The 57,280-nt window shown below is 42.8% G+C and carries 60 protein-coding genes; 22 read left to right on the top strand and 38 right to left on the bottom strand.

Annotated elements, in window-relative coordinates; translation table 11 throughout:
* Positions 1-67: 67 nt before the first annotated feature.
* Genes RO21_RS13440 through RO21_RS06740 form a run of 3 tightly spaced genes read left to right on the top strand, consistent with a single transcriptional unit; the run spans position 68 to position 1,227 of the window.
* On the top strand, positions 68-721 hold the full coding sequence (locus tag RO21_RS13440) for a phage tail tape measure protein (RefSeq protein WP_053067734.1): 654 nt from the start codon (positions 68-70) through the stop codon (positions 719-721).
* A 59-nt stretch (positions 722-780) separates the two neighbouring features.
* Positions 781-987 (top strand): hypothetical protein, encoded by a 207-nt coding sequence (locus tag RO21_RS06745; RefSeq protein ID WP_047977032.1) that lies wholly within the window; start codon positions 781-783, stop codon positions 985-987.
* A 9-nt stretch (positions 988-996) separates the two neighbouring features.
* Positions 997-1,227 (top strand): phage tail protein, encoded by a 231-nt coding sequence (locus RO21_RS06740; protein ID WP_084724266.1) that lies wholly within the window; start codon positions 997-999, stop codon positions 1,225-1,227.
* Positions 1,228-1,489: 262 nt separating this feature from the next.
* Here the strand turns inward: RO21_RS06740 and RO21_RS06735 are convergent, their stop codons facing one another.
* Together RO21_RS06735 and RO21_RS06730 are read right to left on the bottom strand one after the other, a co-directional pair.
* Positions 1,490-4,129, bottom strand: a complete 2,640-nt coding sequence (locus RO21_RS06735) for a TRAP transporter permease (RefSeq protein ID WP_047977031.1) — start codon at positions 4,127-4,129, stop codon at positions 1,490-1,492.
* A gap of 108 nt (positions 4,130-4,237) precedes the next feature.
* Entirely contained in the window at positions 4,238-5,200 is a 963-nt protein-coding gene (locus RO21_RS06730) for a TAXI family TRAP transporter solute-binding subunit (RefSeq protein ID WP_047977030.1), read from the bottom strand.
* A 203-nt stretch (positions 5,201-5,403) separates the two neighbouring features.
* Here RO21_RS06730 and RO21_RS06725 point away from each other — a divergent pair, with 203 nt between their 5' ends.
* The 8 genes from RO21_RS06725 (at position 5,404) to RO21_RS06690 (ending at position 10,777) form a co-directional block, all read left to right on the top strand.
* Complete coding sequence (locus RO21_RS06725) at positions 5,404-6,024, top strand: YigZ family protein (protein WP_047977029.1); 621 nt, start codon at positions 5,404-5,406, stop codon at positions 6,022-6,024.
* Positions 6,025-6,608: 584 nt separating this feature from the next.
* Complete coding sequence (locus RO21_RS13435; RefSeq protein WP_047977028.1) at positions 6,609-6,857, top strand: hypothetical protein; 249 nt, start codon at positions 6,609-6,611, stop codon at positions 6,855-6,857.
* Between the two features lie 78 nt (positions 6,858-6,935).
* The gene (locus RO21_RS06715; RefSeq protein WP_047977027.1) at positions 6,936-7,454 is read left to right on the top strand and encodes a hypothetical protein; all 519 of its coding nucleotides are present in this window, start codon (positions 6,936-6,938) and stop codon (positions 7,452-7,454) included.
* Between the two features lie 63 nt (positions 7,455-7,517).
* Positions 7,518-7,880 carry an RHS domain-containing protein gene (locus tag RO21_RS06710; RefSeq protein WP_053067733.1) on the top strand — a complete coding sequence of 121 codons (363 nt, stop codon included), beginning with the start codon at positions 7,518-7,520 and terminating at the stop codon, positions 7,878-7,880.
* Positions 7,877-8,755: an ankyrin repeat domain-containing protein gene (locus tag RO21_RS06705; protein ID WP_047977026.1), complete on the top strand. Its 879-nt coding sequence runs from the start codon at positions 7,877-7,879 to the stop codon at positions 8,753-8,755. Before RO21_RS06710 ends, RO21_RS06705 begins: the two co-directional genes overlap by 4 nt.
* 340 nt (positions 8,756-9,095) lie before the next feature.
* On the top strand, positions 9,096-9,530 hold the full coding sequence (locus RO21_RS06700; protein ID WP_047977025.1) for a hypothetical protein: 435 nt from the start codon (positions 9,096-9,098) through the stop codon (positions 9,528-9,530).
* Between the two features lie 292 nt (positions 9,531-9,822).
* Positions 9,823-10,248, top strand: coding sequence for a hypothetical protein (locus tag RO21_RS06695; RefSeq protein WP_047977024.1), 426 nt, complete (start codon positions 9,823-9,825; stop codon positions 10,246-10,248).
* 208 nt (positions 10,249-10,456) lie between these two features.
* Positions 10,457-10,777 (top strand): hypothetical protein, encoded by a 321-nt coding sequence (locus tag RO21_RS06690; protein WP_047977023.1) that lies wholly within the window; start codon positions 10,457-10,459, stop codon positions 10,775-10,777.
* 508 nt (positions 10,778-11,285) lie between these two features.
* Here the strand turns inward: RO21_RS06690 and cysS are convergent.
* Entirely contained in the window at positions 11,286-12,665 is a 1,380-nt protein-coding gene (gene cysS, locus RO21_RS06685) for a cysteine--tRNA ligase (protein WP_047977038.1), read from the bottom strand.
* A 169-nt stretch (positions 12,666-12,834) separates the two neighbouring features.
* On the opposite strand from cysS, the gene RO21_RS06680 reads away from it, so the two are divergent.
* The gene (locus tag RO21_RS06680; RefSeq protein ID WP_047977022.1) at positions 12,835-13,344 is read left to right on the top strand and encodes a peptidylprolyl isomerase; all 510 of its coding nucleotides are present in this window, start codon (positions 12,835-12,837) and stop codon (positions 13,342-13,344) included.
* Positions 13,345-13,398: 54 nt separating this feature from the next.
* Positions 13,399-15,372, top strand: coding sequence for a 2',3'-cyclic-nucleotide 2'-phosphodiesterase (cpdB, locus tag RO21_RS06675; protein ID WP_047977021.1), 1,974 nt, complete (start codon positions 13,399-13,401; stop codon positions 15,370-15,372).
* A 94-nt stretch (positions 15,373-15,466) separates the two neighbouring features.
* Here cpdB and lpxA read toward each other — a convergent pair whose 3' ends face one another.
* The 12 genes from lpxA to yhbY form a co-directional block, all read right to left on the bottom strand.
* Entirely contained in the window at positions 15,467-16,261 is a 795-nt protein-coding gene (gene lpxA / locus RO21_RS06670) for an acyl-ACP--UDP-N-acetylglucosamine O-acyltransferase (RefSeq protein ID WP_047977020.1), read from the bottom strand.
* Between the two features lie 25 nt (positions 16,262-16,286).
* Entirely contained in the window at positions 16,287-16,751 is a 465-nt protein-coding gene (gene fabZ, locus RO21_RS06665; protein WP_084724264.1) for a 3-hydroxyacyl-ACP dehydratase FabZ, read from the bottom strand.
* Positions 16,752-16,776: 25 nt separating this feature from the next.
* The gene (lpxD, locus tag RO21_RS06660; protein ID WP_047977019.1) at positions 16,777-17,805 is read right to left on the bottom strand and encodes a UDP-3-O-(3-hydroxymyristoyl)glucosamine N-acyltransferase; all 1,029 of its coding nucleotides are present in this window, start codon (positions 17,803-17,805) and stop codon (positions 16,777-16,779) included.
* The gene (locus RO21_RS06655; protein ID WP_047977018.1) at positions 17,805-18,590 is read right to left on the bottom strand and encodes an OmpH/Skp family outer membrane protein; all 786 of its coding nucleotides are present in this window, start codon (positions 18,588-18,590) and stop codon (positions 17,805-17,807) included. Before RO21_RS06655 ends, lpxD begins: the two co-directional genes overlap by 1 nt.
* Before the next feature lie 100 nt (positions 18,591-18,690).
* Positions 18,691-21,123 (bottom strand): outer membrane protein assembly factor BamA, encoded by a 2,433-nt coding sequence (gene bamA, locus RO21_RS06650; protein WP_047977017.1) that lies wholly within the window; start codon positions 21,121-21,123, stop codon positions 18,691-18,693.
* 56 nt (positions 21,124-21,179) lie between these two features.
* On the bottom strand, positions 21,180-22,493 hold the full coding sequence (rseP, locus tag RO21_RS06645) for a sigma E protease regulator RseP (RefSeq protein ID WP_047977016.1): 1,314 nt from the start codon (positions 22,491-22,493) through the stop codon (positions 21,180-21,182).
* Between the two features lie 9 nt (positions 22,494-22,502).
* A complete protein-coding gene (locus tag RO21_RS06640; protein ID WP_047977015.1) occupies positions 22,503-23,369 on the bottom strand; it encodes a phosphatidate cytidylyltransferase in 867 nt (288 codons plus the stop codon).
* 16 nt (positions 23,370-23,385) lie between these two features.
* Positions 23,386-24,099: a polyprenyl diphosphate synthase gene (gene uppS / locus RO21_RS06635; RefSeq protein ID WP_084724263.1), complete on the bottom strand. Its 714-nt coding sequence runs from the start codon at positions 24,097-24,099 to the stop codon at positions 23,386-23,388.
* Between the two features lie 76 nt (positions 24,100-24,175).
* Positions 24,176-24,883: a hydroxyacylglutathione hydrolase gene (gene gloB, locus RO21_RS06630; RefSeq protein WP_047977014.1), complete on the bottom strand. Its 708-nt coding sequence runs from the start codon at positions 24,881-24,883 to the stop codon at positions 24,176-24,178.
* 50 nt (positions 24,884-24,933) lie between these two features.
* Positions 24,934-25,851, bottom strand: a complete 918-nt coding sequence (gene nagK, locus RO21_RS06625; RefSeq protein WP_047977013.1) for an N-acetylglucosamine kinase — start codon at positions 25,849-25,851, stop codon at positions 24,934-24,936.
* 2 nt (positions 25,852-25,853) lie between these two features.
* Positions 25,854-26,576 carry a phosphatase PAP2 family protein gene (locus RO21_RS06620; protein ID WP_157019668.1) on the bottom strand — a complete coding sequence of 241 codons (723 nt, stop codon included), beginning with the start codon at positions 26,574-26,576 and terminating at the stop codon, positions 25,854-25,856.
* Positions 26,577-26,641: 65 nt separating this feature from the next.
* Positions 26,642-26,956, bottom strand: coding sequence for a ribosome assembly RNA-binding protein YhbY (gene yhbY, locus RO21_RS06615; RefSeq protein WP_084724262.1), 315 nt, complete (start codon positions 26,954-26,956; stop codon positions 26,642-26,644).
* A gap of 111 nt (positions 26,957-27,067) precedes the next feature.
* Here yhbY and RO21_RS06610 point away from each other — a divergent pair, with 111 nt between their 5' ends.
* Positions 27,068-27,832 carry a glycosyltransferase family 2 protein gene (locus tag RO21_RS06610; protein ID WP_047977012.1) on the top strand — a complete coding sequence of 255 codons (765 nt, stop codon included), beginning with the start codon at positions 27,068-27,070 and terminating at the stop codon, positions 27,830-27,832.
* Between the two features lie 69 nt (positions 27,833-27,901).
* Positions 27,902-28,993, top strand: coding sequence for a tRNA preQ1(34) S-adenosylmethionine ribosyltransferase-isomerase QueA (gene queA, locus RO21_RS06605; RefSeq protein WP_047977011.1), 1,092 nt, complete (start codon positions 27,902-27,904; stop codon positions 28,991-28,993).
* A gap of 310 nt (positions 28,994-29,303) precedes the next feature.
* Here queA and ltrA read toward each other — a convergent pair whose 3' ends face one another.
* Positions 29,304-31,031, bottom strand: a complete 1,728-nt coding sequence (ltrA, locus tag RO21_RS06600) for a group II intron reverse transcriptase/maturase (RefSeq protein ID WP_047977010.1) — start codon at positions 31,029-31,031, stop codon at positions 29,304-29,306.
* Positions 31,032-32,612: 1,581 nt separating this feature from the next.
* Positions 32,613-33,617 carry a type I glyceraldehyde-3-phosphate dehydrogenase gene (gene gap, locus RO21_RS06595; RefSeq protein ID WP_047977009.1) on the bottom strand — a complete coding sequence of 335 codons (1,005 nt, stop codon included), beginning with the start codon at positions 33,615-33,617 and terminating at the stop codon, positions 32,613-32,615.
* Between the two features lie 230 nt (positions 33,618-33,847).
* On the opposite strand from gap, the gene msrB reads away from it, so the two are divergent.
* The 6 genes from msrB to upp all read left to right on the top strand — a co-directional run bounded on the left by msrB (position 33,848) and on the right by upp (position 38,198).
* Entirely contained in the window at positions 33,848-34,243 is a 396-nt protein-coding gene (gene msrB, locus RO21_RS06590) for a peptide-methionine (R)-S-oxide reductase MsrB (protein ID WP_047977008.1), read from the top strand.
* 142 nt (positions 34,244-34,385) lie between these two features.
* Positions 34,386-34,598: a 50S ribosomal protein L31 gene (gene rpmE, locus RO21_RS06585; RefSeq protein ID WP_047977007.1), complete on the top strand. Its 213-nt coding sequence runs from the start codon at positions 34,386-34,388 to the stop codon at positions 34,596-34,598.
* A 60-nt stretch (positions 34,599-34,658) separates the two neighbouring features.
* Positions 34,659-35,423 carry a glycosyltransferase family 25 protein gene (locus RO21_RS06580; protein WP_047977006.1) on the top strand — a complete coding sequence of 255 codons (765 nt, stop codon included), beginning with the start codon at positions 34,659-34,661 and terminating at the stop codon, positions 35,421-35,423.
* Between the two features lie 5 nt (positions 35,424-35,428).
* Complete coding sequence (locus RO21_RS06575; protein WP_053067732.1) at positions 35,429-36,610, top strand: glycosyltransferase; 1,182 nt, start codon at positions 35,429-35,431, stop codon at positions 36,608-36,610.
* A gap of 14 nt (positions 36,611-36,624) precedes the next feature.
* A complete protein-coding gene (gene ilvY, locus RO21_RS06570; RefSeq protein ID WP_047977005.1) occupies positions 36,625-37,512 on the top strand; it encodes an HTH-type transcriptional activator IlvY in 888 nt (295 codons plus the stop codon).
* 59 nt (positions 37,513-37,571) lie between these two features.
* Positions 37,572-38,198: a uracil phosphoribosyltransferase gene (gene upp, locus RO21_RS06565; protein WP_047977004.1), complete on the top strand. Its 627-nt coding sequence runs from the start codon at positions 37,572-37,574 to the stop codon at positions 38,196-38,198.
* A gap of 53 nt (positions 38,199-38,251) precedes the next feature.
* Here the strand turns inward: upp and RO21_RS06560 are convergent, their stop codons facing one another.
* The 17 genes from RO21_RS06560 to RO21_RS06485 form a co-directional block, all read right to left on the bottom strand.
* A complete protein-coding gene (locus RO21_RS06560) occupies positions 38,252-39,028 on the bottom strand; it encodes a TPM domain-containing protein (RefSeq protein WP_047977003.1) in 777 nt (258 codons plus the stop codon).
* Positions 39,025-39,558 (bottom strand): TPM domain-containing protein, encoded by a 534-nt coding sequence (locus RO21_RS06555; protein ID WP_047977002.1) that lies wholly within the window; start codon positions 39,556-39,558, stop codon positions 39,025-39,027. Before RO21_RS06555 ends, RO21_RS06560 begins: the two co-directional genes overlap by 4 nt.
* Before the next feature lie 78 nt (positions 39,559-39,636).
* Positions 39,637-40,227 carry a LemA family protein gene (locus RO21_RS06550; protein WP_047977001.1) on the bottom strand — a complete coding sequence of 197 codons (591 nt, stop codon included), beginning with the start codon at positions 40,225-40,227 and terminating at the stop codon, positions 39,637-39,639.
* Between the two features lie 23 nt (positions 40,228-40,250).
* The gene (locus RO21_RS06545; protein ID WP_047977000.1) at positions 40,251-41,294 is read right to left on the bottom strand and encodes a TIGR01620 family protein; all 1,044 of its coding nucleotides are present in this window, start codon (positions 41,292-41,294) and stop codon (positions 40,251-40,253) included.
* Positions 41,287-42,246 carry a tRNA dihydrouridine(16) synthase DusC gene (gene dusC / locus RO21_RS06540; RefSeq protein WP_047976999.1) on the bottom strand — a complete coding sequence of 320 codons (960 nt, stop codon included), beginning with the start codon at positions 42,244-42,246 and terminating at the stop codon, positions 41,287-41,289. The genes RO21_RS06545 and dusC overlap by 8 nt, the downstream gene beginning before the upstream one ends.
* A gap of 22 nt (positions 42,247-42,268) precedes the next feature.
* The gene (locus tag RO21_RS06535; RefSeq protein ID WP_047976998.1) at positions 42,269-42,892 is read right to left on the bottom strand and encodes a DUF2238 domain-containing protein; all 624 of its coding nucleotides are present in this window, start codon (positions 42,890-42,892) and stop codon (positions 42,269-42,271) included.
* Complete coding sequence (djlA, locus tag RO21_RS06530; RefSeq protein ID WP_047976997.1) at positions 42,892-43,734, bottom strand: co-chaperone DjlA; 843 nt, start codon at positions 43,732-43,734, stop codon at positions 42,892-42,894. Before djlA ends, RO21_RS06535 begins: the two co-directional genes overlap by 1 nt.
* Positions 43,735-43,880: 146 nt before the next feature.
* Positions 43,881-44,354: a peptidoglycan-associated lipoprotein Pal gene (pal, locus tag RO21_RS06525; protein WP_047976996.1), complete on the bottom strand. Its 474-nt coding sequence runs from the start codon at positions 44,352-44,354 to the stop codon at positions 43,881-43,883.
* 19 nt (positions 44,355-44,373) lie between these two features.
* Positions 44,374-45,660 carry a Tol-Pal system beta propeller repeat protein TolB gene (gene tolB, locus RO21_RS06520; protein WP_047976995.1) on the bottom strand — a complete coding sequence of 429 codons (1,287 nt, stop codon included), beginning with the start codon at positions 45,658-45,660 and terminating at the stop codon, positions 44,374-44,376.
* A 20-nt stretch (positions 45,661-45,680) separates the two neighbouring features.
* Positions 45,681-46,919 (bottom strand): cell envelope integrity protein TolA, encoded by a 1,239-nt coding sequence (gene tolA / locus RO21_RS06515; RefSeq protein WP_047976994.1) that lies wholly within the window; start codon positions 46,917-46,919, stop codon positions 45,681-45,683.
* Positions 46,920-46,935: 16 nt separating this feature from the next.
* Positions 46,936-47,373: a colicin uptake protein TolR gene (gene tolR / locus RO21_RS06510; protein ID WP_047976993.1), complete on the bottom strand. Its 438-nt coding sequence runs from the start codon at positions 47,371-47,373 to the stop codon at positions 46,936-46,938.
* A gap of 65 nt (positions 47,374-47,438) precedes the next feature.
* Positions 47,439-48,119 carry a protein TolQ gene (tolQ, locus tag RO21_RS06505; RefSeq protein WP_047976992.1) on the bottom strand — a complete coding sequence of 227 codons (681 nt, stop codon included), beginning with the start codon at positions 48,117-48,119 and terminating at the stop codon, positions 47,439-47,441.
* A gap of 19 nt (positions 48,120-48,138) precedes the next feature.
* Positions 48,139-48,537, bottom strand: a complete 399-nt coding sequence (gene ybgC / locus RO21_RS06500) for a tol-pal system-associated acyl-CoA thioesterase (RefSeq protein ID WP_047976991.1) — start codon at positions 48,535-48,537, stop codon at positions 48,139-48,141.
* Positions 48,538-48,745: 208 nt separating this feature from the next.
* Positions 48,746-49,036 carry a cyd operon protein YbgE gene (gene ybgE, locus RO21_RS06495; protein WP_047976990.1) on the bottom strand — a complete coding sequence of 97 codons (291 nt, stop codon included), beginning with the start codon at positions 49,034-49,036 and terminating at the stop codon, positions 48,746-48,748.
* Between the two features lie 2 nt (positions 49,037-49,038).
* Complete coding sequence (locus tag RO21_RS12480; RefSeq protein WP_084724261.1) at positions 49,039-49,137, bottom strand: CydX/CbdX family cytochrome bd oxidase small subunit; 99 nt, start codon at positions 49,135-49,137, stop codon at positions 49,039-49,041.
* A gap of 11 nt (positions 49,138-49,148) precedes the next feature.
* A complete protein-coding gene (cydB, locus tag RO21_RS06490; protein WP_047976989.1) occupies positions 49,149-50,297 on the bottom strand; it encodes a cytochrome d ubiquinol oxidase subunit II in 1,149 nt (382 codons plus the stop codon).
* Between the two features lie 13 nt (positions 50,298-50,310).
* Positions 50,311-51,861, bottom strand: coding sequence for a cytochrome ubiquinol oxidase subunit I (locus tag RO21_RS06485; RefSeq protein WP_047976988.1), 1,551 nt, complete (start codon positions 51,859-51,861; stop codon positions 50,311-50,313).
* 443 nt (positions 51,862-52,304) lie between these two features.
* On the opposite strand from RO21_RS06485, the gene RO21_RS06480 reads away from it, so the two are divergent.
* A complete protein-coding gene (locus tag RO21_RS06480) occupies positions 52,305-52,634 on the top strand; it encodes a DUF5339 domain-containing protein (protein ID WP_047976987.1) in 330 nt (109 codons plus the stop codon).
* Between the two features lie 92 nt (positions 52,635-52,726).
* On the opposite strand, the gene glmU is transcribed toward RO21_RS06480, so the two are convergent.
* Genes glmU through RO21_RS06460 form a run of 4 tightly spaced genes read right to left on the bottom strand, consistent with a single transcriptional unit; the run spans position 52,727 to position 57,221 of the window.
* Complete coding sequence (gene glmU, locus RO21_RS06475; RefSeq protein WP_047976986.1) at positions 52,727-54,094, bottom strand: bifunctional UDP-N-acetylglucosamine diphosphorylase/glucosamine-1-phosphate N-acetyltransferase GlmU; 1,368 nt, start codon at positions 54,092-54,094, stop codon at positions 52,727-52,729.
* A gap of 35 nt (positions 54,095-54,129) precedes the next feature.
* On the bottom strand, positions 54,130-55,821 hold the full coding sequence (gene fadD, locus RO21_RS06470) for a long-chain-fatty-acid--CoA ligase FadD (RefSeq protein WP_047976985.1): 1,692 nt from the start codon (positions 55,819-55,821) through the stop codon (positions 54,130-54,132).
* A 12-nt stretch (positions 55,822-55,833) separates the two neighbouring features.
* Complete coding sequence (locus RO21_RS06465) at positions 55,834-56,262, bottom strand: SoxR reducing system RseC family protein (protein WP_047976984.1); 429 nt, start codon at positions 56,260-56,262, stop codon at positions 55,834-55,836.
* The gene (locus RO21_RS06460; RefSeq protein ID WP_047976983.1) at positions 56,259-57,221 is read right to left on the bottom strand and encodes a MucB/RseB C-terminal domain-containing protein; all 963 of its coding nucleotides are present in this window, start codon (positions 57,219-57,221) and stop codon (positions 56,259-56,261) included. The genes RO21_RS06465 and RO21_RS06460 overlap by 4 nt, the downstream gene beginning before the upstream one ends.
* Positions 57,222-57,280 lie beyond the last annotated feature (59 nt).

Genomic DNA, 57,280 nt, shown 5'->3' with positions numbered 1-57,280 from the left:
TGAATCTTATCGATTTAAACATCGTAATTAAGAAATAATAAAAGTGGAACACTTTTAAAGGATCTTTGTGGTTCAATTTTGGAAGATCATTGACAAGCTAGAGTATTACAGCCAATCGGCTAATATGATGAGTAGTGCTTTCGACACAATGGCCGGTGTAATGGCGAACGCAGCGGGTAAACAATCCGGTATTTATAAGGTGATGTTTGCTACATCAAAAGCCTTTGCTATCGCAGAAAGTATCATCAAGATCCAACAAGGTATCGCAAATGCAGCAGCACTCCCGTTTCCTGCTAATTTACCCGCAATGGCAAGTGTTGCTGCTGCAACTGCAAATATTGTAGCGACAATACAAAGCGTTCAAATGGGCTTTGCCACTGGCGGCTACACTGGAGACGGTGGAAAATATACGCCTGCAGGGATTGTGCATCGGGGCGAATATGTGATCACCAAAGAAGCTACTGCCCGTCTCGGCTTGGATTATCTCAATTACCTCAACTACGGCAAACGGGGCTTTTCCGGTGGCGGCGGGGTTGCCGTGCCGAGAGTGCCAAGTATGAATAGTCGGTATGGTTCACAGCCAAATGTGAGTGTCAATGTGATCAATAATGGGAAGCCAATGCAGGCGGAGGTAAATACAACACAAAGTGGTAATGACCTACAAATTACTGTCGAGTTAATCGACAAAATTGCTGATCAACGTATCGTCAAAATCAAATGAAGGATTTTAGAATAGGTGGTCAGTTATCTCGGTATGCAATGTAATTCAGAGGTTAAATTATGAATAACACAATTAATGCACGCTCTTTAAATAATAGAACAATTTTAACCATCATTATCGCTGTTTTATCAGAAGAACAACGAAATAAGATCATAGCACTATTATCAGAGTTAGAAAGCAATATAGCTAAAAGTAATAATGAATCAGTACCACCAGTATTAGATGATTTACAAGGCTTTTTGCATTTGATCAAAAATTCAAAATAGGGGAGGAAAATGACATTACAGCACCTACCTTTCTGCCCCCAACCGGGTTTTACGGTGGAAAACGAACCCCGCCGCAAAGTGAATCAGTTTGGCGACGGCTACCAACAACGGCGGGCAGACGGGCTCAATCCCCTGTTGCAAAAATATTCTCTGACATTCAACCTCAATCCCCAACAAGCGATCATTTTAGACTGCTTTTTTGTGTATAGGTACATTATACACTTATTAACTAATGTGTAAATAGATTAGTTACATGCCAAGGAGATATAATGCCAATCCCCGTCCCACTAAAACACCAAATTATCACCATCAAACCGCAATGCCACTTGAATCCTGCAGTTTTGTCATTTTGGAGTATCAGAAAAACGAACCAGTATTCCTCCTTATGAGAATGTGGCTGCTGATCCCGAAGATCACTTTGCGATTGAACATGGCTTCCTATACGATTATATCATATGTCTTTCACACCACAAATCATACCTCAAAACCAACCGCTTACCATCTATTTTTTAATGCGGCGTCGTTGATTCCAGCCGACTAAGGCTGCCAATAGCAGTGCCGGTATCATCATCAATTCTTTCGGTAACGCATTTTGTGGTACGGAGACCGCCAGAATGGTTTGATCCCAATTCAAACCGACTTTAGCTGCCGGAGAATCAATTTCTACATTATCAATAATGATTTTTGCAGACGATTGTCCGTCAATCTCAATGGTTTCACCTGTCTCAAGTAGCGTTAAGCCGAGGGCTTTCAGCCGTTCTTGCCCAGAATTGCCCTCCGGCACACTTAATTCAGAGTAGAACTCGATAGCTTTACCATAAGGGTTTAAACCTGATACTTTAAGTTTGAAAGTCTCGCCCACAGTCGATTGCTCAAGGGCTTGTACAAATTGAGTAGGAAGAATATCCCGCTCACTCGGCGAAATCCGTTCCATAAAAAAGCCCGGTCGAAACAACATAAAGACAGCTAAAACTAACACGGCGGTTTCCCACACTTTGTTTTTAGTGAGGAAATAGTGCATTGTCGCCGCGGTGAACAGTAAGATCCCGATGGTTGCTGTTACAAACACCAATATGCCTTTTGCCCAACCGACATCAATCAGCAACAAATCGGTATTGAAAATAAACAGGAACGGTAAAATAGCGGTTCGAAGGCTGTAAAAGAACGCAACAATCCCTGTTTTAATCGGGCTACCGCCGGAAATCGCCGCTGCCGCAAACGAGGCAAGCCCTACCGGCGGGGTTACGTCCGCCATTATGCCGAAATAGAAGACGAATAAATGTACTGCAATGAGCGGCACAATTAAACCGTTCTGTTTGCCGACTTCAACAATCACTAACGCCATCAGTGAAGAGACCACGATATAATTCGCCGTAGTCGGCAGCCCCATTCCTAAGATTAAGCTGAAAATCGCCACTAAAATCAGCATCAGCAGAACATTACCCATTGATAACATTTCGATAATGCCGGACAGTTGCACGCCAAAGCCGGTCAGAGACACAACGCCGACAATAATCCCCGCTGTTGCAGTAGCAATACCGATGCCGATCATATTTCTCGCACCGCTCTCCAAGCCGTCTACCAATTCTTGTACGCCTTGTTTAAACAGTCTGACCTTACAATGCGGTTCTCGGCGGAACAGGCTTAACAACGGACGTTGCGTGAGCAGGATCACTGTGAGGGTCATTGTTCCCCAAAATGCAGATAGCCCCGGCGACATTCGCTCGATCATCAAACACCACATCAGCACCACAACCGGCAATAAGTAATGCAATCCCGCATTGACGGTCGGCTTGGTGGAAGGCAGTTTAACGATTTTAGCGTTCGGATCATCAGGTTCGAGATCCGGAAAGGTCGCAACACGGCGGATTAAGATCAAATATACTACCGCCAGCAGTGCCAATACAATGATAAAGGCAAAATCAGGGGTTGCCGATTTTAGCCAGCCCAGCCCGAAGTCCAATGCGAAATAAGCGACACAAATCACCAAGAAATTCGCTAATACTCTAATTAGACTGACCAACATTGGACTTGGCGGATCAGTTCTTTCCAGCCCTTTCAGCCCCATTTTTTGCGCTTCAAGATGCACAATATAGACTAGGGCAATATAGGAAATCAGTGCTGGTAAAAAAGCGTGGGTGATCAACTGGCTATAAGGCATATTGACGTATTCAATCATCAAAAACGCCGCAGCCCCCATTACCGGTGGCATAATTTGCCCGTTTACCGAGGACGCCACTTCCACCGCACCCGCTTTTTCCGGGCTAAATCCGACCCGCTTCATCATTGGAATAGTAAATGTGCCGGTTGTTACCACATTGGCAATTGATGAGCCGGACACTAACCCTGTGAGTGCCGAAGAGACCACTGCAGCTTTCGCCGGTCCACCGTTCAAATGCCCCAAATACGCAAAGGCTGTTTTAATAAAGTAGTTGCCTGCCCCGGCTTTGTCGAGTAATGCCCCAAATAAGACGAAGAGGAATACATATTTGGTCGATACCCCTAATGCTACACCAAACACCCCTTCGGTTGTGATCCATTGTTGATTGACAATTTGTGAGAGAGAACCGGAGCGATGACTGATGATCCAGTCTGTCGGCAAGAATTGTCCGGCATAGTTGTAGATTAAAAACACACCCGAAATAATTACCAACGGCAGACCTAAGCTGCGACGGCAGGCTTCCAGCAAAATCAGAATACCTAAGCAGCCGGCAATAATATCTTGCGTATTCGGTGCACCGAAGCGGGTAACCAAGCCTTCATAAAAGAAAATATAATAAGCCCCTAAAAATGCGCCGAGAAGGGCAAATAACCAGTCTTGATAGGGTATTCGGTGTTTAGGGGAATTGGCAAAAGCCGGAAAAGAGAGATAAGCAAGGAAGAGTGCAAACGCCAAGTGAATGGAACGGGCTTTAGTGTCGTCCACCACCACATTAAGATGAAGTCCCCACTCCCTTACCAACTCTTGCAGCCAAAACGGAAAAGGCGAGGTGTAATAGAGTTGAAAAACAGACCATAAAATCGCCGTGATAATAATGAGTTTTTTGGCAAACCCTGTCGGATTACGACCACCGGCATCATTTGATGCAACCATATCTTGCAGATCGTCATAATCTAAAGTGTTAGGGCGAGAATTAGACATAGTGCCTCCGAGAGAAAACGACATTGCAAGCGGTCGGATTGGGGCATTTTTTTACAAATTCTGCCACCAATCTTACCGCTTGCCTATCAAATATAAAATGAGAAACGATTATTTGATCCAACCACGTTCTTTATAATAACGCACGGCACCGTCGTGTAATGGCGCAGATAGTGCATTTTTAATCATCTCTTCTTCTTTCAAATTAGCAAACGCCGGATGTAAACGTTTGAAGCGATCAAAATTATCAAATACCGCTTTTACTACCGCATACACTTTGTCATCTTCCACATCGGCGGAGGTAACTAAGGTCGCATAAACCCCGAAAGTATCTACCGGATTATCACTTCCTTTATACAAGCCGCCCGGAATGACCGCTTTAGCGTAGTAAGAGTGTTCGGCAACCAGTTTATCAATTGCCTCGCCAGATACCGGCACTAAATGTGCATCGCACGAAGCCGCCGCTTCTTTTAATGCTCCGTTCGGATGACCGACATTATAGGTAATCGCATCTAAATTGTTGTCGCACATTACCGATGCCATTTCGGACGGTTTCAATTCGGAAGCGACTTTAAACGCTTTATCCGTCCAACCTTTTGCCGCTAAAATCACGTTCATTGTCGCCCGTGTGCCTGAACCCGGATCGCCCACATTCACCCGTTTGCCCTTCAAATCGTCAAAATGTTTAATGCCTGAATCATCTCGTGCCATTACAGTGAACGGTTCGGGGTGAATAGAGAAGACTGCACGCAATTTCTCGTTTTTCTTGCCTTCAAATGAACTTGAACCGTTATAAGCGTGGTACTGCCAGTCGGATTGTGCAATCCCCATATCCATTTGTTTATCGGCAATCGCATTCAGATTTGCTACCGATGCTCCTGTTGAAGGCGCATTACATTTAATCTGTGTTTTTGCCGTATCACGGTTCACCAATTGGCATATGGATTGCCCGACCACATAATATACGCCGGTTTGACCGCCTGTGCCGATCGTAATGAATTTTTCTTCGGCTTGAACCGACAACGCACTCATCGCTAATGTTGCCGCAACGGAAAAGGTTAGATATTTTTTCATTTAAAAGCCCTCTGATTAAAATGGACGCGAATGTTGTGTTATTTTCACCTGAAAATGGAGATAAGATATACGCCTATCTCCAATGACGCAATCGTTTTCTTTTAAAAATATGAACCATTTCACATTTTTTTAACACTAATGTCCGCAAAGGCATAAGGCGGCTATGCTAAAATACCGTTGTTTGCAGACAATAAAGAACAAAAATGGAATTTTTTATCCCGAAAGCAGAAGTGATTTTTGAAGAAGAGATCAAAAAAAGCCGATTTATCACCTATCTACGCCACACAGAAGGGCTTGAGCAAGCCAAACAGTTTTGGGCGGAAATCAGAGCTTTACACCCTCACGCCCGTCATCACTGCTGGGCTACGGTAGCAGCCAGTCCGCATAATTCGCAGCAGTACGGTTTTTCCGATGATGGCGAACCCGCCGGCACGGCAGGCAAACCAATGCTCAACTATTTACTCGGCAGTGGTTTAGGGGAAATTAGTGCGGTAGTGGTGCGTTATTACGGCGGCATTTTACTCGGCACGGGCGGCTTGGTAAAAGCCTACGGAAACGGGGTACAACAGGCACTCAGCCGGCTCGAAACCGTTCGCAAAGTATTACGCCAAAACTACCGATTGCAGTGTGAGTACGACCAATTTAACAGCCTCCAACACCTCTTTAACGAATGGGATATCAGCCTTGTTGAGCAACAATTTAGCGATAAAATTGATTTAATACTCGGCATCAACCCCAACCAACTGGCGACCATTCAACAACAACTCACCGAGCGTTTTGCAGGGAAGTTAGTATTAACTCAATATCTAAAATCAATAGAATAGGTAATAATCTGGTAATTGGATTCCAGATCATCAGAGCCCAAACAGGCTGAATCCGAAAGGCACACCTCAAAGATTATACCCGCATTGTTTAAACTGTAGCAGAAGGCAAGGTGGAGAAGTCAGATCTGAAATGTCTAGAAAAGCAAATGCTTCGCCTCAAAAAACTATAGAATCTAGAGGATTTGGAAAAGTATTTGGAGCAGCCTGCTCTAGAACATTAGGTATTATTGCTTATGGCATTTACTCCCTCAGAAATTAGCCACTGTCAAGATCTAGACTATAATGGAGAAGAATGTCATAAAAAAAGATTATAGCAAACTTTTTAATACTAAATAGGGAATTATGATATGGATAATTTATTTTGGATCAATAGTGATGGATCTCCTCTTATTATGCTGCCCCAAAAAAATGAAAGAGAGTGGTTAGGCTATAAATCTGAGTAGTATAGTATAGCCTGTTCTAGTAATGATTTCCTGACAGTACTAGACATAAATAATACACCAGTTATTGTTTTAGGAGATGAACCTCTTCCAACTTGCTTAATTATAATAAATGGCAAGCTATTTATTATTAGAAGTTATTGGATGAATGATGATAATGCTATTTACGATTTTATAGAAAAGCTTAGTAAAAACAATCTTAGTTTTTCAATTATGGAAGAAGTAAATCTTGTTTATAATGAAAGTAAATGGGTTGTTTTTGATGGTGCATATACTGTAGAAGAATCGGTTCATTGTAAATTAGAAGTAGATGTTTCAATAAAGTTTAATAAAATTATAACTTTTTCCTATGAAGATAACTTATCTTCATTTCTTGTACATTATTTTATTTAATATTAATTATACTAATGGTACTTTTTCGTGGAAATATAAGCACGAATATCCAGCTATAGAGCATATGAACTAATTGTTATGAGTAGATTACAAGATAAGATATTTAATTTAAAGCAAAAACAGATATTAGAATATTGGAAAGGTATGCCATATTTATCAGAACTGTTAAATAAAGCAGATAGTATTATTTATTACCCAGAAAGTGATGGTGTTCTTAAAAAGATGTCATCTAATTTTGATCGTAATTTTGATATGTATTATTATGATGTTTATAGACTAATAGATAGAATGGAGTTTAAAGAACCTATATATTTATTTTTATATGCAAAATCACATATTATGTTTTCAGAGAGTATTTGCCCTATATTTAAGTTTAACAGTATTAATAATTTTTGCTTAAGAAGTTTACTTAATAATCCTGAAGTATATTGTGTAAAAATATCTAATCTATATTTTTCAAAGATAATTGATATAGATAATATAGATAATCCAATTTCTAATGATTTAAGAGATATCTCTATTAAACATAATAATTACCGTAATATATTATCTAATATAAGAAATGTGGATAAAATAAATTTAATCTTCCCGCTATGACCCGCTCGGCAGACAGTTAAACAAGCGGTCGGCAACGCACGAAAATCTGCAAACGGATTTTGTGTGGGACGGCAGCCATTTAATCCAAGAGCAAAATGGAGAAAATCGCTACACCTACATTTCACCCACCCGGAGAGTTACGAACCGTTGGCGCAAATAAAAGACAATAGTGAAGTATCCTATTACCACTGCAACCAAATCGGGATACCGAGAAAGCTGGCCGACCGAGAGGGCAACCTACTGTGGCACGCCAGCTATAAGGGTTGGAGTAAGCTGCAAGGCGAACATAACCTGAAAGGTGTTCATCAGCCGTTAAGACTGCAAAACCAATACTTTGATAAAGAGACAGGGCATACGATTAAATCAGAACCGTTTCATAAAGGGATTGGTGAGTATTATGATAAGCAAATAGGAGTAAAAAAATGATGGTGGTTGCCAAGTTAAAATATTTAAAAGCTTTATTAGTCAGTATCTTATGTTTTCAACTAGGAGGATGTATACCTTTATTTTCTGCAAAAGAAATTATGAATAGTCGCTTTCCGGCAGAGCATTTTTTCTTTAATGAGCGTGCCGAAATGGGGCAGGCAATTTATCAAAATGATTTGAGTAAAGTGAAACGTTTGATTGCACAGGGGGTAAATGTCAATACCCAACCTGCAAACAATCAAGGTTTTACCTATTTGATGTATGCAGTGTTTTTAAAAGATAGGTTCGAAATTACCAAATATCTTTTAGAAAATGGTGCGGACCCAAATCAAATATCGGTAGTCGATTTTCCTGAATATAAATCCAAATATGTGAATATAGCTAATCAAGCAGGACAAGATGTATATTTACCTTTATCTTTAGCCTCTTCAAATCGAAAAATTGATTATATTAAATTATTATTAAAATATGGTGCAAAAGCAAATCGAGATTTAAATAAAGACTCTTATTATAAGCAATTTGGAGGAAATAAAGGGTTGCCACTTTTTGCAGCAGTAGATGCTGTTTATAATGAAAAAGGTTGGAGTAGAGAAGATTGGATGAATGATATTAAAAAAAGGATTGACCTATTAATTTCCTATGGTGCAGATATTAATGAACCTAATTATTTAGGTTTAAGCCTAGTTGATGAATCTAGTACAAATCTCGAAATTACCGAATATTTGATGAATAAAGGAGCAACCCCTAAATTATATGGTGAGAAATTGGCAAAAAAATTGCCAAAACTCTTGATCAAGGGGCGAGGTGATTACAATAAACGCTTAGAATTATTAAAACGATTAGAAAAAATGGGTTATCGCTACAAAGAGGAATAAAAAATTAAGACTAGTTTTTCCGATATTAAATGTTGTAAATGAGAAGTGGTGCAGTTCCTAATCGGATATCAGGGTCTAGGTATTTATCGATAGATAGTTAATCATCATCTACATAAACAAGGTGCGATGTTATCTTTAGTCTATAATAGAGGTAGTTCACTTAAAGGCGATAGTCGAAAAGAGATGAAACAAATTCAACAAGCGTTTAAAGCGGAGAATATCAGATGTACCGCAATATTTACTAAAAATGAAGATATTATGGGTAAATGATAAAAAAAGAGAGCTCTTATTAACAGAAGGGCATAAGAAGCTGAATTAATTAAAGAGAGGACTAAATAAGATGCAAAAAAATAAAATAACATTATGTTTTTTATTGCTGTTGAATATAAATATGAGTTTGGCATTACAACCAGAGGGTTTTGTGCATGCAAATGCGCTTGATAAATCCTGTAATTTTAATTCAATGAGACAATATGACATAGTTCGATGTGTCAGTAAAACATTTTTAATGGAAAGTGAAAAGTTTAAAAAAAATGAAAAATTTTTATTAGACAATGCAGATAAAAAAACCCTTGATGTTTATAAACCCTATCGGGATAAATGGCTAAAAGAGGGCTATTCTAAATGCAACGCATTGTTTCTAGAAGATGATGGTAGAGAAAAATATATAAATTATATAGATTGTGCTACTAAAGTATTAGAAGATAAAAATGAAACGTTAGAATTAAAGTTTATATGTAACGGTAAATTGTGCGATCTTGAGAATGATGAGTAATCTATATTGGAAGACATAATCTCTTGGTTAAACAAACTGACCGAGTGGTAAAACAGACTGTTATATTTATACGCCACAGGGATAGGTGAAAATAGACCATTAGATATTATCCCTGATGATAAGATGAAACACAGTGTTTACAGCGATCACACATTCGAAGCTAATCCCTCCCTAATAATTGCCAATGTTTCTGGGGCAAATATGATGCTAGATGCAACAAGATGCTACAATAGAAGAGCTCCCTTAAGTAGATGCAATTCCTGCTACAATGTTTTAACTAAGGTACTTAAAGATGAAATATAATAATATTTCTTTTATTTTAAAAGAATTAGAAAAAACACCAGATAGAAAAATAAGAAGAAAATTATATGATATTTTATTTAACTTAGAGTTTTCTGACATTACTAAAATAAATCAATGGAAAGAATTATTAGCTTTTTTAATGACTCATTCCAGGTATCAAGATAGTCAGGGTTTAGAACATTGGTATTCTGACTTATTATTATCTGATATAGAATGTAATGGGCTTTCTTTTTTATTACCAATTCTATTAGAGGAAGTTAATAACTTAAATAGTAACACATTCTATTATTTGTCAGAGTTGCTTATAAAAAACATATCTAAAAATAGATTATTAGAGTTTGTTGTTAAATTAAGAATAATAAACTCAAAAAATAGTTTATTATTAGCCGAACTATTAGATTTAAAGATAAAGTAAGGATAAATGCTAATGAAATTGCCACTTATTATAAATTATCGGGAAGATATAAATTTTTCACTCATATTTCTGAGTTAGAAGAATATATGGAAGTAGATAGTGTATTTATCTATGAGATATTTGATTTTTAGGTAAATTTATAAGAGATCAGGAAAGGGGATTTTTAGTAGTAATCCTCTATCTCAATATTATTAGTAAATATATAGTTATGAATAAAATAAAGAAAATATTATTTTTGCTACTGCTTTTTTATTGGGGTATTTCTATTTTTAAAGATACGACATACTTAGTATCTTTAGGAGATACACCAATTTATTTAAATAGTACTGATATTTTAGATAATTTAAAAAGTTCTGATAGATTGAAGAAAGGAGATGTTGTTACCATAAAAGGTATCATAGATCTAAAACATTATTTAGCGTATAAGGTAATTATAAATGGCGAGATTAGATATATTTTAGAGGGTGATTATATTATTATTGACAATAGTTTTTGGCGTGTCCTAGATAACGAGACAAACTCCCCTTAACTAATTGCTTTAAATGGAAATTTTTAGTTTTTAAATCACTGTTGCTAAAACGCTATTCTCACGCCTTCAATAAAATAGATTTTAGGAATAGCGTAGATGAAGTTCAGCTTGGTTCGAAAGATTCTCAATTCCACTGATATTATTATAACTGTCTGCAAAAATTGATGAATACGATAAATTTACTGCTTGCACCACGACCTATTTACGTTGTACTTACTACCTAAATAGCTCCCATCAGCCCGACTTCACCACCTAACATATCCAAATAGAGATTGTTTTGGTAAATCAGCAACCGATGGAAGCAGTAGATTGTGGTCGTTTTATTGATATTCACCAACTCAACTATTCTAACTGCCCCCTCTGAGATAAATAGCTCGATGAGTTTGTTTATGCCGACTTAGGCAAGTTTTTTCATCGCGTTATCTTAACCTAAACAAGAAATTTAGTCGTTATCTAGGACAGCCTTCAATTTTTACATTTTCTCTTTCAAAACCAACCGCTTGCTAAGCTAGGCTTTGCGCCAAGTTGTGCCGTTCGCACCGTCTTCTAACACAATGCCCATTGCGGTGAGCTTGTTGCGGGCTTCATCGGCTGCTGCCCAGTTTTTAGCGGCTCTGGCTTCATTACGTTGCCGAATTAACGCTTCAATCTCCGCCACATCATCATTATCCGCACTGCCCTGTAAGAAAGTTTCCGGTGCTTGTTCCAATAAGCCTAGCACTCCGCCAAGTTGTTTTAAACGAGCCGCTAATATATTAGCTTGAGCTGTATCGTCATTCTTCACTTTATTGATTTCACGAGCCAGCTCAAACAGTACCGCCAATGCCCCCGGTGTATTGAAATCATCGTCCATTGCGGCTTTAAAGGCGTCCACATAGGCGTCATTCTCTGTCGGTTCAACGGTGGTATCACAACCCCGCAAAGCCGTATATAAACGCTCTAACGCTTTGCGTGCCAAGCCGATATTTTCTTCACTGTAATCAAGCAAGCTACGGTATTGCGCGGTTAAGAAGAAATAACGCACACTTTCACAATCGTATTTATTCAAAATATCCCGAATGGTGAAGAAATTGTTCAGGGATTTTGACATTTTCTCTTCGTTGATCGTCAGCATTCCCGTGTGTAGCCAATAATTGACATATTGATCCCCGTGGGCACAGCAAGATTGCGCAATTTCGTTTTCGTGGTGTGGGAACATCAAATCCGAGCCGCCGCCGTGAATATCAAAATGCGTCCCCAGCTCTTTACTGTTCATAGCCGAACATTCAATATGCCAGCCGGGGCGACCTTTACCCCAAGGGGAATCCCAGCTCGGTTCGTTTTCTTTCGACATCTTCCACAGCACGAAATCCATCGGATTACGTTTCACCGATTTAATCTCGACTCTCGCCCCAGCTTGCAGTTGCTCTAAATTCTGGCGGGACAATGCCCCGTATTGCTTGAAAGATTCCACATTAAACATCACATCGCCGTCCTCTGCGACATAGGCGTGTCCCTTATCAATTAAGGTTTGCACCATCGCAATAATTTCCGAAATATGTTGTGTTGCTCTCGGCTCGACATCGGGGCGTAAAATGTTAAGTGCATCAAAATCCTTGTGCATTTCGGCGATCATACGTTCTACCAACTGATCGCAGCTTTCATTATTTTTGAGGGCTCGTTTGATGATTTTATCATCCACATCGGTGATATTTCGCACATAACGAAGATTGTAGCCCGAATAACGCAAATAACGAGCAATAACATCAAAGGACACAAAGGTACGCCCGTGCCCAAAATGGCAAAGATCATAAACCGTTACACCACATACATACATTCTCACTTGGTTCGGGTTAATCGGTTTAAACTCTTCTTTTTCACGTTTTAACGTATTGTAAATTTTGAGCATAACGTCCTCATTTGTATCTAAAAAATCCACCATTTTGCAAACAATCGGCTAAATCCGACCGCTTGCAATGCCTTTAAAATGATAAGAGTATAACGAATTTTTTGCAATTTTTGCCAAACTTTTTAATAATATCGTTCTAAACTCCCTTTCCCTGTTATAAGGAACCAAAATGATTACATTACATACCAATTTTGGCGAGATTAAAATCCAATTAGATTTTGACAAAGCGCCCATCACTGCTAAAAACTTTGAAGATTACTGCAAAGAAGGCTTTTACAACGGCACGATCTTCCACCGTGTGATTGACGGCTTTATGATTCAAGGCGGCGGAATGACGGTCGGTTTCACTGAAAAAGCGACCAAAGCACCGATTCAAAATGAAGCCAACAACCGTTTGAGCAATAAACGTGGTACGATCGCAATGGCTCGTACCGCCGATCCGCACTCTGCGTCATCGCAATTTTTTATCAATGTTGCCGATAACACCTTCTTAGATTACCGCTCTAAAGAGATGAACGGACGTGAAGTGGTGCAAGAGTGGGGTTATGCCGTCTTTGGTGAAGTAGTCGAAGGTATGGACGTTGTCGATAAAATCAAAGGTGTAGCAACCGGCAATAAAGGTTTCCACCAAGATGTCCCGAAAGAAGATGTGATCATCGAATCGGTTAGCGTGGCATAACGGCAAAAGGTTGGGTTATACCAACCTTTTCTTTTTTGAGTAATAAAAGGAGTCATAATGAACAGAAGACATTTCATTAAAATCGGCGCAACCAGTATTTTAGCCCTGAGTACTAACCGTTTTGCCTTTGCCGCCGGCGATAGCAAAGTGCATTTTCGCATTGTCGGCACAACCGATATTCACAGCTTTTTAACGGATTTTGACTATTACAAAGATGCCCCAACGGATAAATTTGGCTTTACCCGTGCCGCAACGTTAATTGAGCAAGCCCGCCAAGAAGCCAAAAACAGTGTACTGGTGGATAACGGCGATTTAATTCAAGGCAACCCGATTGCCGATTATCAAGCTGCCGTAGGGCATAAAGCCGGTGAGCCTCACCCTGCCGTTGCGGCACTCAATGCGATGGATTATGATGTCGGCACGCTCGGCAACCACGAATTCAACTACGGTTTAACCTACCTTGAGAGTGCTATCAAACAAGCCCAATTCCCGATCATCAATGCGAATATCGTTAAAGCCGGCACAGACGAGCCGCTTTATCAGCCTTATTTTATCCAACCGAAAGAGGTTGTTGATGAGGACGGCATTAAGCATACGCTCAATGTGGGCTATATCGGCTTTGTGCCGCCGCAAATTATGGTGTGGGACAAAGCGCATTTAGACGGCAAAGTGGAAGCCCGTGATATTGTGAAAACGGCGGAAAAATATGTGCCGCTCGTCAAAAAAGCCGGTGCGGATATTATCATCGCTCTTGCTCACACCGGCCCGTCCGATAAGCCATATCAAGAAGGGGCGGAGAATGCGGCTTTCTACCTTGCTGATGTCAAGGGCATTGATGCGGTTATTTTCGGGCATTCTCACCGCCTCTTCCCGAATAAAGAGTTTGCCGGCACTGCAAACGCCGATATTGAAAAAGGCACATTCAAAGGCGTGCCGGAAGCAATGGCGGGTTACTGGGCAAATAATATCAGCGTGATTGATTTAACCCTTGCTAAGCGGGGTAACGATTGGCTGGTAACGGACGGCAGTGCTGCACTACGCCCGATTTATGATACCGCCACTAAAACCGCCGTTGCAAAAAATCACCCCGAACTGACCGCTTTACTGCAACCGGTTCACGAGGCGACCCGCCAATTTGTCTCCCAGCCAATCGGCAAGGCGGACGATAATATGTATAGCTACCTCGCCTTAATTCAGGACGATCCGACCATTCAGATCGTCAATCAGGCACAGCGGGCTTATGTGGAAAATGCGGTAAAAGCCTTACCCGAACTTGCGGGTCTGCCGATTTTAAGTGCAGGCGCGCCGTTTAAAGCGGGCGGACGTAAAAACGATCCTAACGGTTATACGGAGGTAGATAAAGGCGAATTAACCTTCCGTAATGCCGCCGATTTGTACCTCTACCCGAACACACTTGTGGTGGTGAAAGTCAGTGGCGAACAGCTTAAAGAGTGGCTGGAGTGCAGTGCCGGAATGTTTAAGCAGATCGACCCGAATAGTGAACAACCTCAAACCCTAATTGATTGGGAGGGCTTCCGCACTTACAATTTTGATGTGATTGACGGGGTCGAATATCAATTTGATATTACCCAACCAGCACGCTATGACGGCGAATGTAAACTGATCAACCCGGCTTCCCAGCGGGTAATCAACCTTACGTTTAACGGCAAAGCCGTTGATCCAAAAGGGGAATTTTTAATTGCAACCAACAATTACCGTGCGTACAGCAATAAATTCCCCGGCACAGGCGATCAACATATCGTCTTTGCCTCACCGGACGAAAACCGCCAAATACTTGCCAATTACATTACCGCACAAACGCAGGCGCACGGAAAAGTCAGCCCAACTGCAAACGGTAACTGGCGGCTTGCACCAATCAAAACTCAAGTGAAATTGGATATTCGGGTTGAAACATCACCAACGGAAAAAGCGAAAGCCTTTATCAAAGAAAAAGCGCAATATCCAATGGAACAAGTAGGAACAGATGAAGTCGGCTTTGCGGTTTACCGTATTGACTTAACCCAGTAGCAAGCGGTCGGTTCGGCTGAATAATTCACAAAATGGGACGCTACGCGTGTCCCATTTATTTTGTCGATTTTAGTCTGAAACTCACCGCTTGCGGCTAGCGGATAATGCCTCTGGTCGAACGTTTAAAGAAGTCGAGGAATAAACTGACCGCCGCTTCGGTTTTAGCGTATTGTTCAATTTCCGGCATCGCTTCTTCAAGGGTTTTTCCACTACGGTAAATCAATTTATACACATTACGAATAGCGTGCATTGTCGCTTTTTCAAAGCCACGGCGTTTTAGCCCTTCAAGATTGACCCCGAACGGTTGAGCGTGGTTGCCTTGCGCCATCACATAAGGTGGTACGTCTTGGCTGACCATTGAGCCGCCGCCTAGCATAACGTGCGAACCGATCACGACAAATTGGTGAATCGCCGACATTCCGCCGACAATCACAAAATCATCTAGGGTAACGTGTCCGGCAAGCGTGCCGTTATTGGCAATAATACAGCGGTTACCAATCTGGCAATCGTGGGCAATATGACAGTTGATCATAAACAGGTTATCATCGCCGACTTTCGTTACACCACCGCCCTGCACCGTGCCACGATGAATGGTAACACTCTCACGAATCCGATTGCGATGGCCGATACGGGTTTTGGTCGGTTCGCCTTGATATTTTAAATCCTGGTTGATTTCGCCAATGCTGGCAAATTGGAAAATATGGTTATCTTCACCAATTTCCGTATCCCCTTGAATCACAACGTGGGAATGAATTTTGGTTCTCGCCCCGATTTTTACCTCTTTGCCAATCACACAAAACGGGCCGATTTCGACCCCAGCCCCAATGCGAGCGCCCACTTCAATGACGGCAAGCGGGCTTATTTTTGCTGAAGAATCAATAAGTTGCATAGTTTTCCCTCTTGTTAGGGTGAATTTATTTACGGGCGCACATTAAATCGGCTTCACAGACAATTTTGCCGTCCACAAAGGCTTTGCCGCTAAAGGCAGTGATGCCACGGCGTTCTTTGACGAAAGTTACCTCAATCAGCATCTGATCACCCGGCACAACCGGACGCTTAAAGCGGGCATTATCAACTGCAGCAAAATAGTAGAGTTCGTTTTCTTTCAATTTGCCGTAACTTTTAATTGCCAATACGCCCGTAGCTTGTGCCATCGCTTCCAAAATCAGCACGCCGGGGAAAACGGGACGATCAGGAAAATGACCGGTAAAACAAGGTTCATTCACACTAATATTTTTTACCGCTTTCAGCCATTTTCCTTCTTCAAAATCCACCACCCGATCAACCAATAAAAACGGATAGCGATGCGGCAGCATCTCCATAATTTCGGTTACTTCAATAATTCTCGGTTCTCTTTGTTCAGTTTGTAATGCCGTCACTCTGACCTCTCTCGGTTACATAGGGTTATGCGTTAGTGAGTTGCTTCTCTAACGCTTTCAAACGTTTGTTCATTTCATCAATGTTCATAACTAACGCAGCGGTTTTACGCCACGCTTTGTTCGGTTGCAGCGGAATGCCGGACGAGTAAATCCCTTTCTCGGTGATCGGACGCATCACCATTCCCATTCCGGTAATAATTGCGCCGTCACAAATCTCCATATGACCGTTAATGACACTTGCACCGCCGATTTGGCAGAAACGCCCGACTTTCAGGCTGCCCGCCATAATTACACCGCCTGCCACTGCCGTACCATAGCCAATATGCACATTGTGAGCGATTTGGCAAAGGTTATCAATAATCACATTATCTTCAATAACGGTTGGATCTAATGCCCCCCGATCAATACAGGTACAAGCGCCAATCTCGACCCGATTGCCGATCACCACGCCACCGGTTTGCGGAATTTTGATCCATTGCCCTTTATCGTTTGCATAGCCAAACCCATCACTGCCAATCACGGCGGAAGATTGGATCAAACAATCGCTACCGATTTGCACATTGTGGTAAATGCACACGTTCGCCCACAGTTGGGTTCTTGCACCGATTTGACTGTTTTTACCGATAAAGCAACCCGCCCCAATAACCACATCATCGCCTAATTCTACGCCACTTTCAATCACGGCATTAGCCCCGACAGAGACATTTTTCCCTAAAACCGCCTGCGGTGAAATCACGGCAGTCGGGGCAATATTTTCAGCCGCTTTTGGTGTGTTGTCCATATATTGCGCCAATAGCGCATAGGCAAGATAGGGGTTAGACACAACGATAAGATTTTGATTTTCAAGGCAAAACGGCACATCGTCTTGGGAAACAATAATCGCCCCCGCCTGACAAGCGCTCAGTTGCGGGCGATATTTTGCATTGGAAATAAACGTAATATGAACCGCCTCTGCTTTCTCCAAAGGCGCTATGCCGGAAATAGCCAAATCGGCGTTACCCCGAAGAGTACCGCCGATCTGCTCCGCTAACTGTGCTAAACGGAAAATCGCCATTATTTTTTCGCTTCTTCCGGTTTAGCGTCCGCAGATGCTTCTGCTTTTTCCTCTGTCTTAGGTGCATCGGCAGCTTTTTCCGGTAGCGGTTTTGCATTTGCTTTTAAGGCTGCCAATACATCTTCGGTAATATCCGCTTTTTCATCTTTGGCATACAGAGCCATTGCCGGAGAGAAGACTAAAGTATAACCTTTTGATTCTGCCACCGTTTTGATCGTTTGATTAATCTCTTCTACCACTTGTTTTTGCACTTCATTCGGATCGAAACCCGCAGAAGATTGTTGTTCTTTCGCAATTTTCTCTTGGAAAGCGGTAATTTTTTTCTGGAAAGCCTCTGCTTTTTTACCAAACTCCGCTTCACGTTTTTGGATCGCCGCAACTTTATTTTGGAACGCTTTATGCTCTGCATTGATTTTATCTTGGCGAGCTTGGATCTCTTTAGAACGTAAACGTGGTGCTTCTTTTTCTAGCGCTTCGACTTTTTTCTTTAATGAAGCTTCTACGCTGCTTTGCTCTTTTTGCAATTTTTTGGCATCGTCTTCTAATTTTTTACGCTCTGCCAATAATGCTTTCTCTTCATCTTGCAACTTTTTATCTTCATCGGCAAATTTAGCTTCGCTCTCTTTCATAAATTGGGTCATTTTTTCATTAGCCGCAACCATCCAAGGGTGATTTTGCATTAAATAACCCGGATCGGCAAAACCGATTTTATCGTTCGCATTCGCTGCATTTGCTGAAAATGCAAGAGCTGCGGCCACTGCCGCTAATTTAAATAATTTTTTCATAAAATACATATCCTTTTGGGTGAAATAATCTTGACAGGCGGTCGATTTCAACACAATTTTTGCAAAAAAGTTGTCCTAATCGACCGCTTGCGATGAGCGTTTAGAACGAGCTACCAATGCTAAATTGGAATTGCTCAATTTCATCGCCGTTATATTTTTTGATTGGTTTTGCATAGGAGAATGCAAGTGGCCCAATCGGTGAATTCCATTGGAAACCAATCCCCGCCGATGCACGCACACGTTTGTAATCTTTGAAATTATCAATACGTAGATCTTTAGGTGTAATTACTCTTCCACTATTATTAGTGAGTTCTACATCATTAGACCATTTTGTATTCCAAACTGTTGCAGCATCAACAAATAATGATGTTCTGACGTTATGCTGATATTTTTCGCTAATAAACGGAGTCGGCATAATCAACTCTACACTTGCCGTTGCAATCGCATTTCCGCCGATAACATCATTCGATGGATTTAAGAAACCGCCTCTTTCCTGCTCGGTTGCCGCACGATAGTAAATCGCTTTCGGCCCGATTGCACCGTAACCGAAGCCACGCAATGTGCCGATACCGCCCGCCGAATAATGTTGATAGAACGGCAGGTTCTTACCGCCAAAACCGTTGGCATAGCCGACACCCGCTTTGGTGGAAATAACCCATTTATGTTCACGGTTAAGCGGGAAATAATTTCTAAAGTCGGCGTTCAGTTTATAGTATTTGTTATCCGATCCCGGAATTGTTACTTTTCCACCGATATTTGCCGCTGTGCCTTCCGTTGGGAAATAACCACGATTGAGGCTGTTATAGTTCCAACCAAAGGAAAAATCAAAGTCTTTCGCTTTAATTTTCGGGTAAACATTGCTCTCTTGGTTAAACGGGAAGTTCATTGAACGCACATAAAGATCACGGGTAAATTCGCGCTCTGCATTTTTGATTTTATCGTGCGTAAAACCTAAACCAAGGTAGTATGAGTTGTTTTCATCCACCGGGAAACCTAATGTGCCATTTACACCGTAGGTTCTACGCTGATATTTAGACGATGAGCTGCTCTTTGAATTATCATAATCTTCATAAAAAACATTACCGCCAAGGCTTACACCATCTTTTGTGAAGTACGGTTCGGTATAGCCAAGGTTCACACTCGTGCTGTAGTCATTACGAGTACCGGATAAGCTGATAGTCGATCCCATTCCCAAGAAGTTATCCTGCTTGATACCAGCCTGATAGCTTAACCCACTCTCCGATCCATAACCGATCCCGAAGTTAATACTACCGGTATTACGCTCTTTAATTTTATAGACCAAATCAACCTGATCCGCCACATTTGGCACATTCGGGTAACTCAATTCTACGCTTTCATAGAATCCGGTTCGTTCTAAACGGGCTTTACCCAGTTGAGCGGCGGTGGTAGAAAGCCAAGCGCCTTCCTGCTGACGCATTTCACGGCGTAGGGTGGAATCCGCAGTAACGTCATTGCCTTCAAATCGGATTTTTCGCACATAAATGCGTGATCCCGCATCGACAATATAGTTGATCCGCACGGTCTTATTTTCTTCATCAAAAATCGGGAAAATATCCACTTTTGGTGAACCGAAACCGTTTTCACCCAGTATAGCTTTAATCCCTTCTTCTATTTTCGCCAATTCGTCTTTACGGAATAACTGACCGGATTTGAAATCTTTCAATAGGGCGTTCAATTCTTTGTCTAAACGTGCAGTATTACCGGAAATACGCATTTCGCTGATATGATATTGATCGCCTTCGTTAATTTGATAGGTCAGATTGACCTCTTTTTTGTCTTCGCTGAATTGCACATCGCTTTTTATCAAATCATACTTGGCATAACCGCGGTTCATATAAAAATCCCGCAGGTTTTCAAGATCTTGGTTATACGGCTGTTGCTCAAATTTGCTGCTTTGGAAAATATTCCACCACGCGACATCCGGTTGAATATCAAGCTGTTTGGTTAATTCTTTTGCGCTAAAGGCTTTGTTACCGTCAAAATTGATCTGCTTCACGTAGGCGACATCGCCTTCGCTGATCACCAATTTAACATCAACACCGCCGTTCTCGCTTTTATTGGTTACGGTATCGATCGTGGCATTATAACGACCAATGGAATGGTAATGGCTTAATAATGCTTCTTTGAAGGCTTCTACACGTTCTGCATTATAGATTTCGCCTTTTTTGATTAAGTTGGCAGTTAAATTCTGCTCTAAAGGATCTTTCGGAATTGCGGAGTTGCCTTCAATATCCACTTTGTTAATGATCGGAAACTCCGTAACTTTAATGACTAACGTATTACCTTCTCTGCTTGCCCGCACATCAGCAAATAATTCTCTGGCAAAAAGTTGTCTGACCACATTCGCCACATCATTATCAGTCGCTTTTTGACCGACTTTTACCGGTAACCCGGAAATAATCGCCGCCCCTGTTTCAGGCTGAACGCCGTCAATACGAATATCTTTAATCACAAAAGGCGCAGCCACCACGCCGTTTGCAATTAAAAGTGTAGAAAGTAAGAGTTTTTTCATCGAAATGATCCTATTCGTTTGCAAAAATATGTGAAAATCTAACCGCTTACAAGCGATTAAAAATGAATTAAATCGTTAAATAACGCAAATGCCATCAAGCTCAACACAAAAACAATACCAAGTTGTTGAAATCTTAGCTGAATCTTCTCGGCTATCGGTTTACGGCGAATTGCTTCACCGGCTAATAACACTAATTGACCGCCGTCTAACGGCAAAATCGGGAATAAATTCATCACCCCAAGGTTCACGCTAATCAATGCCATAAAGCCTAAATAATAGACAAACCCGATTTCTGCGGTTGCGCCGGCCCCTTTTGCCATTGAAATCGGGCCACCCATATTGCTAAGCGATAACTGCCCGGTAATCAAATGCCCGATAAATTGCAAAATAGTGTCAATTAACGCCCAAACTTTGCTTAAACTTTTCTCCAATGCCGTGAGCATATCATACTTTAACTCGGTGCGATATTTATCCTCGAGCGGTTGATAGCTCGGCTGAATACCGATTAAATAGCGTTTTTCTTTTTTTTTAGGCTGTATAGATACTCTCTGTTCTACGCCTTGACGCTCAATCTCTAATACCAAGGGTTCACCCGTTTGTACCTGCTCAACTAAAAAAGCCCAGTCAAACGGCTGTTGATTGATGCGAATAATCCGATCACCTGTGATTAAGCCCGCCTGTGCTGCCGGTGAATTTTCGACTACGCCTTTAATTATTGGTTCAATCACACTACTTTTCGGACGAATACCTAGTGCCGTGAGCGGATTTTGTTTATTGCCGTCCACCTGCCAGCCACTCAAATCTAATGATGAGTATGCCGGAAAGCCGCTCTCCATATCGTAACCTTTTAGCTCAACCGCACTTGAACCGACTTTGCCGACTAAGGTTAAAGTTACCTCCTCCCAATCCCGTACTTCTCTGCCGTCTATATGGGTAATTTCAAATTCAGGCGTCAGTTGAGCTTGAGCAGCAATAGAATCCGGCAAAACTTCACCGATAACCGGCTTCACCGTTGGTACGCCAAAACTAAACACTGCCCAATATGCGACAATCGCAAACAAAAAGTTAGCGATCGGGCCGGCTGCAATAATTGCCGCCCGCTGCAACAGACTTTTATGTTTTAAGGCGTGTTCTGTCGGTAAGTTCAGCTCCGGCTCGCCGTTATACATTTGGACATAACCGCCGAGAGGAATCAGCGAAAAGGCAAATTCCGTGCCTTGCTTGTCCTTTTTCCGCCATAGCACTTTACCAAAGCCGATAGAGAAACGCAGTACCTTTACCCCGCATTTGCGGGCAGCCCAAAAATGACCGTATTCGTGCACAAAGACTAAAACACAGATGAGAACAAAAAAAGCAACAATAGACGTCAAAGTAAGCCCTTATACCAAAAAGAAAAAGCCGGTTGCAAACACAGGTACGGCAGCGGTTAAACTGTCAATCCGATCTAAAATCCCGCCGTGCCCCGGGATCAGATTACTACTATCCTTAATCCCCGCTTGGCGTTTAAACATACTTTCGCTTAAATCGCCTAGCACGGAAACGGCAACGGTCATAATGGATAGCACAATAAATGAAACCGTCTCGATCTCACGTCCAAAAACATTCGGTGCAAATTGTAAAAAACCCCCCGCGATCACAGCCGATGTCAGCACACCGCCGATCGCCCCTTCCCACGATTTGCCCGGCGACACTTTCGGCGCAAGTTTACGTTTACCGATCGCCCGTCCGACAAAATAAGCACCGGAATCCGCTCCCCAAACCAACAAGAATACATACAGCAGTAAATAAGTGCCTTGATATTGATTAAGCGGATATTGGTAGAAACGTAGTGCCAACACCCCGATCAAAAAAGGAATCAGCGTACAGAAGCCGAAAATAAATTTGGCACTCACGGAATGTTGCCAGCCTTTCGCCGAGTTCGGATAGGAAACAACCAATCCCAATGCAATGCACCACCAAATGCAACCGAGAAATAATAGCGGGGTGGTTGCATCGGTTAAGAAACGGGCGGCTCGAATATAATCGGTGCTGGCAACCATTGGAAAAAAGAGTAAACAGGTAACCACAAATGCGACTATCGCACGGGCGATCGGACGTTTAAAACCGACAAACTGCGCCCATTCCCACATTGCCAAGACAACAATCGCCGATAATGCAATCGTAAACGGCAGAGGCGGCAGCCCAAATAATGCCACTAATGCGAAAGCGATCATCACAATCGCCGACAAAACTCGTTGTTTAAGCATTTATGCTCCCCTTTATTCAGCAACCGCCAAAACGGCGATCACGTTGTTGATAAGCGATAATCGCCTCGCTAAAGCTGTTTTCATCAAAATCCGGCCACAACACCGGGCTAAAAAACAGTTCCGCATAGGCAATTTGCCACAATAAAAAATTACTGATACGTTGTTCGCCGCTGGTTCGAATCAACAAATCGACTTGCGGCTGATCTTCGGTAACCAAGGCTTGCTGAAAAGTCTCAGTGGTAATTTGTTCAACGGTTAATGCCCCCTGTTCAACCTGCTGCGCCAGTTGTTTTGCCGCATTCACAATATCCCAATAACCGCCATAGTTTGCCGCAATATTGAGGGTTAAACCGCTATTGGCGGCCGTTAATTGTTCCGCCGCTTGAATACGCTGTTGCAAATGGTCGCTAAAGCGGGACTTATCGCCAATAATCTTCAAGCGGATATTATTTTTATGCAACGTTTTGACTTCGGAATTTAACGCTTTCATAAATAACGTCATCAATGCCGATACTTCTGTTTCCGGCCGGCTCCAATTCTCGCTGCTAAAGGCGTAGAGCGTCAGCACCTGAATATGATGACGGGCTGCAAAATTTACCGCATTTCTGACCGCTTTCACGCCGTTTTGATGTCCAAAAATGCGTAATTTGCCTTGTTGTTTCGCCCATCTGCCGTTACCGTCCATAATGATGGCAACGTGTCGAGGCATTTTGGTTGGATCAAAGCGCACGGAAAACTCTCTTTGTTTATCTCAAATTAACGCTCAATCATAGCATAAGGCATAACTTTCGGAAAAGCACAACCGATTAAAAATTATCCTTTTGTTTGCGTAACCGTGTAAATTCAGCCAAGGTTTGTGCCTTTAAAAACGGATTGATCTGTTTTTCGACCCCGATAGTTGTCGGTAATGTCGACCGGTTTTGCGCTCGTAGCATATCCGCTCGCTCTTGATATTCCATTAAAACGCAGCTCGGCGGCAACACCGCTTCGGCAAATTTGAGGTTACTTTGGGTATATTCGTGCGCCGGATAGACGGCTACCTCATCATCTAATGCGGCAAAACGTTGTAAGGCGGCAAACTGTGCCGCATAATCTTGCGTAAACACCCGCCCGCAACCGCCACAAAACAGCGCATCGCCACAAAATAAATAGCGCTGATCAACCAAATAGCTGAGATGCCCTTCGGTATGCCCTCCGCTCTCGATGACCTCGATCGGTAAATCCAACAGGCTAAATTGCTGCGTCGGATAAACAATCTCCGTGGCAAATGCCGCCACTTCTTGCGGGCCGAACACCTTCAACTGCGGATAATTTTTTCGCAATGCAAGCACCCCGCCGGTATGGTCATTATGATTATGGGTCAGCAAACAAGCGGTCGGTTCAAGCCGATATTTTGCTAAAAAATCGCTCACGGGCTGACTTTCGCCCGGATCGACAATCACCGCTTTCTGCCCTTTCGCTAATACCCAAATGTAGTTATCTGCCAACGCCGGAATCGGAAAAATTGAAATCATCATCTTCACCAAAGTAAAAGGGCAAATCTCATTGCCCCGCTTACGTTAAGTTATTTTAAAAAGAGTGCGGCTGCGCCCCGTGTGCCGCCTGCATCGCCGTGAATTGCTTTTTTCAATACCGGCACTTTAGCACTGCGCATTAAATGCGGCGGTAACGCTTTTGGTAGCGCCTCATAGATATAATCGAAATTCGATAACCCGCCGCCAAAGACGATCATATCCGGATCTAACACCGTAATCAGATTACCGATGCTCACCGCCATTAACTCAATGAACGTATTGACAAATTCGACCGTTTTCGGCTCATTTTGATAAAAACGGCTGATGATGTTTTTCGCATCAAGTGTCTCGCCGACTAAATCACGGTAAAGCATTTCAAAGCCGCGTCCGGAAAGATAGGTATCCAAACAAGCTCGGTTGCCGCAGCCGCATTCGTAAATCGGTGCATTATCCCAGCCGAGTAATTTCAAGGCGTGATAATTGAGCTGCATATGCCCGACTTCGCCCGCCATACCGATATGACCGGAGTGAATTTTGCCGTCAAACACTAAGCCGCCGCCAAAGCCCGTACCTAAAATCAGCCCTAGCACAGTAGCATATTGCTGATTATTTTCGTCCCACGCCTCCGACAGTGCAAAACAGTTGGCGTCGTTTTCCCCTTTGACCTCACGCCCTAGCCGTTCGCTCAGATCACGGATAATCGTTTTACCGTCTGCCACACGGATATTGGTGATTTCCGCCACGCCGGTTTCACGGTTCACAAACCCCGGCAAGCCTAAACCGACATTCCCTTTAGTCGCAAATTTTTGATCGGCATTACGCACCAAGGTTTCTATTGTGTAAAGCCAATCTTCATAGCTGGTTTGCGGCGTTGGCACTCGCTCACTGTACAGCTTTTCCAATTTGTCGTTAAACACTGCCAGCTCAATTTTGGTGCCGCCAATATCCAATCCATAATAAAACGTCATTGTTAGCCTCGCTTTCTAAATAAAGTCCAATTTTCTAAATAGGGAACAAGCCAGATAAACAGCACTAAATGAAAAGCCCACGCAATCAGAGTGCTGATAAACAGATCGATAGGATAGTGCATTCCCAGCCGTAAACGGCTGATCAGCATCAAAGCCGACCACGAAATGGCAAAAATTTTGGCGAAAACGACCGCTTGCCCGGTTAAGCCCGCCAATAAACCGGCAAAAACAAGCAGCCAAGACACTGAAAAAATGGTATGACCGGACGGAAACGAGTAACCCGTTTCATTTTCACGGTGTTTGGCAATCAGCGGATAGGGCGAATCTTGATAATGAGCCGCTACTAACTCGCCCCGTGCTTGGCGAGTCAAATCGTAGAACTGCTCGGTGTTCTCGCCCATCATCGCCACCACATAAGGCCGAGGCTCGGCAAAGGTATGCTTCGCCACTGTTTTTATCGCCTGCGTGCCAATCACCGAGCCGGCACAAATCGCCCCGACCAATAGCCAAGAGTAGCGTTGGCGGGTTAAGTACATCAACCATAGCATCAGTAACACACAGGTGATGATCGCATAAGGCACGGAGCCGGTTTCCGTCAGCCAATACAGCGGATAATCTACAATGCCGATCACATTTTCATCTCCCGACCATTGCCAGCCGCTCAGCCACGCAATCACCGGAATGATCACCATCAACAGTGTATAAAAGGTTAATTTTTGAAACACAATTTTCCCCTATAAAAAACCGCTTGCGACAACAAGCGGTCTGTTTAACTCAATTTTTTGCAACCTTAAACGGATTTTGTCGCTTTCGGTAGGCTGATTTTCTTCTCTTCGCTTTGGCGGTAAAGCACCAAAATATGCCCGATCGTTTGCACCGCCGTTGCTTTGGTTTCCCGCACAATCGCATCAATAATCAACTGTTTCATCTCCCGATCCGCACCGGCAATTTTCACTTTAATCAATTCGTGGTGATCGAGGGCATTGTCAATTTCTGCCAGCACACCTTCCGTTAAACCGTTACCACCCAGCATCACGACCGGACTTAAATGGTGTGCCAATCCTTTCAAATATTGTTTCTGTTTTGTAGTTAATGTAATGGACATTGATCTTGCCTTTCAAAATAAAAAACGGTTGCCAAAATAGCATAAACACGCCGATTTTTAAAGGAAGAATTGTGCTAAAATGGCGACCATTTTTTTGTGAAAGGAACAATTATGCCGACACTCAGCGTTGCAATGATCGTTAAAAACGAAGCCCAAGATCTCGCTCAATGTTTAGAAAGCGTCAAAGATTGGGTGGACGAAATCGTGATTTTAGACAGCGGCAGCCAAGATGATACGCAGAAAATTGCCGAACGCTACGGCGCAAAATGGTTTACCCATACCGATTGGCAAGGCTTTGGCAAACAACGCCAACTCGCGCAGCAATATGTGTCGTCCGACTACGTGTTATGGCTGGACGCTGATGAGCGGGTTACGCCCGAACTGGCACACGCCATTCAACGAGCGGTTAAAAATGACGAGCCGAACACGGTTTATCGTCTTGCCCGTTTAAGTGAAGTCTTTGGGCGGCAAATCCGCCATTCTGGTTGGTATCCCGACTATGTAGTGCGCCTTTACCGTACCGATTACGCCCGTTATGGCGATGAATTGGTGCACGAAAAAGTGCATTATCCGTCCAACAGTAATGTGAAAACCTTACACGGCGATCTGCACCATTTCACCTATAAAAATATTCATCACTATTTGGTCAAATCCGCCGGCTATGCAAAAGCGTGGGCAGAGCAACGAGCCAATGCCGGAAAAACGGCAACACTTTGGCAAGGGGTGAGCCACGCACTTGGTTGCTTTGTCAAAATGTACCTGCTCAAAGCCGGTTTTTTAGACGGCAAACAGGGCTTTTTACTCGCGGTGCTTTCTGCGCATTCTACTTTCGTCAAATATGTGGATTTGTGGGACAGAAGCCGACCACGTCCCTGATGTTTTCCACTTGCAAGCGGTCGGATTTGCCGATAAATTTGCTAACTTTTTAGAGAATAAGGAATTTTTGTGCGTGTAGCAGACTTTCATTTTGATTTACCCGATGAGCGCATTGCCCGTTATCCCACCCCTGAACGTACAGCCAGCCGATTACTTTATCTCAATGGCGAAACGGGGGAATTTCACGATCAGCAATTCCCTGATCTGCTTTCACATTTAAACGCTGGCGATCTGTTGATTTTTAATAACACACGGGTAATTCCCGCCCGCCTATACGGGCGAAAAACCAGTGGCGGTAAACTTGAGGTGTTGGTTGAACGGATATTGGACGACAACCGTTGTTTAGCGCATATCCGTTCGTCAAAATCACCCAAAGTTGATGCTGAAATCATCTTAGGCGAAGATAAATTGGGCGAAGGCAACGGCTTAAAAGCAGTGATGCTTGCCCGCCACGATGCGCTCTTTGAGCTGAAATTTGAAGGCGAAATGCCGTTGATCGACCAACTTCAGCAAGCCGGTCATATGCCGTTGCCGCCTTATATTGACCGCCCCGATGAAGAAGCCGATCAAGAGCGCTACCAAACCGTCTATAATCAAATTCCCGGTGCTGTTGCCGCTCCAACCGCCGGCTTACATTTCGACACCGAGTTATTGGCACAACTAAACGCAAAAGGCATTAAGACCGCCTTTGTTACCCTACACGTTGGTGCAGGCACGTTCCAGCCGGTTCGGGTCGAAACCATTGAAGATCACAAAATGCACGCAGAATATGCCGAAGTATCGCAAGCGGTGGTCGATCAAATCTTGACAACCAAAGCCGCCGGTAAACGGGTGATTTGTGTCGGGACAACCTCTGTCCGCTCGATTGAGAGTGCGGCACAGCAGGCGGAAAAGCAAGGAAAGCTCATTGCACCGTTCTACTCGGATACGAGCATCTTCTTATATCCGGGCAAAACCTTTCGGGTGGTTGATGCGCTGATTACCAATTTCCATTTGCCCGAATCTACGCTGATTATGTTGGTGTCTGCGTTCGCCGGCTATCGCCATTGTATGCAAGCCTATCGGCACGCGGTCGATCATCACTATCGCTTTTTTAGCTATGGCGATGCGATGTTTATCACCAAAAATCCGCACGCAACAGACGATATGCCTTCAGCTTAGATAGCACGCGGTCGGATACGGCGATTTTTTATCAAATAAGGCTATTTTAATGTTAGCTAGGGAAAGGTGATCTGCCTAAAACATTAGGACGGAGCGTCAGCAAGCTGTCCCTAAGCTAAGCTCAATACTTGCTCGTATCAGCAAGTTCTACTTGACCAATCCAACGCTTACCCATAAAAAAACGCACCCTCAGGTGCGTTTTTTGCGTTAGGTTAGAATCGGGTAGCCAAGTTGTATTACTACAACTTAGCCCCCTAAGAACTGTACAAGCAAATTTCTCTGCATACAGCTCAAGCCTTTCTATTAACTGCTACGCAGTCGATTTCACAACGTTCAAATTCAGGCGATGAATTTGTTGGTGACACTCAGGATGTACTAAACATCTGTTATTTAGTGAATCCGTTCCACCATACATTTTGTAAATTATATGATGATCGTGCCAGCCGCTTTCTTTCGTTATTGGCGTATTACACAATGCACATTTTCCTTTCTGATCTTTGTAAAGAGCTTGCCATTGCTGTCTGTGTGATTGTTCATCATACATTCTGGCTTGAGCAAGGTTTTCTCCATACATTTCCCATTCTGGTAGAAATGGTTTGTATTGTGATTTTATCTTTCTGTGTCGCTTAATTTTCACATACCCACAATAGAGTAAATCTATTGGGATTTGTTCACCTTTGTTGCTGTTGGTGACTGTGCCGAACATCCAATTCCGAGTTACATTTGAATAAAAGTATTTCTCTTTAATCCAAATTTTTCCTTTGTTTGGATGTCTTCGTCTGCACCAACGCCATAAGGCTTTCCAAATTAAACTATCCATTCGGTTAAATATCACTTTAGCCACAACGTGTTTATGATAGTTTGTCCAACCTCTTATCATTGGATTTAATACTTTTATTAGGTCATCTTGTTTCGCCATTTTCATTTTTGAAATTGATTGTTTTACCTTGTCATAAAATGCTTTTGCATTTTTCTTACTTGGTTTAATAATCAATTTTTTATCAAAACGTTTAACAGTCCAACCTAAAAAGTCAAATCCGTGTTCGATATGCACTACCTTGGTTTTACTTTCCGATAAGGAAAGTCCTCTTTCTGCAAGAAAGTTTTTCACCATAGGGATAACTTGTTCTTCCAGTAATTCTTTTGATATACCTGAAATAATAAAGTCATCTGCATACCTAACGAGGTAGGTCCGATGTTTTGCTATTTTAAGACTATTCTTTGCACCAAAGTGCTTGATTAGCTCTTTTTCTAACCCATCTAACGCCATATTTGCCAACGTTGGAGAGATAATACCACCTTGCGGTGTCCCCTCCGTTGTTGGTTTTAGTTGACCGAACTCAACAACACCTGATTTTAACCATTTCTTGAGTATTCGCTTATTCATTGGAATATGCTTGAGTAGCCAGTCGTGGTTAATAAAATCAAAACAACCATGTATATCTGCATCCAGTACCCATTCTGCCATTTGACGAGATTGGTTTCCTTTTGTTGAAAATATACTATGTATATGTGATATAGCATCTGCCGTTGAACGGTTTAATCTAAATCCATACGAATTATTGTCTGCTGTTGTTTCTGCTATGGGTTGCAATGCTAGTAAATACAACATTTGCATTGCTCTATCTTTCATCGTGGGTATGCCTAATGGACGTTTCTTCCCATTTGACTTTGGAATGAAAACCCGTCTTAATGGTTTAGGTTGATACCCTTTACTTGATAGATCTTGTATAGCAATCCATTTGGATTCAGGTGTATCCCAAATCCGTTTATCAATACCAGCGGTTCGTTTGCCTGTATTTTCCGTCACCCGTCGTACTGCTAATGCTTTTGCATAAAACGAGTGGGTAAGCATTCGTTGTAAGTTTTTAACCTTACGCCAATTGCTTTCCTGTGTTGCCTTCGCAATCCGCACCTGCATTCCTTTCACATATCGGTTTGCTTTATACCAATTGATATAATGCCATTGCGATATATGTGAGGTCGCTGGAGCTAGACTGCTTACTAATTTCTTAGTATGATGAGTTTGCTCTTTCATACTTACCTCCGTTGAGAGATAAGTTTTCTTGGTAAATTAATAGTTCCTCTTTCTGTTTGGACACTTCAAGAGCTGCTATGATTACCAATAAACTTACACTCTTGAATCACTAAGGATAAAGAGTGCGTGCGTTGGTTTTATTTGATTGGTTTTCAATCTGCAAGCCAACGCTCGCTTTTATCCCGTCAAACTTTAAAGGAATTTGTCAGACATCTTGCGATGAAAGACCGGTTAGAAGTCTGCACCCTTTCGGGTTAGGTCATATTTCATACCCTATTTGCACCATTACAGTACAACCTTCGCTTTCTCTAACTTCTTTTACCTACACCACCGACAGCATTGCTTACGCGTTGCCTGCCATTTTTCAGGCGGAGATATAGGCTTACCAAGTTCCATTATTACTACATGGATAGGGAAGATATAGTCTTTTTCCCGACAGTGTTTATGATGACGTATCCCAAGGCTAAAATGAGATAACCCACTGCATACCTTTTGGTTCAAGCCGATAGCGACCGTAGGCTTGTTCTACATAACGAGAATTACGACTATTCACTTACGTTTATCTTTCTATCCAACCTAGTCCCTCAACCCAATGGTCGTTTCGAGTCTCTTATTAATACTTCACAGTATTAATAACCTTATCGGGGGTACATTGTCAGGAAGCTCCGCACAAAATCGTTGCCAATTATGCACTATCCCTAGGTTACTGTTAGTCATATAACAGGTTACACTCATTTATTTCTTCGCAACTGCATATATCAACGTTGAAACGAATTGTAACAATAGTAATAACAGCTTACTCATACTTAACTAAGTTGTTACCTAATACAGCAATAAATAAGCCCTTGCTGGTTTGCTTTAAAACTTACTTTATCCATTAAACAAATGCTTAATGGTACTTTGTTTACTTTTAATCCTCTAATAGGAAATAACTAACCTTTAACAAACAAAAGCTCATTTGTTAGTAATGATTATTTCAATGAAAGGGGATTTGGGTAAATTTAGACCGAGAAGTAGCCGTGCTGTTCCGCAAGCCATTCACGGGCAACTATTACTTTCAAGTTGCTGAGGGTGTTTCTTAATAAAAGAATATCCCGAAGTACAGTAAATAAAGATAAGTGTAAAGGTGGCAACCAAATAGAAGAAATTCCACTTTCTTATACTCGAACCGTCTCAGATTGCTACGGTATCTTTCGGACTTTATTTATAGTAGGGTTGAATAATCATTCTTTATGGACGATACGACGTTTTGGATTTGACCCAAGTCACTCTATAAATAGGCGACTAACGGTAGTCCTATCTTTTGATAACGGATCTTGCTTTCTTACTCCTCTTAATATTTATCTAAATATTAAGTACATAAAAGTGAAGACCATACCTTATTACCGCATAAAGTTGGAGATATTCTTACCAACTTAGAACTAGATCTTGAGCGACGCTCCTTTTCTAGTCTGCTACCCAAACTCTTCCCGAGAAGATCTGAATAGTCAAGAGAAAGCTACATTACATAGCTTTCTCTTAATTGAGTTAAATCCTTGATATATAAGGACTTAACCCCAGTAAGCACGACACTTGTCGCACTTAGCCTTTGTAGTTGTGAACTAATGCGACTAAGTCTAATACTTTGTTTGAGTAACCGGTTTCGTTATCATACCAAGAGACTAATTTAACGAAAGTATCGGTTAATGCGATACCTGCAGCGGCATCAAATACAGAAGTTTCTACTGCACCGTTAAAGTCTGTTGAAACAACCGCATCTTCAGTATAACCTAATACGCCTTTCATTTCGTTTTCAGACGCACGTTTGATTTCCGCACAGATTTCAGCGTAAGTTGCCGGTTTTTCTAAGTTAACAGTTAAATCAACAACAGATACGTTTGCTGTCGGCACACGGAACGCCATACCGGTTAATTTACCGTTTAATGCCGGTAATACTTTACCAACGGCTTTTGCTGCACCGGTTGAAGATGGAATGATGTTTTGTGATGCACCACGACCGCCACGCCAGTCTTTCGCTGAAGGACCGTCAACGGTTTTTTGCGTTGCAGTTGTCGCGTGAACTGTGGTCATTAAACCTTCTTTAATACCGAATTTTTCGTGAATAACTTTGGCTAACGGCGCTAAACAGTTTGTTGTGCAAGATGCGTTAGACACGATGTCTTGTCCTGCATACTGGTCAAAGTTCACACCGTTTACAAACATTGGGGTGTTGTCTTTAGACGGACCGGTTAATACTACTTTTTTCGCCCCTGCTGTGATGTGTTTACGAGCAGTTGCATCATCAAGGAATAAACCGGTTGCTTCCACAGCAATATCCACACCGATTTCGTCCCATTTTAAGTTTGCCGGATCACGCTCAGAGGTAACACGGATTTCTTTGCCGTTTACCACTAATTTGCCGTCTTTAACTTCAACAGTACCATCGAAACGACCGTGAGTTGAGTCGTATTTCAGCATATATGCCATATAGTCAACATCGATTAAGTCGTTGATACCCACAACTTCGATATCATCACGTTTTTGTGCTGCACGGAATACGATACGACCGATACGACCAAAGCCGTTAATACCAATTTTAATTGCCATAGATTTTCTACCTATATTTAAAGTTAAACAAAATTCGTCCTTCCATCTTATCGGAAAGCTAGCCCGATTATAGCATAATCTTTCCCTTTTCTGACAACTGTAAAGAACACCGGCAAATATAGCAGATAAGTTTTATGTGATCTATGTCAAATTTTTGAAAAAACCTTCTCCGAAGCAGTCAGAAAAGGATAGAATACCCGATCATTACTCTGCAAACCAACGGGACTAAAATGATTAAGGATATAAACGAACTCACCGAGGAACAGATTGACATCTGCCTCAATAGCGGTACGGAAAAACCCTTTAGCGGCAAATTCCTCAATGAAGATCGCATCGGTACATACCGTTGTGTCAGATGCCATAATGCGCTCTTTCGCTCCGATACCAAATTTGATGCCGGTTGCGGCTGGCCAAGTTTTTACGAAACCATTTCGGAAAGTTCGCTCCGTTACTTAGACGATTATAGCCTTGGGCGACACAGGGTTGAAATCCGCTGTAGCAACTGCGATGCTCATATGGGACACGTTTTCCAAGACGGCCCTCCGCCAACCGGATTGCGTTTTTGTCTTAACTCTGTCGCGTTAAACTTCAAATGGGACGAAACCGGCGAAGAAATTGACGGTTAAAGATCTTGAATTTCCCCTGAATTTAACCTAGAATATGCAACCTTTATGGCGCTAGGATCACCTAGCATTTTATCAATACATATGGTGTCAGACAAAATAGATGCTCTGATGGCGATATGGCTTCTAAATGAGGTTTTCTATAATGAAACAAGGTATTCACCCAGAATATAAAGAAATTACAGCAACCTGTTCTTGCGGTAATGTGATTAAAACCCGTTCAACAGTCGGTAAAGATTTAAACCTTGATGTGTGCGGTAACTGCCACCCATTCTATACAGGTAAACAACGTGTTGTTGATACCGGCGGTCGTGTTGAGCGTTTCAACAAACGTTTCAGCATTCCAAGCACAAAATAATAAATTAAATAATGACTTAAACCCTGCAGTTTGCAGGGTTTTATTTATCTGAGCATTTATATGACTTCACATAATACGCCTATATTTGTTATCAATTTATTAAAATCTATCGAACGTAAATCTTTTATTGAGCAGCAATTTTCTCAGCTTGAAAAAGACCATATAAACATTAACTATCAATTTTTCCCTGCGATAAACGGAAAAGAAGATCCTAGCTTTTACTTATTCAAAAAATATAATGCTCAAAAACGCTTTCAGCGTAAAGGTAATTATATGAACCTTTCCCAACTCGGTTGCTTTGCAAGCCATTATCTACTGTGGGAAAAATGCATTGAGCTTAACCAGCCTATTATTATACTGGAAGATGATGCAATTATTAAACCAAACTTTCGTGAAGTGTATAACTTTATTTCATCTCAAACCGAATTTGAATTTCTCTGGCTAAGCTGCCCCGCACCAGCCAGACAATTGCAAAAGCATAAAGAAATACTCAAAATAAATGAAAACTGTTCCGTTCACCAATTCTATGAAGGGTGGGGCAATACAACGGCTTATTATATTACACCCAAAGCAGCTCAAAGATTACTAAATTATACTTCAGAATGGATTTATGAGGTTGATATTACAATGGAAAGGTATTGGGAGAATAAACTTAGCTATTTAGGCGTTAAACCATTTTGTATTCAACCTAATTTTGAACTTGAAAGTAATATACCAGTTGATAAAGGCAGAAAAGAGAGAACATTTATGATTAAATTAAAAAGAGAATTTTACAATATAAAAGATAAATTATCCAAACAGATCTATTTAGCTAAACATTCTTGATATTTATGAAGTTAATTATTTTTAATCAATGGCTTGTTATTGGAGGGATAGAGAAAGTCTTGTTATCCTATCTCTCTATTTTTAGGCAATTAGGCTATGATATTGAGCTTGCTATAACCTATAATGTTGATGCTTTCCCAAAGCATTTCCAAAATGAATTACCATCAGGTATAAAAACATACTTTTGTTTATCTGATACCGACTCTAAATACTTTTTAGATATTAGAGAAAATAAGAAAAACTCCCTTAAATCTAAATTAAGATATGAATATAATCGAATAATTCTTGATAGAAAATACAAAAATTTCTGTTTAAATATCCTTAACCATAATAATTATGATCTGATTATTGATTTTAGCGGTTCATTACTCAAATTACTCTCAAATAACACTTTTAAAAATATAAATACTCCCATTATCCGCTGGAATCACTCACAAATCCCAACAGATAAAAAGAGTCTAAAAAAATACCAAAAATCACTCCCTAAGTATCATAAAATTATTGCTATCTGCGAAGAAATGAATAACAATTTAATTAAATATTTTAATCTTCCAAAAAATAAAGTCATTACAATTAGTAATCCCATAAATATAAAAACGATAGCACAAAAATCTCAAATAAAAACCGAGTGTAAATATAATGATAAATACTTAATTATCATATCTCGTTTAGTTGAAGGAAAAGGGCTTTCAGAGTTAATTGAAATTTATGCAAAATTAAAAGAAGAAAAAGGCATTCAGCATAAACTATGTATTATCGGAGATGGCTACTATAAAAATAAATTAGAAAGTACGATTCAACATTATCATCTTAGTAATGATTGTTACTTATTAGGAGAAATGGACAACCCTTATCCTTATTTGAAAAATGCAGATGTATTTGTCTTTACATCAGAGAGTGAGGGGCTAGGTATGGTACTCATTGAAAGTATGGCTCTCGGTATCCCTGTTGTTGCAATGGACTGCCCAACAGGTCCTAAAGAGATTTTAGGCAGTAATAGTGAATATGGAAAGCTCATTCCTATGCATAATAAATCTTTATTTTGTGATGTCGTGATAGAACTATTGGAAAATAAAACGCTTTGGCATCATTATTCTCAACAAGGATTACTGAGAAGTCAGGATTTTTCTACCGAAGTAATTAGCCGGAAAATCGATCTCTTTTTTAAAACAATTGTTAAACGCTAATTTTCACATATTTAATGGAACTCCAAAGCCTAAAGCTCTTTTTAGATATTAGCCAAACTCAAAGTTTTATTCGTACGGCGGAAAAAAATCATTTAAGTGCGTCGGCACTTTCCCGCCATATTCAACGAATGGAGCAGGAAATCGGGCAGCCACTTTTTCTGCGGGATAATCGCCAAGTGATACTCACTGAGGCAGGGCAGCAATTCTTGCCTTTCGCCCAGCAAACTTGGGCAAGCTGGCAACAAATTCAGCGTAAACTGTCTGCACAACAGGCTGACTTAGAGGGCGAGCTCAAATTATTCTGCTCCGTTACCGCCTCATATAGCCACTTACCGCACATTTTATCCAAATTTCGCCAGCGTTACCCTAAGATTGACATTCAGTTAAGCACGGGCGATCCCGCTAAAGCGCTACACAATGTGCAATCTCTCACCGCCGATCTCTCCCTCACCGGTAAACCGGAAAACCTGCCGCCTAATATCGCGTTCCATTATATTGACGATATTACGCTGTCAATGATAGCCCCTCGCATTGCCTGTCCGGCAAGCCAGCTATTGCAGCAGCAACCGATTGATTGGCAGAATGTTCCCTTTATTTTGCCTGTGGACGGCCCTGCCCGCAAGCGGATCGATCACTGGTTTAAATTGCAAAAAATCAAACATCCCAAAATTTATGCAATGGTGGAAGGACACGAGGCGATCGTACCGATGGTCGCTCTAGGCTGTGGCGTGGCATTGCTGCCCGATGTAGTGGTACAACACAGCCCTGTGAAAAACCAAATTAGCTATCTCAATCTGCCATTATCTGCTCACGCCTTTGAATTAGGTATCTGCGTTCAACAACGTAGGTTGCAAGAGCCAATCATTCAAGCATTTTGGGCATTATTAGCTGATCTGAATTAAACTTGATAGCCTGATTTCTGTTAAAATAACTCACTTTTATTGATATTGAGGAGACCCCGATGAAAATTGTTGAAGTAAAGCACCCGCTAATTAAGCATAAAATCGGTTTAATGCGTGCCGGTGATATTAGCACCAAAGATTTCCGTGATCTTGCCAACGAGGTCGGTAGCTTACTCACCTACGAAGCCACCGCAGATTTAGAAATGGAAAAAGTAACGATTGAAGGTTGGAACGGTGCAGTCGAAGTTGAGCGGATTAAAGGAAAAAAAGTAACGGTTGTACCGATTTTGCGTGCCGGCTTAGGTATGATGGACGGCGTACTCGAACATATCCCTAGTGCCAGAATCAGCGTTGTCGGTATTTACCGCAACGAAGAGACCCTTGAACCCGTACCCTACTTTGCCAAACTGGCGAACGATGTGCAAGAACGATTGGCAATTATCACTGATCCAATGCTAGCAACAGGCGGTTCAATGATTGCAACGATCGATTTATTGAAAAAAGCCGGTTGTAAGCAAATCAAAGTGCTGGTGTTAGTCGCCGCACCAGAAGGCATTAAAGCCCTTGAGAAAGCCCATCCGGATATTGAGCTTTACACCGCTTCCATTGATAGCCACTTAAACGAAAACGGCTATATCATTCCCGGCTTAGGCGATGCCGGTGATAAAATTTTCGGCACGAAATAACGAACAAAAAACCTAAGCGAGTGCTTAGGTTTTTTTATTTAAAAGACCCTAGGTTACCAGCTACCGCCAGCGCCCCCTCCGCCGGTATTACCGCCACCGAAACCGCCGCTACTGCCACCGCCATAGCCTCCGCCGTTGCCAAATCCGCCCCGCCCAAAGCCACCGTTTCGGCGTATGGAGTCGGTAGTGCGGATAATACGATCCGCTTGGCTTGGGCTGATGTAAATTCCACTGCCCCGTCCAAACACATTGAACAGGAAAAAGATAATCACGGCAGCAATAATAAAGATTTCAATACCGTCAAATTCAGCGCTTTGTTCAGCTTCAACCGCAGGCGCATACTCGCCTTGTGTGGCGGCAATAATCGCAGATAGCCCTTTGGCGATCCCCTGTGCATATAAATGCTGCTTAAAGTACGGGGTAATCTCATTACGGATAATGGACGAGGCAATAGCATCGGGCAATGCGCCTTCTAACCCTCGACCTGTGGCAATAAACAATTTCCGATCATCTTTCGCCACCAGCAATAATACGCCGTTATTTTGCTTGGCTCGCCCAATTCCCCATAAATTAAAAAGCGTATGGCTATAATGGGCGATCTCCTCTCCCTGCGTGGACGGCACAATCACCACCGCAATTTGCGAGCTGGTCTTGCGTCCATAGTCGGCTAACGCATTTTCGAGAGTTGTCAAATCCTGTGGTGAGAGGGTTTGGGTATAATCGGACACATAGCGAAACGGCTTGGGCGATGGCGGATAATTTGCCATTACACTTAAGCTCACCAATAAAACTGCCAGCCACAAAAACGGTTTGAGGACGTATTTGGTCATTTCACAATCACCTCATTCGGTAATTCATTAACATCATTCGGCTGAATTGGAAAATGGGCTGCCAACTGCATTTTAATTTCGGCTATCGCCGCACAAATTCCCTGCGTAAAATTGCCCTGCCGACAATGTTCCCGCATTATCTGATAGACCGATTGCCAAAATTCTTGACCGACTTTCTCGTGAATGCCTTGATCACCGATTACCGCAATATAGTGCGGTTTGAAGCAGAGATAAATCAACACGCCGTTACGGGCTGCCGTTTCCGCCATTTTTAATTCATCAAATAATCTTTCGGCACGCTGCTCGGCAGGTGTACAAGGTTCGACCCCGCAAGGCTGACTATCCACCTGTTGCATAAACTCGGCGGATTTATGGGTCGGGCAGCAACGAGCCGGCGGTTGTCCCTTGGCTTTGCGTTCCACCACCACTCTCAGCTCGGCAGACGTATGCCGCTCCAAATCGGCAATCGCTGCCTCAATTTGAGCAGTATCAAGGGGCAATTTGCGTTGAAATAATGAGAATAATCCCATTGCGAGTACCTATCGTTGCAAGCGGTCTGTTTGCGCCCTCTTTTTGCAAATAACGGGGCTAAACAGACCGCTTGTTGATTAGTTAAAATTAACAACCGGTGCTTTTTCCGATCCGACTTCCGCTTTAAATTGCGGCTTGGCTTTAAAACCGAAGATCATTGCCGCCAGTTTGGTCGGGAATTGACGAACCTGTTTGTTGTACTCTTTCACCGCACCGTTAAAACTATTGCGTTCTACATTGATGCGGTTTTCCGTACCTTCCAACTGAGCTTGAAGGTTTAAAAAGCCTTCGTGTGCTTTTAGCTCCGGATATTTTTCCACGCTCACTAATAAACGGGAAAGGGCAGAATTTAAGCCCTGTTGTGCTTGTTGGAACTGTGCCATCTGCTCTTCAGTGGCATTGCTCGGATCAATTTTGGTTTGAGTGGCTTTGGCTCGTGCTTCAACCACATTCGTCAGCGTCTCTTTTTCAAAATTCGCCTGCCCTTTCACCGCATTGACTAAATTCGGGATTAAATCTGCCCGGCGTTGATAAGCCGACTCCACATTCGCCCAAACGGAATTGATGTCTTCTTCCGCTTTCACCAAGTCATTATAGCTGTTTTTAAGCGTGATACCGCCGAAAACCGCCACCACCGCAATCAGAATAATCACGATCCACTTTTTCATTTTAACTCCTCTTTTAATTGAGATTAACGCTGTTCGTACTGAACATTTTCCGCTGTTTTGCTAAACAATGTGGTTTTTACCACCCCTAGCAGCTCTTTTCTGACCGCCGAAAGCGACGGTTGTTCATTATCCCGAAACGAAATCGGGCGACAAAATGCCATCGCTTTAATGCCTAAGCGAGCCGTCAGTAGCCCGACTGCTACCCCCTGCGCCGCCCGCATTGAAATTTGTGCAGTTAAATTTTGTGAAAAAAAGGTCATTCCTAGATCCGTTGCCATTTCACTGACACCGGCAAACACCATATTTTTCAGCACCATTTTAAACAATTTTAATCGGCTAAGGTAGCCAAGCTCCATACCGTAAGCCCGACTAATTCGGTTGATAAGTGCAATATTACGCCACGCCACCATCAACACATCAACCACGGCTAACGGGCTGACCGCCACTAATAATGCGTTTTCCGCCGCATTTTTGCTGATCCATTTTTTCACCTGCTCATCAATCGGATTCAGCACATTTTGATTAAATAGAAACAGTACCTCTTGAGCGTTATACGCCTCGTCCAGCTCTGTTTGCCAACGGGAAATCGAATGTTGAATAGTCGGATTGTGCGTCAGTTTTGTCGCAATTTGATTGCAAAATTGGGCTGCCGTCTCACCGCTTGCCGTCGGCTTGTCGACTAAAAATTGTCGGCTGGCTTGTTGATCATAATAATGTTTTCTCAACCGCACCAATTTTCGCCACTCATTCACGATCGCACCAATGCCCGCAAGGCTTACCACACAAAATACACAAGCAAACAAAAAAGCGATCCACTGACGCTGCTGCCAAGTTTCCAACAACCATTGTACCGATTGGGCAATCAGCGCCACGCCCAATAACACCAACATACCTAATAATAGGCGAATCCAGAAGCGGGTCGGTTTGATATTTTCCTCTTGAAATGCGGCTGTATCATCGGCGGAAAGCTCAATATCCGGCGAAATGTCCGCTTCGCTAAACTCCCGTTTCGGCTGAAAATCAAACGCTTGTGCAGCCGCTTGTTCTTCAAAGATGCGTTTATCCATTCTCTGCTCCTACCGCTTGCATAATATGTGTTTTTAGCCCCTCGTAGCCGTGCTCCGTTTTCAATATATCAAATAATTCAATCGCTTGCGGGTAAGTTTTATCCAAAAACCGTAGCCATTGCTTAATGCGAGCAACGTGATAAAAGCCCGTATCGTGCTGGTTTTCCATTTGTACATACAAAGTCAGAAGTTGCAACACACCGTGCCACGCCATTTTTTCGGCATTATATTTGATCACTCGGCTAAGGTTTGGCACGGTCAATGCCCCTCTACCAACCATCAACGCCTGACAAGCGGTCAGTTTCCGGCATTTTTCTGCCGAGGCAAAATCCCAAATTTCACCGTTGGCAATCACCGGAATAGTCAGCCACTTGGCAATATCGCTGATTGCCTGCCAGTTGATGCGTTCAGCTCGGTAGCCGTCCGACTTTGTGCGACCGTGTACCGTTATCTCGGTTGCGCCGCCTTGTTGCACGGCATCGGCAATTTCAAAACAGTGTTCGGCAGAATCCCAACCTAAGCGGACTTTAACCGAAACCGCTTGCGTTCTCGGCACGGCTTGGCGGATAGCTTGGGTCGCTTGATAGATCAGCTCCGGTTGCTTGAGCAACGCTGCACCGCCGTGGCTACCGTTTACCGTTTTAGACGGGCAGCCGCAGTTCAAATCGACCCCGTGCGAGCCAAGTTCAATCGCTAATGCCGCATTTTCAGCCAGCCACTGCGGGTGTTGCCCTAAAAGCTGTACCCGCACAGGCGTGCCGGACGGGGTAAAGCCTTGATGATGTAATTCAGGGCAAAGGCGGTAAAAGGTTTTCTTCGGCAATTTTTGATCGACCACCCTCACAAATTCCGAGATGCAGAGATCATACTCATTCACGGCGGTTAATAATTGACGGACAAAGGGATCAAGCACCCCTTGCATCGGCGCAAGAATAACACGAGTTTGCAACATTTTCTCTCTAACCGACCGCTTGTTAATAGTAATCCCGCAAACGTAAATCCGGACGGGCAATCAGATAGATAAATAATGCTATAATCGCCCCAAGGGTATCCGCCAGCATATCTTTTTGTGCATCCCAAATATCGCCTTGCGAACCTAAAAACTCAATCCCTGCATTGCCGCCTTCAATCACGGCATATTGCCATTCAATGATTTCATACGCCGCCGCTACCGACATAATAAAAAAGAGCGAGAAGAAAAACGCTACATCTAAGCCGCATTTACGCTTACGCAGCAACCACTCTGCCATTGGGAAACTGTAAAAGCCGATAATAAAATGAGCAATACGATCGAAATGGTTGCGATCTTCACCTAAAAAGGGAGTAACGTAGCCGTTTATCCATTCAAAAGGGACATTTGCAAAGGTATATTTTGCGCCGATAAAGTGCATTATCATCCACAATGACATTAAAAAATATGCCAAGCCGCTAAATTGAAATCGTGTATAGGTGAAGACAAGCAGCGCCAACACGGCGAAAATCGGGATCACTTCCGCATACCACACTGTCCGATCCGTTGGGTTTAGCCCCGACCACACCGCAATCAAGCTAATCACGATCAGTAAAAAAAGTGGAATGATATGAGAACGTCGCTCCATTATTTCCACCCTTTTGCTTTACAAATTAAATCGTAAGCGGCTTGAATTTGCTGCGCTTTCTCTTTTGCCACTTCCATCATTTCCGGCGGTAAGCCTTTCGCCACTAATTTATCCGGGTGATGTTCATTCATCAATTTGCGATAGGCACGTTTCACCGTATTTTGATCAGCGTCTGAGCCAACGCCTAATACATTGAACGCATCTTCTAAAGTCGGGCCGCTACGCTGTTGGTAGTGATGCTGTTCTTGCTGTCGATACGAGCCTTGTTGCTGATAATGTCCAGAACGAAAACGTTGCGCCGCCGCAATCATTGCGATCATCTGTTCAAACTGAATACGGGATATGTCAAGCGTTTCCGCAAGGGTAAATAAAATCCGCTGTTCTGCCGGATCTAAATTGCCATCTTGCAATGCTGCTTGTATTTGCACCTCCACGAAAAAACGTAATAAATCACGGCGCTGACCGCAGGCTTCCCGAAATTCTTGGATTACTTGGCGGAGCGGAAAATCGGCATCTTTTCCTAATGTAAACGCTTTTTGTGCCAGGGTTTTATTGGCTTCATCAAGGTTTAAACGAACCATTAGCTGACGGGCAAGTTGAATATCTTCTTCCGTTACTCGCCCTTTTGATTTAGCCAAATGCCCCATCACTGCAAAAGTCGTTTGCATAAACAGAGATTGACGGGTTAAATTTTTGCCAAATATCGATGAAGACACACTGCCCAGTTCATAGAGTTTTTTATCGCCCCAATGCCCAATAAATGCGCCTAACAGTCCGCCAAAAAATCCACCAAAAAATTTATAACCTATAAAAAACCCAATAATTTTACCGATAAACTGCATTATTGCTCCTTTCAGCTCCCTATAAAACAGACACTATTTTAACGAAGAATAGCGAAAAAATAATTAAGAAATTACGATTTTATATGTAAAGTTAAAAAGAAAGCCCCGAGAGATCTCGAGGCTTTATGCTGATAAACAAGACTAAATTAGTACTCTAATACTGCACGGCGGTTTTTTTGGTAATCCGCTTCAGTATGACCTAATACTGCCGGTTTTTCTTCACCGTAAGATACGGTAGCAACATTGTTCGCACCTTTAGCCGCTAAGTAGTTTTTCACTGCGTCTGCACGACGTTGACCTAAAGCGATGTTGTACTCAGGTGTACCACGTTCGTCTGCATGACCGGCAACGGTTACTTTACCTTGTGAAGCTGTGAGGTATGCTGCGTGAGCATCTAAAAGTTGTTGGTATTCGCCATCAACAGTATAACGGTCAAAACCGAAATACACAGTGTTGTAACGAGTTTGTAAATCTTGCACAGATAAGCCGCCAAATGTTTGACCGTTATCCGCCGCGCCTGCTGTATTAGCATTTGCACTTGCGTTGTCGTTTGAGCTGCTGCAAGCTGCTAAAACGAAAGCTGGTGCCGCAATCATTAAAACTTTAGCTAGTTTTTTCATTGTGTTTCTCCAAGAAGAATTATTGTTTAGTCAAATAAGGTGACCAAGCAGGGAATTTATATTGTCCGCCTGCTCCCGGCAAATTAGCTTTAAAACGGCCATCTGCGGACACCAATTGTAGCACTTTGCTCACCCCTTTGGTAGAGCTATAAATAACCATTGTCCCATTCGGTGAAATACTTGGGCTTTCATCTAAAAATGTCGAACTGATCACTTCAGTGCTACCGGAAGCCAGATCACGTTTTACAATTTTATCCCCTGAGACCATGATTAAATTCTTACCGTCTGCGGAAATCTTACCGCTCCCGCTCCCGCCGATTAAACTCGCACCGCCGCCTGCCGCACTCATTCGGTAAACCTGCGGTGATCCGCTGCGATCAGACGTAAACAGGATAGAACCGCCATCCGGCGACCAACTCGGTTCGGTATTATTTCCTGCCCCACTGGTCAGCTGTCTTGGCGTACCGCCCCCCACGCCAGTGATATAGATATTCAATAAGCCGTCTTGGTTTGAGGCAAAAGCAATGCGAGAACCGTCCGGCGAGAATGCAGGCGCACCGTTATGCCCTTTCAACGAACCGACTACTTTACGAACACCTGAACGTAGATCGTGTACAACCACCTGTGATTTTTTATTTTCAAAGGTAACATAAGCTAATTTTGAACCGTCCGGCGACCATTCCGGCGACATTAACGGCTCTTTGCTTTTCACAACGGTAAACGCATTAAAACCGTCATAATCGGACACTCGCAATTCGTAAGAAGACACCCCACGCTGCACCACATAAGCAATTTTTGTTCTGAAAGCGCCTCGGATTTGGGTTAATTTTTCAAAAACCTGATCGCTCACCGTATGCGCGCCTTGGCGGATTTGAGCGGCAGGCACATTAAATGCCCCCTGTGCAATCACGTTACCGGCAGCCCCTGAAGTCCCCAACACATCAATCAACTGATAAGCAACATTATAACCACCGCCAGTAGAGGATACTTGCCCGACAACGACATTATCCGCCCCTAAGGCACTCCATTGATCAGGTATAATTTCCGCAGCCGAACCCGGTTGTGCCGGCAAATTACTGCGCGGAATCGGTGAGAATTTGCCGCTATTACGCAAATCATCTGAGATAATTTGAGCAACATCAGCAGGCACACCTCCGTTAGCTTTAAATGGCACAATAGCGATCGGTTGCGCTATACTGACCCCTTCATCAATTGAAATACGCACATCAGAATCCGCATTCACTAATCCTGACATAAATAATCCAATCACACCAAGCATACTCGTAAAACGAGAAATTAATTTCATATTAAACCTCATATTTGGGATTATTTAACTTTTAAGCTAAATTCCAATGTTGGCGATTTATATTGCCCATAAACTGCGTCAGATGGCGCAGCAGGTACTTTTCGAGTCGCAACCACTGCACTCACTGCCGCATCACAAACTACTTTATCACCTTTAATAACTTGATAGTTACGGATAGTTCCGTCCCGCTCTAAGAAAATTTTTACTTCACACCGCATTCCTGCAAAACTCGGATCTGTTCGATATTTCGATTGTATCAATTTCTTAATGCGTTGACCGTATGCCGAACCATCAACATTCGCGCCTTTACCCGCTCCCGTTGTACCACCAGAGCCTTGCGCACCGGAATTACGGTTGCTGCCTTGGCTACCGCCGCCTTCCAATAAATCCAATGCTCTTGCTGCTTCTCTCGCTTTAGCCTCTTTATCTGCTTTTTCCTTAGCCTCTTTCTCCGCTTTGAGCTTCGCTTCCTTTTCGGCTTTCAGCTTAGCGTCTTTTTCTGCTTTCGCTTTGGCTTCTCGCTCAGCTTTTTCTTTCGCTTCTTTTTCCGCTTTTTCTTTTGCTGCTTGTTCGGCTTTTAGCTTCGCCTCTTTTTCTGCTTTCGCTTTTGCCTCTCTTTCAGCTTTTTCTTTCGCCTCTTTCTCAGCTTTTTCCTGTTTTGCTCTTGCCTCTTGTTCCGCTTTTAGCTTTTTCTGTTCGTCTAGTTTGCGCTGTTTTTCAGCCTCGTCTGCCTTGCGTTTTTCTTCAGCCTGTTTCGCCAAGGCGTCTAAACGTTTTGCCTCCGCTTCGGCTTTCAGACGAGCTGCTTCTGCCAATTTTTTTTGAGCTGCTTCTTCCTGCTTTTTCTGCAATTCCACTTGTTTTATTTGCGCCTGACGCGCCAATTCTTGCTGACGTTGCGCCTCTTTTAACTGCTGTTCTTGCTCCAATTTCTGTTGTTGGGCAAGTTGAATTGCTTTTTGCGCCAATGCTTCATTTTGCCGTGCAAGATCGACCTCAGGTTCATCTTGCGGCTGCTTTTGCGGTTTTTCCGGTGATTTTTTCTCGGTTTCGGCTTTAACCTTGCCATATTCCGCTGCAACTTGACCGGTATCGACCATCACGGCTTCAAAACTTTCCGTTTCACCGCCGCTACCGCCAGCACTTTGCATTGCTGTTTTTGTGAAAAATGAACCTAACAAAAACAGGCCAATCAGCAATAAATGCAACAGAATAGAAGAAATAACGGCAATCTCTAATCTATCATTTTGAGCTTTCACACATTATCCTTGACGATTATTTTCCTTCCGTCACTAAGCCGATCGACTCAATTCCGACATCTTTCAGTAATGAAATACCTTTCATAATCTCTTGATATGCCACGTCTTTATCACCGGCAACCAAAAATAAGGTTTTGCCATTTTTTTGGAAAGCCTCGGCAGCATAGTCTATAACATCTTGTTCCGATAACATTTCCTGCTGATCAGCCTGCATATAATTCCCTTCAATTTTCAGTCTATACTGATCAGCTCCAGCAATTTCTAAAATGACAGGGGTTTTATCTTCGTTAGAAACCGATTGGCTGTGGCGTTCCTCAGGCAAGTTAACTTTAACACTTTGGCTGATAATCGGGGCGGTTGCCATAAAAATCAGCAATAGCACTAATAGCACGTCAAGAAACGGCACAATATTAATTTCAGATTTAATGTCGTTACGTTTACGGCGGTAAGACATAATGTCCTCTTATCTTTTTCTCACTGGAGTCTTACAAGCGGTAAGATCTCACTAAACCTTTGCAACTATTTTTTAGCAAATGCTTGGCGATGCAAAATGCTGGTAAATTCATCAATAAAATTCACATAGCTCTGTTCGAGTTTCGCCAAACGTAAATTTAAGCGGTTATATGCCATTACCGCCGGAATAGCGGCAAATAAACCAATCGCCGTGGCGATTAAGGCTTCCGCAATACCAGGGGCAACGGATTGGAGTGTTGCCTGTTTTACCGCACTTAATCCCATAAAGGAGTGCATAATCCCCCAAACTGTGCCGAATAAACCGATATAAGGGCTGATTGAGCCGACCGTTGCCAAAAACGGAATGTAGTTTTCCAAGCCTTCGACCTCTCGATTCAACGCGAGGTTCATTGCGCGGCTTGTGCCTTTGATCGTTGCCTCCGGAGGATCGGGATTGACTTGCTGTAAGCGGTTAAATTCTTTGAAACCAACATAAAAAATTTGTTCCGCACCGCTTAATGCATCCCGGCGGTTTTCCAAACCATCGTGCAAACGGTGTAAATCTTCCCCCGACCAAAAACGGTCTTCAAACGCAAGAGAGGCTTTCTTGGCTTTATTCAGCACATTAGTGCGTTGAATAATCACCGCCCAAGAGAGTACGGAAAAAGCAATTAAGATCACAATCACGATCTTAACCACAATACTTGCTTCCCAAAATAATGAAACTAAATTAAATTCAGTTGCCATTGATAAACTCCAATAAAAATTAATTTGCCTGTGTCAGAGCCTGTTTAATATGTTCCGGTATGCTGATCGGCTTCATTTTAACCAAATTAACACTCGCCACTACAACCTCTGCTTCACAAAGGCAACAGTCTGCTTTCAGCAATCGCTGTTGAAAAATAATCCTTGCCCCTTTAATTGCCTGCACTTGGGTTTCAACAGTGAGCTGATCATCAAGCCGTGCGGGCGTTTTGTAATCAATCTTCATCGTTTTAACCACAAAGGCAATAGATTGCGCTAAAAGATGCTGCTGAGAAAAGCCAAGATCTCGTAGCCACTCTGTTCTTGCGCGTTCAAAAAAGTGCAAGTAGCGGGCGTGATATACGACACCGCCTGCGTCCGTATCTTCATAATAGACACGTATAGGGAAAAAATGTTGCATAGCCAATCGCTTTTCCAAAATGAAAAAAGCCTAAAAACTAGGCGAAAATTATCGCTATTCTAAAGAGAGTGAAAATGTTGTGCAAGTTTTTTATAAACGGAATTGTACAAAATTTGCCAGATAGGATTTTGGGGTAATTGAGCAAGCAAGCGGTCTGTTTCGTCAAAAAATTCACAAATCCGACCGCTTGTTTATTTCATATCCCCGACTAATGCGGAATGAATAGGTAAATTAAGGCTGGTACAACAATAGCATAGCCCAGTATCGGCAGAAAAATCAGCTTCCAAACCGCAGATCTAATCTCAAAGCCAATGCCGTGAATCCATAAAATCGCCATTCCGTAAAATACCAGGATTACCAAATAGGGAATATGCCCGCCAAATAATTGAGCAAAGGCGGAGGAATTGCCCAAAATCGCAATAAACATCGCACCGGCGAGGATAAAAGAAAGGGCTTTTAGCCAGCCCTTTCTTGTGAATTGATAGAGTGAGTTAAGCATACTTACTCGTCAAATTTGCCTGTTTTTTCAATGCTGACGGTTACAACGGTCGCAAATAAAATGGCAAGCAGGATACCCAATACCCAAGTAACGTAAAACATAATGGCTCTCCTTAATATAGGCTTGCAGTGTTATCTTCAATGTATTTGGCGTCAAGGCGACCATACATTTTGAAGTAACTCCAAGTCGTATAAGCTAATACAAGCGGTACAAAGATACAGGCAACAATTAACATTACGGTTAATGTGTTATGGCTTGCGGTTGCATCCCACATTGTTAAGCTCATATTCGGTGAATGAATAGAAGGCATTACGAACGGGAACATTGACACGCCGGCAGTTAAAATCACCCCAGCCTGCATTAACGATGAACCGAAGAATGCAAAGCCTGAACGATCCGCTTTTGAGGCGGCAACCGTTACTAGCGCACCAAGAACCGCAATACCCGGAATGATAAATAATACCGGTGCAGCTAAGAAGTTATTGAACCAAGCCCCTTTCTGTAACTCAACGGTTTTATTGACTAAGGTGGACTGTGCATTGTGATCCAACTGACTGGTAAGCACGAAACCGTCTTTGAAATATAACCAAGCACCTGCAACTAAGAACGCCACTAAGGTCGCTAATGCCGTAACTTGAGCAACACCTCTCACACGAGCACGAAGCTCGCCGGTCGTTTTCATTTGTAACCAAGTTGCGCCTTGAGTGGTCAACATCATTAAGCTCACCACACCGCATAAGATAGCAAACGGGTTTAATAAACCTAATAATTTCCAAATGGTTGAGCCTTCATAGGTTACTTGGTTGAGTTCGTTAAAGTGGAACGGTACGCCCTGCAATAAATTACCGAACGCCACACCGAAGATTAACGATGGCACAAATCCGCCGACAAACAAGCCCCAATCCCAAGCATTACGCCATTTTTGGTCATCAATTTTAGCACGGTATTCAAAACCAACCGGACGGAAGAATAACGCCGCTAATACCAATACCATTGCAAGATAGAAGCCGGAGAATGATGTGGCATACACGGTCGGCCACGCCGCAAATATCGCACCGCCTGCGGTTAATAACCATACTTGGTTACCGTCCCAGTGAGGCGCAATCGCATTGATCATTACACGGCGTTCAACATTGCTTTTACCCACTACAGGCAGTAGGTTTAATACGCCCATATCAAAACCGTCTGTAATCGCAAAGCCAATCAATAACACGCCGATTAAAATCCACCAAATAAAGCGTAGAACTTCATAATCTAACATTTTTAACTCCTACTTATTTCGCAGATTGCTCGAAATGGTAGCGACCTGTTTTTAATGCGCTTGGACCTAAACGACCGTATTTGAACATTAAATACATTTCTACCACTAAGAATAAAGTATATAAACCGCAGAGCAAGCCGATTGAGATCCACAGATCTGCTACGGTCAATGACGAGTTAGCTACTCCTGTCGGCAATACATTGTAAATCGCCCAAGGCTGACGACCATACTCGGCTAAGAACCAACCGCTTTCAATCGCAATCCACGGCAACGGAATACCCCAAAGTAATGCTTTAAGCAAGAGCGGTTTTGTTCCCACTGTGCCACGCATATTTTGCACAAATGCAGCAATAATTAACAGAAGCATCAAGCCTCCCGCAGCCATCATAATACGGAATGACCAGAAAGTCGGCCCTACATTCGGGATCGTATCCGCCGCAGCTTGTTTAATTTGTTCTTCTGTTGCGTCAATCACTTTATCGGTATAAGGTTTAAGTAATAAACCGAAACCAAGATCAGGCTGCACCAGTTTAAAGGCTTCTTTTTCTTCGGCTGTATAGTTACCTGAACGTAATTTTTCGAGTAAAGCATAAGCAACCATACCGTTACGCACACGCTGTTCGTTCTCGGCACGCAAATCTTTCAGACCTTTAATTTCCTTATCAAAAGAGCGGGTTGCGATAATCCCTGCCGCATAAGGCACAGCGATTGCCACTTCATTTTTCATTTCTGCCGTATTCGGAATAACAAACGCATTCCACGCCGCCGGTGCAGGGTGAGTTTCAAATTCCCCTTCCATCGCCGCTAGCTTAACCGGCTGTGCTTTTCCGATTTCATAACCGGATTCATCCCCCATCAGCAACACGGAAATAATTGCCATTAAACCAAAGCTCGCGCCAACAGAGAAAGAACGGCGGGCAAAGCCTAAATCACGACCTTTCAAGATATAGTAAGCACTGATACCTAATACAAAAATTGCCCCGCAAGTGTAACCTGCCGATACGGTATGCATAAATTTAGACTGCGTAACCGGATTTAAAACTAACTCGGAGAAGCTGACCATCTCCATACGCATTGTTTCAAAATTAAATTCCGAACCGACCGGATTTTGCATCCAACCGTTTGCCACCAAAATCCACAATGCTGAGAAGTTAGAACCGAAAGCCACCGCATAGGTCGCCAAAAGGTGTTTCCCTTTGGATAGGCGATCCCAACCAAAGAAGAAAAGACCGATAAATGTAGATTCTAAGAAGAACGCCATTAAGCCTTCAATAGCTAACGGTGCACCGAAAATATCACCTACATAGTGAGAATAATATGACCAGTTTGTTCCGAATTGGAATTCCATTGTAATCCCTGTCGTAACCCCAAGGGCAAAGTTGATACCGAATAACTTACCCCAGAATTTTGTCATATCTTTATAGACTTCTTTACCTGTTGTTACATAAAGGGTTTCCATTACCACAAGGACAAAAGAAAGACCCAATGTAAGCGGTACAAATAAGAAGTGATAGAGTGCAGTTAATGCGAACTGCAAACGTGAGAGTTCAACAACGTCTAACATCTCAAACCTCTTTTGTATATATACAAATCTGAAAACCGATCACTTAAAAGCAAGTAACCACCCCAATAAACTTTGAGCAACCGCAAAAACCTCATTGCAGTATTTTATGTTCAAGTTTCAATTGACTATTCTACTCGTAAATTTACAAATTAAAAATAGCAAAATTATTACATTGATCACATTTTCAGAATAAAGATTCAAATCAAACCAATAGGTTTTACTATATTCTTGATTTTAATCAAAATACCAAGAAAAAATCCTGAGCAATTTAATAAGTTATTTCGCTATTTTATTAACAAAAATGAAACAAATCAGCTATTATTCTTTTTCAATTTGCCGATATATTTCCGCCAATACAACGCAATAAAATAGAAAATTTGCGTGGCTTCTTGATTTTAATTATGGTAGTATCCTGAAAATTTTTTCTATTTAACCAAATAACAATGAAAAAACTCAGTTTATTGCTAACGGCTTTAGTCGCTTTTTTGACCTTTCATTCAGTAGCCTTTGCCGAAATCAAAACTTCTTCTTTAGCGATTGCCAAAACACAATCTTCCGGTAAATTACCAAAACAGTGCCAACAAATGTTTCAAAAAGCGGATAAATTGATTGCAGATGCCGAAAAGCAGCCGGGTACGCATACTCAAATCAAACAAATGAAAAGTAAGCTCACTGCCACTAAGCAACAAATCTTAAAATTGGATACGCCAATGCAGGAAAAAAGTTGTGATAAAGGCTTAACTGCCTTAAATCAGTTGGAAAAGAAATCTTAATCGGTTTTGCAAACTTTTCGCAGTAACTCACCGCTTGTCCAAGCCGTTCTCATAAAAAGAGGCATCATTAGATGCCTCTTTTTGTTTAAGGATTATTTTGCCTGCTTTGTCGGACGCTGCCAGCCTTGAATATGGCGTTGCGGCACACGGCTAATCACCAATTCATCGGCTTTAACATCTTTTGTAATCGTTGATCCCGCCCCAATGGTTGAACCGCTTTCAATGGTTACCGGCGCAACCAACTGGCTATCTGATCCGACAAACACATTATCCCCGATGATCGTTTTGAACTTGTTCGCTCCGTCATAATTGCAGGTAATCACGCCAGCCCCGATATTACACTGGCTGCCCACCACAGCATCACCGATATAGGCTAAATGATTGACCTTTGACCCCTGCGCAATCTGTGCATTTTTAATTTCGACAAAATTACCGATATGCGTTTGTGCCGCCAACTGCGTCCCCGGACGCAAGCGGGAGAAAGGCCCGATTTGCGCCTGTGTCCCTACGATCGCATTTTCGATCACGGAATACGGCTTGATCTCAACCTCATCGGCAATTTCACAATTTTTCAGCACAATCCCTGCGCCAATCTTAACCCGATTGCCCAACTTCACTTCACCTTCGATAATCACATTCACATCAATTTCAACATCTTTACCGTGGGTAAGTGTTCCCCGCAGTTCGAAACGTTCAGGATCGGCAATGCTCACCCCCGCCAGCAGTAATTTTTTAGCTTGAGTACGTTGATAATAACGCTCTAACGCTGCCAGTTGTAAGCGATTATTCGCCCCTTCCACTTCCATTAGATCCGCAGCTTGAATGGCTTCGACACGGAAACCGTCCCGGTTCGCCATTGCAATCACATCGGTAATATAATACTCACCTTGGGCGTTGTTATTGTCTAATTGCACCAACCATTTTTTAAAGCTCGCCCCACTTGCTACCATTACGCCCGTGTTAATTTCTTGAATAGCCAACTGCTCCGGTGAAGCGTCTTTTTGCTCAACAATGCCGACAACCGCGCCATTTTCACGCAAAATACGTCCGTAACCGGTCGGGTTATCCAGCACAACCGTGAGCAAGCCGATGCCGTTTTCCGGCTTTGCGGCAATCAGTTTTTCCAACGTTTCTTTGCTGATCAACGGGGCATCGCCATACAACATTAAAATATTTTCATCATCACTAAAAAACGGTGCGGCTTGCTGCATTGCGTGCCCCGTGCCAAGCTGTTCTGCTTGTAACACCCAATTCACCGGCTCATCGTTTAAGTGCTGTTTAAGCAAATCGCCGCCGTGCCCGTAAATCAGGTGAATATGTTTCGCCGTTAATTGCTTTGCCGTATCAATCACGTGTTTCACCATCGGTTTACCGGCAATTTTATGCAACACTTTCGGCAAGTCCGAATACATACGCGTTCCTTTACCTGCTGCTAAAATTACAACGCTTAATTGAGTCATTTCAGATTCCTTATTATTCTCTTATTAAAATCAATTTACCCTTGATGCCCTTTTAAACGGGCAATTTCTTCATCACGCAATACACGGCGAAGAATTTTGCCTACGTTACTTTTCGGCAATTCATCTCTAAATTCAATATCACGGGGAATTTTATAACCGGTCAAATGCTGGCGGCAATGTAAACGCAATTCCTCACGGGTTAGGCTCTCATCTTTTTTGGTAACATAAACCTTGATGCTTTCCCCGCTTGTTTCGCTCGGAATCCCTACCGCAACAACTTCGTTTACTTTCGGGTGCAACGCCACCACATCTTCAATTTCATTCGGATATACATTAAAACCGGAGACAATAATCATATCTTTTTTGCGATCGACAATGCGTAAATTGAGATCCTGCCCCATTTCAACAATATCGCCCGTTGCCATCCAACCGTCTTGCAACACTTGTGCCGTTTCATCAGGTCGCTGCCAATAGCCTTGCATCACTTGCGGCCCCTTCACCCACAGTTCTCCCCGCTCACCCAGTGCAACATCACGCCCCTCATCATCAACGATCCGAATATCCGTGTTCGGCACTGGTACGCCGATTGAGCCTGAATATTCCGTTGAGTCATTACGGGTGGCGGCAATCAGTGGCGAACATTCCGTCATTCCGTAGCCTTCGATAATATGACAAGCGGTCGTTTGGTGCCAACGTTCTGCAACTGCCCGTTGCACCGCTGCACCACCGCCGACCGATAATTTTAGGCGGGAAAAATCCACCTCTTTAAACTGCTCATTATTCAACAGTGCGTTAAACAGGGTATTCACACCCGTTATCGCCATTACCCGATATTTTTTCAGCTCTTTGACAAAGCCCGGAATATCCCGCGGGTTAGTAATCAGCAGCCCGGTAACGCCCAGCTCAAGAAACAGTAGGCAATTCACACTCAAAGCAAAAATATGGTAGAGCGGAAGCGCAATCACCGCAATCCGTTCTTGCGTCTGTTTAGTGAGGGGATATGCCACCCATTTGGCTTGAACCACATTCGCCACGACATTGCGATGACTGAGCATCGCCCCTTTCGCCACACCCGTCGTGCCGCCGGTATATTGCAAGAATGCCAAATCATCTCGCTCGATGGTCGGCTTAACATACTGGCGTTGTTTGCCGATGCTTAATGCCTCACGGAAACTGACGGCGTGGGGCAATTTATACTTCGGCACTAATTTTTTCACATATTTCACCACAAAATTAACCAGCGTCCGTTTACCAAAAGAGAGCTGATCGCCCATACGGGTTAGAATGACGTGCTTAATTGAGGTGTCAAACACCACTTTCTCAAGGGTGGCGGCAAAATTAGATACAACGACTATCGCCTTTGCCCCGCTATCATTGAGTTGATGCTCAAGCTCCCTTGGCGTATAAAGGGGATTGACATTCACCACCACCAAACCGGCACGCAATGCACCGAATAACGCAATCGGGTACTGCAATAAATTCGGCATCATTAACGCAATCCGCTCACCCTTTTCCAGCCGTAATTCATTTTGCAAATAAGCGGCAAAGGCTCGGCTACGTTCTTCTAACTTACGGTAAGTCAGCACTTTCCCCATATTGATATATGCGGGAATATCGGGGTGGCGGCGAACCGCTTGTTCAAACATATCAACCAAAGATTCATATTGCTCGACATCTAATACCCGCTCGGCGTTTGTCGGGTAATTCTCAAACCAAATTTTTTCCATTCCGCTTCTCCGCTAAATCTTTCTTAAAAATATCGGCATTAATTGCGCCGTTTGTTGTCGGGCTAATCGCTGTTTTATGCCTAAAAAGGCTGATAAGGTGCAGATTAAAATCCCTAATGCCAATATGATTTCATTCGCTACCCATTGCGACAGCAGTAACGTAGAGCATAGCATTACTGCCAAAGGGACGGCATATAGCCAGATGACGCCTTGCAGCAGGTGATGCTCCGCTAAACCGATTTCGATGGTATCGCCGATCTGCAAAGGCTGATTAACTGCTAACGAAAACTGCGCTGCACGTTTTTCACCGGCAAGGGCGGACAGAGATTTTGTGCCGCAAGCACCTTGTGCCGAACAGCCGCCACAGCCCGCTTTAGCATAGCATTGCACCTGTGCTATGCCATTTTGATAGCCGATAACGACCGCTTGCTCGATCATCATTTTGTTTTTGTCTCCAAACGAGCGCGTAAATCTTGAGCGATATGTCGTGCCGCCACCAACGGAATTTCGCCGATAATCGCCACGTCATATCCGCCTAAGCTCTGGCTATAAATGCTGGTTTTACCCTCGCGCCAAAACTGCTCGTCAAAAGCAACACCTTGATTTTTCATCACATAAACCGTAAATGAAAACAGCCCATCACTATATAACTGACTTTCCACCTCATCTGCCATCTGCATTTCCGGCAAACGCTGCTTAGTTTGAGTCACCCGTTTAAACCCTTCAGGTACCCATTGCGGCTGCCATTTTAGCCGTTGCGTTTGATGACGTTTGGTTTCAATAAAGGTCGGCAATCTCAAAGCCTCTATCGGCTCGACGATCCCCAATAGCTCATCGTCCAAGGTACTTTGCAGCACTCGAAATTGCTCCAGCACCGTATTATCCCGATCTAACAGATCACTGCGAAGTAACAGATGTGTTTCCGTATCAATCCAAAGCATATATTGGTAACGAAAATCGTCTCTCGGCACAATGCGGATCATTCTGGCAGGGCGATCGGCAATACGGCTGCGTCCCGCATCAATAAAATGGTAGCCTTTCAGCTCGGCAAAACGACTGTACATCACCATTGGCAAATTATCGAGAATATGCGGGCTGCGTAGGCTAAAGGGTTGAAAATCACCGAAATAGCTGACTTTGCCGTCCCGCAAAATCAGCTCTTCCCGTAACTCGTCCAAATGCAATAATTGCGCATATTCCCGCCCGTCCGTATAAGCGTGCCGATAACGCAGCGAGGTAACATTTTCCCCCTTCTGCATCAGATAAAGTTGTTCATAATTGCGGGTTTGATGCGCCGAAACCATTGCTTGCAAAAACTGCAACGGCGTTTTTGTGTCAGCGTGTGCAAACAGGCTACAAAACAAAAGTAGAATATAAAAGTAAAAGCGGTAGTTTTTCATTGTTCATTTCAATTTAACAAGCGGGCAGATTGTAACAAATTTTTGCAAAAAATCTCATA

Source organism: Muribacter muris (genome assembly GCF_001038205.1).
Taxonomy (GTDB): domain Bacteria; phylum Pseudomonadota; class Gammaproteobacteria; order Enterobacterales; family Pasteurellaceae; genus Muribacter; species Muribacter muris.
This window is presented reverse-complemented; position numbering and strand designations above follow the sequence as displayed.

Excerpts from the sequence above, each read along its gene's own strand:
- RO21_RS06745 (WP_047977032.1), top strand. The coding sequence starts at position 781 with ATGAATAACACAATTAATGCACGCTCTTTAAATAATAGAACAATTTTA.
- RO21_RS06740 (WP_084724266.1), top strand. The coding sequence starts at position 997 with ATGACATTACAGCACCTACCTTTCTGCCCCCAACCGGGTTTTACGGTG.
- RO21_RS06735 (WP_047977031.1), bottom strand. The coding sequence starts at position 4,129 with ATGTCTAATTCTCGCCCTAACACTTTAGATTATGACGATCTGCAAGAT.
- RO21_RS06730 (WP_047977030.1), bottom strand. The coding sequence starts at position 5,200 with ATGAAAAAATATCTAACCTTTTCCGTTGCGGCAACATTAGCGATGAGT.
- RO21_RS06725 (WP_047977029.1), top strand. The coding sequence starts at position 5,404 with ATGGAATTTTTTATCCCGAAAGCAGAAGTGATTTTTGAAGAAGAGATC.
- RO21_RS13435 (WP_047977028.1), top strand. The coding sequence starts at position 6,609 with ATGAATGATGATAATGCTATTTACGATTTTATAGAAAAGCTTAGTAAA.
- RO21_RS06715 (WP_047977027.1), top strand. The coding sequence starts at position 6,936 with ATGAGTAGATTACAAGATAAGATATTTAATTTAAAGCAAAAACAGATA.
- RO21_RS06705 (WP_047977026.1), top strand. The coding sequence starts at position 7,877 with ATGATGGTGGTTGCCAAGTTAAAATATTTAAAAGCTTTATTAGTCAGT.
- RO21_RS06700 (WP_047977025.1), top strand. The coding sequence starts at position 9,096 with ATGCAAAAAAATAAAATAACATTATGTTTTTTATTGCTGTTGAATATA.
- RO21_RS06695 (WP_047977024.1), top strand. The coding sequence starts at position 9,823 with ATGAAATATAATAATATTTCTTTTATTTTAAAAGAATTAGAAAAAACA.
- RO21_RS06690 (WP_047977023.1), top strand. The coding sequence starts at position 10,457 with ATGAATAAAATAAAGAAAATATTATTTTTGCTACTGCTTTTTTATTGG.
- cysS (WP_047977038.1), bottom strand. The coding sequence starts at position 12,665 with ATGCTCAAAATTTACAATACGTTAAAACGTGAAAAAGAAGAGTTTAAA.
- RO21_RS06680 (WP_047977022.1), top strand. The coding sequence starts at position 12,835 with ATGATTACATTACATACCAATTTTGGCGAGATTAAAATCCAATTAGAT.
- lpxA (WP_047977020.1), bottom strand. The coding sequence starts at position 16,261 with ATGCAACTTATTGATTCTTCAGCAAAAATAAGCCCGCTTGCCGTCATT.
- lpxD (WP_047977019.1), bottom strand. The coding sequence starts at position 17,805 with ATGGCGATTTTCCGTTTAGCACAGTTAGCGGAGCAGATCGGCGGTACT.
- RO21_RS06655 (WP_047977018.1), bottom strand. The coding sequence starts at position 18,590 with ATGAAAAAATTATTTAAATTAGCGGCAGTGGCCGCAGCTCTTGCATTT.
- bamA (WP_047977017.1), bottom strand. The coding sequence starts at position 21,123 with ATGAAAAAACTCTTACTTTCTACACTTTTAATTGCAAACGGCGTGGTG.
- RO21_RS06640 (WP_047977015.1), bottom strand. The coding sequence starts at position 23,369 with ATGCTTAAACAACGAGTTTTGTCGGCGATTGTGATGATCGCTTTCGCA.
- gloB (WP_047977014.1), bottom strand. The coding sequence starts at position 24,883 with ATGATTTCAATTTTTCCGATTCCGGCGTTGGCAGATAACTACATTTGG.
- nagK (WP_047977013.1), bottom strand. The coding sequence starts at position 25,851 with ATGACGTTTTATTATGGATTGGATATTGGCGGCACCAAAATTGAGCTG.
- yhbY (WP_084724262.1), bottom strand. The coding sequence starts at position 26,956 with ATGTCCATTACATTAACTACAAAACAGAAACAATATTTGAAAGGATTG.
- RO21_RS06610 (WP_047977012.1), top strand. The coding sequence starts at position 27,068 with ATGCCGACACTCAGCGTTGCAATGATCGTTAAAAACGAAGCCCAAGAT.
- ltrA (WP_047977010.1), bottom strand. The coding sequence starts at position 31,031 with ATGAAAGAGCAAACTCATCATACTAAGAAATTAGTAAGCAGTCTAGCT.
- gap (WP_047977009.1), bottom strand. The coding sequence starts at position 33,617 with ATGGCAATTAAAATTGGTATTAACGGCTTTGGTCGTATCGGTCGTATC.
- msrB (WP_047977008.1), top strand. The coding sequence starts at position 33,848 with ATGATTAAGGATATAAACGAACTCACCGAGGAACAGATTGACATCTGC.
- rpmE (WP_047977007.1), top strand. The coding sequence starts at position 34,386 with ATGAAACAAGGTATTCACCCAGAATATAAAGAAATTACAGCAACCTGT.
- RO21_RS06580 (WP_047977006.1), top strand. The coding sequence starts at position 34,659 with ATGACTTCACATAATACGCCTATATTTGTTATCAATTTATTAAAATCT.
- RO21_RS06575 (WP_053067732.1), top strand. The coding sequence starts at position 35,429 with ATGAAGTTAATTATTTTTAATCAATGGCTTGTTATTGGAGGGATAGAG.
- ilvY (WP_047977005.1), top strand. The coding sequence starts at position 36,625 with ATGGAACTCCAAAGCCTAAAGCTCTTTTTAGATATTAGCCAAACTCAA.
- upp (WP_047977004.1), top strand. The coding sequence starts at position 37,572 with ATGAAAATTGTTGAAGTAAAGCACCCGCTAATTAAGCATAAAATCGGT.
- RO21_RS06560 (WP_047977003.1), bottom strand. The coding sequence starts at position 39,028 with ATGACCAAATACGTCCTCAAACCGTTTTTGTGGCTGGCAGTTTTATTG.
- RO21_RS06555 (WP_047977002.1), bottom strand. The coding sequence starts at position 39,558 with ATGGGATTATTCTCATTATTTCAACGCAAATTGCCCCTTGATACTGCT.
- RO21_RS06550 (WP_047977001.1), bottom strand. The coding sequence starts at position 40,227 with ATGAAAAAGTGGATCGTGATTATTCTGATTGCGGTGGTGGCGGTTTTC.
- RO21_RS06545 (WP_047977000.1), bottom strand. The coding sequence starts at position 41,294 with ATGGATAAACGCATCTTTGAAGAACAAGCGGCTGCACAAGCGTTTGAT.
- dusC (WP_047976999.1), bottom strand. The coding sequence starts at position 42,246 with ATGTTGCAAACTCGTGTTATTCTTGCGCCGATGCAAGGGGTGCTTGAT.
- RO21_RS06535 (WP_047976998.1), bottom strand. The coding sequence starts at position 42,892 with ATGGAGCGACGTTCTCATATCATTCCACTTTTTTTACTGATCGTGATT.
- djlA (WP_047976997.1), bottom strand. The coding sequence starts at position 43,734 with ATGCAGTTTATCGGTAAAATTATTGGGTTTTTTATAGGTTATAAATTT.
- pal (WP_047976996.1), bottom strand. The coding sequence starts at position 44,354 with ATGAAAAAACTAGCTAAAGTTTTAATGATTGCGGCACCAGCTTTCGTT.
- tolB (WP_047976995.1), bottom strand. The coding sequence starts at position 45,660 with ATGAAATTAATTTCTCGTTTTACGAGTATGCTTGGTGTGATTGGATTA.
- tolR (WP_047976993.1), bottom strand. The coding sequence starts at position 47,373 with ATGTCTTACCGCCGTAAACGTAACGACATTAAATCTGAAATTAATATT.
- tolQ (WP_047976992.1), bottom strand. The coding sequence starts at position 48,119 with ATGGCAACTGAATTTAATTTAGTTTCATTATTTTGGGAAGCAAGTATT.
- ybgC (WP_047976991.1), bottom strand. The coding sequence starts at position 48,537 with ATGCAACATTTTTTCCCTATACGTGTCTATTATGAAGATACGGACGCA.
- ybgE (WP_047976990.1), bottom strand. The coding sequence starts at position 49,036 with ATGCTTAACTCACTCTATCAATTCACAAGAAAGGGCTGGCTAAAAGCC.
- RO21_RS12480 (WP_084724261.1), bottom strand. The coding sequence starts at position 49,137 with ATGTTTTACGTTACTTGGGTATTGGGTATCCTGCTTGCCATTTTATTT.
- cydB (WP_047976989.1), bottom strand. The coding sequence starts at position 50,297 with ATGTTAGATTATGAAGTTCTACGCTTTATTTGGTGGATTTTAATCGGC.
- RO21_RS06485 (WP_047976988.1), bottom strand. The coding sequence starts at position 51,861 with ATGTTAGACGTTGTTGAACTCTCACGTTTGCAGTTCGCATTAACTGCA.
- RO21_RS06480 (WP_047976987.1), top strand. The coding sequence starts at position 52,305 with ATGAAAAAACTCAGTTTATTGCTAACGGCTTTAGTCGCTTTTTTGACC.
- glmU (WP_047976986.1), bottom strand. The coding sequence starts at position 54,094 with ATGACTCAATTAAGCGTTGTAATTTTAGCAGCAGGTAAAGGAACGCGT.
- fadD (WP_047976985.1), bottom strand. The coding sequence starts at position 55,821 with ATGGAAAAAATTTGGTTTGAGAATTACCCGACAAACGCCGAGCGGGTA.
- RO21_RS06465 (WP_047976984.1), bottom strand. The coding sequence starts at position 56,262 with ATGATGATCGAGCAAGCGGTCGTTATCGGCTATCAAAATGGCATAGCA.
- RO21_RS06460 (WP_047976983.1), bottom strand. The coding sequence starts at position 57,221 with ATGAAAAACTACCGCTTTTACTTTTATATTCTACTTTTGTTTTGTAGC.